We start from the raw sequence: 55285 nt of genomic DNA, 5'->3' as shown, positions 1-55285 counted from the left end.
GGCGATCGCGTCACGGAATCCAGACAGCGAATCGTCCTTCAACATCGTCCGCATCTCTTGACCGGTGAGACCGAGCTGGGCACCCCACGAGCGGAACTGGTCGATCGCCTTATCGAGCGGCATGGCTTCCAGCGCTGGCGCAAGCTTCGTCAGCCCGTCGCGCAGTCCATCAATCTGTCGCTGGGCGGCGACCACACCATCGCCGGTGGCGAGAGCGTCAAGCGCTGCCTTCACATCTTCCGCTGAGGTGATCCCTGTCCGCAGGTCGAAGAGCGATGCCACGAACGACTGATTCGTTGTTGTCGCCCTCGCGACTGCCTCGTCCGTCCCCTGAACCTTGCGGGCGTAAGCGACCGCTGCTGACGCGGCGAGTGTCAGTGCCGTGGTCAGGGCCGCGATGACACCGACGCTCTTGCCCGCCTGCCCCATCGCACCGGCAATGGATTGGATGCGAGGCGACATCTGCGAGAGGGACGCGTTGAACTGTGCGATCTTGGGGATGGCCACCAGGAATGATCCGCCCGTGGTCAGTGCCGCTGCTCCTACGGCGCCTACCCAGAAGGTGGCCTGCTTGCCGCCGTCTGGGAGGTCGTTGAATACGTCGATGACGCCGGTGATTCCCTGGACGATGGAACGGAGGGGGCCATCTGCGGCCTTCCCCATCCCGATGAGGGCGGAGTCCCATGCGCCGCCGAGCTGCTCGAGGTCGCCCTTGAGGTTGTCGAGGCGCGTGGCGGCTGTCTTGGCCGCGTAACCAGAGTCGTTGACCTTCTCGTTCCAGGCTGCGATGCCCGCAGCACCCTCCTGGTAGAGGACATTCGCGCCACGAATCGCGTCCTGCCCGAAGATCGTCGCGAGGGCGGCGTTCCGCTGCTCCTGTGTCAATCCGCTCAGCGACTTCTGCAACTGGCCTGCGAGCGCTTCCATGCCGACGAATTGGCCCTGCGCGTTGTACGCCTCAATGCCAAGCGACTTCATTGTGTCCGCGGCCTCGCCGGTCGGGTTCGCGAGCCGCAGCAGCATCGTGCGGAACGATGTACCCGCGTCCGATCCCAGCATCCCGGCGTTCGCGAACGCCGCCAGCGTCCCCACCGTCTGATCCACCGAGATCCCGAACTGGTTCGCCACCGTGCCGGACTGGGACAACGCCTGCGACAGGTCCGAGACATCACCCATCGCCTTGCCGGAACCCGCCGCGAGAAGGTCAGCAATGTGGGCGGCGTCCTTCCCCTTGAGTTGGAACTGACCGAGTGTGGTTGCGGCGACACCTGCAGCGTCCGCAACAGCCATGCCGCCCGCGGCGGCGAGGTTTAGTGCGCCGTTCAGGCCACCGTTGAGGATGTCAGCCGACGACATGCCCGCCTTCGCCAGTTCTTCGATGGCGTTCGCGGATTCTCTCGCGGAGAACACGGTCTTCGCCCCAGCATCGACCGCTGCGGCAGTGAGGGCATCGATGTTCTTCCGCGCGTCCTCGCCTGTCGCGGCGACGCCCGACATTGCCTGGTCAAACTCGGCATACTTCGCGATCGCCGTTCCGAGGCCGACCGTTATCAGCCCACCAGCCGCAATAGCGGACTTGCCGAGAAGGCTGAAAGCCTGCTTCTGAATGTCGAGCTTCTTCTTCGCCTCGTCCGCAGCCGTGCCCGGCTTCAGAGTGGCCTTCGCGGCCTGCTCCATACCGGCGATGTAACTGTTGACTTGCGCAATCAATGAGACCCTAACGACACGGTCCATTTGCTCAGTCCTCCGACCCGGTGAGCCGCATGGAAAAGCCGTCGAAGGTCGGCTTGAACGCCGTGTGGAGAATCCCGTACGTGGCAGCGCGGTTGAAGTTGGGTTTGAGGGCGTTGCGGGCCTTCTCCACGTCCTGTGCGACCTCGGCAAGGTCAGGATTCTCGGCGGCGAACTGCTTCGCCACCGAAGTCCAACCCTGATCGAGTGCCCGCTGGAACAGCGCCACAGCGAGTGTCGTGTCGTTGCTGCGAAGCGCTCGGCCGAGCATCCGGCCGGCGGCTTCCGGGTCGGTCAGCGACTCCGCACGGTCGTGAGCATCACGGAACGCGATCAGGTCTGCCGACCCATACCCGACATAGCCGTCGAGACGACGTTCCATCGACTTGAGCGCATCGCTCAGGGCCGTCATCTCCTGCTCCTTGAGACCCTCGAGCTGGGCCTTCGCAGACCGGTAGTTCTCTTCACCTTCGCGGCGCTTGCCCTCGTCAGACAGCAGCTCGTCGCCGGTGATCTCCTTCTCACGGGCCTCGAATTCCTTCTGCGCCTGCGCGGCACGCTTCCGAAGGTCGAACACCTTCTGTGCTGCATCGTCGAACGTTGCATTCATGATGTGGACCTCCGTGAGTTGATGTATGTCTGTGCGTGGTCGGCTCGGATGAGCCACCGGTTACCGGTCTTCTGGGCGGGCAGGATCTCGCGTTCAATATCGAGGCGGACCGTCCGTCCCGCCCTGCGTGCCGCTCTCGCGACCTGCGCCGTTGTCCACCACTCACGTTCCTCTGATGCCGCCTCTTGCCGCGGTTCGTTGCCGACACCGGCATCCGAGGTGAAGGCGCACACCGTGATAGCCGTCAGAAGCGCATAGGCGACCGTGTCACCGCCGCGGAACCGGCTGCGCACCGCCTTCAAATTCGCGACTTGATACAGGACTTGGGCGTCATCGGGGGTTAGCAGGATCGAACCAGCCGGGATGTCTGGCATCCGCCAACTCATCGCGCACACACCCCTACGCTGAGCTTCGTGAATGTCTCGCTCACGATTGCCTTCGCCGCCCTCGTCGTCTCCTTGGTCGCTGCCGGCTTGACGGGATGGCAGGTGGTTCGGGGCGAGGCACAGCTCGCTCGACGCGCGTGGGCGCTCACGCATCTCGACCACGGAGAAGTCCTTCCCGGCAGGCAAGGCCTAGAGATCGAGCTATCCGTCCACGGGCCAGTTGTGTTGTACGAGGTACACCCATTCGCTCTCGGAGGCATGCGCATGCACGAGATGAGCAGCCCCATCAGTCGGTTGGACTGCTTGAGCACTCCCATACGATTCGTCGTTGACGTCTCAATGGGAGACGACGGCGACTCGGACGCGTGCGTCGGGGTCACATGGCTCACCTCCCGCCGCCTCGGTCGGATTCACGTGGAGCAAGCACTCCGCGTAAATCTGCGAACGGCTCGCGTTGAGCACTGGCTATGGCGGGAGTGGCCCATTCCACTGACTTGGCAACGCAAGAATCGGGGTCGCTGGGGAGTTCGAAGCGTCCGAGTTGGGCGCGCCCGATACGAGATCCATGACCTTGATCCATCGCTGAAGCGCGAGCGGGATCGGCTCGAAGATCAACGGAGGGTCCAATCATGGCCGCCCGCTCCAACCACAGAAGCGACGTGATGCCCGCAGCGACGATCGCAAGCACAACAATCGCTACCGACTGAGCGAGCTCCGGCGCCTCAACCCGCATTAGTCGTCCTCCCGCTGCTGGAAGTAGTCGTGGTGAGGGAGGCGGTGGCCCGACGCTTCGAGCTGGACATAGTACTTATGCAGCTCGCGGGCGAACGCCACCGGGTCATCCCAGGCATCCGCCAACGCCCGGAAGTTCAGGGGCCGCGGTGCGCTACCCATTCGTACCTCCCTGCTCCCGCGTTGCGCCCTCCTCGACCCACACGCCCGGCTCAGGCTGATACCAGTTACCGGCGTCCGGAATCTTCGCCACAGGCCACGTCGTGGTCACCTGCATGTCCTCGCCTGCCTGTCCTGTCCTGTCCTGTGCAGTCCCCGGGGACTGTCCCGGGGACATGATGTCGGGGTGGAGAGCCTTACTCGCCCGCTGTCGCGCCTTCTTCTCGCGCTCACGGCGGCGGTTGTTCTCGAGGGTCTCGAACTCCGAGCGGGACGTCTGTGTGGCCAGGTAGTCGGTCATGACGTATTCGCCTCCGTCCTCGGTCCAGACGCCTGCCGCGACGAGCCGGGGTGCTGACGCGGAATGGAAGCGGGGAATGAAGTCGAAGTCGTCCACCGTCAAGCGGCCATCGGTGCGGTTTTCCACCATGTAGACCCCAGCGGTGACGAACGCCTTGAAGTCGTCACCGCTGAGGCCCATGACACGACGGTCGTTGAGCCAACGGCCGGGGAAGCGGAAGTCGCTCACGACTTGGGCTGACCCTTGTCGAGCGCGACACGGAGGTCCTCGATGCCGATCAGCCAGCCCATCGCCGTCAGGACGGTGCCCTGATGGACAACGTCGTTGGTGGGTGCGACGAGGGCGACATCCAAGTCCCGGACGCGGACCTTCATACCTTCACGCGCGGCGCGTGCCCGCAAGCGGCGCAGCGACATGAGCCGTGCTTCCTCGTCACCGGCTCCACGCTCCCGGGTCAAGATGACGGTGCTGCCCTGAACGATGGCGGCCGTGAAGGTTCCCCGGTCGACGGTGAGGTGGTCGGGGAGAGCGAGAGGACCGGCGCAGCCGCGCTGGAACCGGATCCCAGTCGGCGGGTCGATCCGAGTCTGCGCCGTGCCGCCGTAGCCCTGCACGACCCGCTTTGCTCCTCCCACGGCGGTGGTCATGATCGTCTCGACAACGCAGACGAGCGACCCCTCCGTGATGCTGTGCTTCCAGTCGTAACGGATCGTCACGACTTCCATCTCGGACCCGAGGTCCGCGGCGGCATGGATCAACACCTGCTCGCGCTGCTGGGCGAGCGCTTCCATCTGCTCGGCGATCTCATCGAGCATCGCGACGGCGTTCACAGTTCAGCCCCCGCGAGGAGGTGGGCGTACTTCGCCCAGAGAGCGGACGGGGTGGTGCCGAGCTCGACGGCTTCGGTCCTGAGATCCCGCATGGTGGTGCCCTCGGCGACCGCATCTGCGATGTCGTGGACGAGCGCACGAACTTCGGCCATTGGTACCTTGACGACGCCCTCCCCGCCGTCGATGACGACGAGGGGCCCGCTCTGCTCGGCGAGTACGCCTTCGGTCTCGAGGTGAACGCGCGTCCATCGCCGCCGGGTGTCGGCGGTCTGGGATACGCTGGTAGCGTCGTTCATGATCGTGTTCCTTTCCTAGGGGAGTCGGTCGCCGTCCTCAGTCGCCGAGTTGCCGCTCAGACTGAGGACGTTTCTTCTTGGTTGGGTGGATTCGGTCTTCCCGCTTGAAGACGACGGAATTGGTCTTCCGCTCCTGCGTGCCCGGGTTGCGCCCATGCAGAACAGGCAGCAGAAGCAGCCGGGGAGGAGGATGAGCACCACGGCCCCGATAATGAAGCCGGTCATGATGCACCGCTGGCTGCTGCGTCCAGCCAGGCCGCGACGTCGTCGCGTCGATACCTAACCGCCCCACCGAGCTTCACGAACTTTGGCCCCTTACCCTCTCCTGCCCATCGGGCGAGAGTAGGGATGCTCGTTTGCGTGTACTCAGCCACTTGGCGTCTCGTGAGGAGGTCGGGCAGTTCTGCGGCGTGTTGGCCGACGGTGAGTCGCGTGTCGCGCGCGGGGATCTGCGTCATGGTCATCGGTGGTCCTTTCGTGATCAGTCCCTGGTCGGTAATGGTCACGGAATGACCATCTAGAGCCCAGCATGCACCCACCCCCAGAACTTGTCAAGTTGTGCTGAATCTACTCATTCGATACGATCAGGCTGTGATCAATCCCAACGACCGTGCACCATCGTGGGTGTACCGCACTCCTCCTTGGCAGGAGCGAAGCACCCCAGATCGTTGGGGAGAGGCCGAGCACACACGGCTAACCCACTGGAGGTTCTGGGAGAAGCGCTTCGCCCATCAGGTGCTCTCGGTTGCCAGGGACTTCCGTAAGGAGAAGCGGCTGACGGCGAAGCAGCTATCGGACCGGCTGACCGCCGCTGGCTGGCCCGTCAGCGTCAACTCCGTGAACGGCATCTTCGGCAAGAAGGGCCGGGAGTCGATCTCCGTCACGCAGGTGATTGCGCTCGCAGAGGCGCTGGGCGTGTCGCCGATCGAACTTCTGATCGGCCCGGATCGCGAGACTGTAGAGATTCGGCCGGGGGTGGTAATGCCTCCGGCGGAGGCCGCGCTGTGGTTCATGCGGGGTCTGCCGGCAGCGCCAATTTCTGACGACCATGATGAGCTGAAGCCGCTACTTAAGAAAATCGTCGCCATAGCCGTTCGCGAGCATGGTCTGAGCGACGCCGTCGACTATCTCGAAGGAGCTGCGGCGGGAATTCGTAACGTCGGGGCCCAACTGGGCCTTCCTGGTGCGACTGACGACGGAGGGATCGGGCAAGAGATTCGGCGTGTCACGCTTGAGCCGCTGGACCTCACTCCCGCTCCACCGGACATTGTCGACAGGCTTCACAATTCGGAGAGAGATGCCACGGCCACGTACGCCGCTGAGCAGCTACGGCACGATCCGAACAGTTGAGACGGAGCCGGGAAAGTGGCGCGCCCGCACCCGGTACCGCTTCGACGACGGACGGCTGCGTCAGGTGGAGCGGTTCGCCCCGTCGAAGGCGAAGGCCGAAATGGCGCTAAAGCAAGCGCTCACCAGCATCCAGCTATCCACCGCGGTTGAGGTCAAGCGGGAGACGCGCATCCGGGACCTGGGCGAGCGGTTCCTGATCTCGAAGAAGGACCGGGCACCGCGGACGGTGGAGACGTACGAACGGTCCGTGCGGAAGGTCATCGTTCCGAAAATCGGTGACCTCGCCGTGTCCGAAGCAACGCCCGAGCGGCTACAGCGGACGCTCGACCAGATCGCCGCCGCGCACGGTCCCGGCGAGGCCAAGAAGGCACGAGCGGTGCTGTCCGGCATGATGGGCCTCGCGGCCCGCTCAGATGCCCTCAGGACGAATCCCGTGCGTGAGCTCGCACCGATCGAGGCGAAGGCGGTGGGCGCCGTCCCTGTGCCCCTGCGCGAGCTTCCACAGCTGCTCGAGACGGTGCGCGCCGACGATCGGCTGCGGCAGATGGACATGGTCGACCTGGTCGAGTTCATCGCCGGCACCGGGGTGCGGATCAGTGAGGCGATCGCGCTCGACGGGCAGGACGTGACCATCACCGGGCAGGTGCCGGTCATCGGCGCTGTGGTGACGGTGCGGAAGTCGAAGACGATGGCGGGGGAGCGGTGCATCACTGTGCCGGCGAGCGTGGCACGGATGCTCGCCGGCCGAACACATCAGGGCCCGCTGTTCCCGACCCCGTTCGGCAAGCGCCGCGACCGGCGGAATACGGCCGCAGAGTGGCAGGCGGCTCGGGATCGGCTGCAGCTCGGACCGTACACGTTCCACAGCTTCCGCAAGTCCGTCGCCACGGCGCTGGATCAGGCCGGCCTCTCGGCACGCGACATCGCGGAGTACCTGGGCCACACTAACCCGTCATTGACGATGAACACCTACATGTCGAAGACGGTGGGCGGGAGCCGCGCGGCGGACGCCCTAGACTCGTTCATGCGCGTTCGAGAGAATTGAATGTGCGGGGTTTGTGCGGGGTCGGCCACCACCGAACTTCACACAACATCCCGAGAGCCACGGAATTCCGGGGCTAGCCGGCTTGGCGCAATTGGTAGCGCACCGTACTTGTAATACGGGGGTTGCAGGTTCGAGTCCTGTAGCCGGCACCGTCCTTCGCCTCCGCCGGGCTCAGCGAGCCGCGTCCGCCTGCGTGACCACGAACCGCGTCAGGGTGTCGAGGTATCCGGGCACGAACTCGTCGTCGTGCTGGAGGCGGTGGTCGCCACCGGGCAGAATCCGCACATCGAGCAGGTCGGGCCGGACGATGGCGCGGAAGACCTCGGCGCTGCGATCGAAGGGCACGACATCGTCGTCCTCGCCGAGCAGCGCGAGCAGTGGGACCGTCAGCGTGCGCAGGGCGCCCGCCGGGTCGTGCGGCATCAGCCGCGCGGCGAACGACCACAGCTCTGGGTCGCCCGGGATGAACACGCCGGCCTCGGCAAGCTCGCCGATCAGCGGAAGCGCCTGCGCGCGCGGCCACCCGTCCTCGAACGGCAGCGCGAGCAGATCCAGCACCCGTGAGAACGTGTCGACCCCGGCACGCATCCGGTCGTCGTCCCATCCGCGCCGGCGCAGCGTCTGGCCCGTCGAGTACGCCTCCTGCTCGCGCGGCGTCACCGCGGGCCCGGAGTTCGTGATCACGAAGTCCGCCGCGGTCGGCGACGCGGCTTCGAGCACGACCCAGCCGCCCTGACTGTGGCCGAACACGCCGGTCGGGAGGTCCCCGAGGACGTCTCGGGCGACCGCGAGTCCCGCCGCCAGATCGCCCGCCTGTGCCGTGATGTCGGCGTCCAGCCAGCTGCCGGTCGATTCGCCGACTCCCCGCTTGTCGAACGAGCACACTGCCACGCCCGCGCCGAGCAGCGCCGCACGGATCGGCGGGAACAGCACGTCGTTGTCGCGATCGCTCGGTCCGGAGCCCGGGTGCATGAGGACGAGGGCACGGGTCTCACCGTCGGGATGCCAGAGACTGCCGGCAAGATGCACGCCGTCGTTGCGGGCGACAAGGGGTTGTACGCTCACGTCCGTCATGGCTGCGGCTCTCCGTCCTCGATGACCGGTTCTCGCCTGCCGACGCTGCGGCACCGGAGGCCCAACAGGGTAGCTCTTCCCCGCCGCCGGGAACAGGGTCCTCCGCCGTCGGGACGAAAGCGATGAGGTGGAGGGTATGGGATCGCTTCCGCTGTGGCTGCTCGTCGTCATCTTCGTTGTTGCCGCTGCCGTCGTCTGGGTCGCCGGCATCCACCTCTCCAAGACCACCGATGTGCTCGACTCCCGCCTGCATCTCGGCAGCGCGTTCGGCGGCCTGATCATCCTCGCGATCGTCACGAACCTCCCCGAGACGGCGATCACGGTGAGCGCCGCCGTGAGGGGGAACCTCGATCTCGCCGTGGGCAACATCCTCGGCGGAATCGCCCTGCAGACCGTGGTGCTGGTCATCCTCGATGTCTTCGGCAAACGGGGCCGGAACGCCAAGCCCCTCACCTACCGGGCCGCGTCGCTCGTGCTGGTCCTGGAAGCCGTCGTGGTCGCGGGCGTTCTCGCGGTCGTCGCCGCGGGGAGCCAACTTCCCGCCCATCTCACGTTCGCCCGGCTCACTCCGGATGTCGTGCTGATCGCCGCGTTGTGGATCGTGGGGCTCCTGCTGGTGCGACGGGCGCGTCAGCACCTGCCGTGGCATGAAGACGGTGCGGCTCCCGGGGCCTCCTCTCACGCGCCGGGCCACCGCAGGAACGCCGCGCAGCATCCGCACAAGACGAGGCCGTCATGGAAGGTGGCATTGATCTTCGCCGCCTCCGCCCTCGCAACGCTGATCGCGGGCGTCGTGCTCGAACTCGCAGGAGACGCGGCGGCGAAGCAGGTCGGGCTCTCCGGAGTGCTGTTCGGCGCCACCGTCCTCGCGCTGGCCACCGCTCTGCCCGAGATCTCCACCGGGCTGCAGGCGGTCAAGCAGGGCGATGACAACCTCGCCATGAGCGACATCTTCGGGGGGAACGCGTTCCTGCCGGTCCTGTTCCTCGTCGCGACCGTCATCTCCGGGAAGGCGGTTCTCCCGGAAGCGAATTCGGCCGACATCTACCTCACCGCGCTCGCGATCCTGCTCACCCTGATATACATCGTGGGACTCCTCTTCCGGCCGCAGAAGCGGATCGCCGGTATGGGCGTCGACTCCTTGACGGTGCTCATCCTGTACCTGGTCGGCATGGGCGGGCTCTTCGCAGTCGCCGGCGGATGACGGCGGCGCGACCGCCGGCACGAGGACGAAAGGACTCATGATGGACGACCCCTCCGGGCGGAACGCGGACGCGGGGGCCGCCGGTGAACTCCGGCGCGACCGCTTCGTCGGCGGCCACGACCTCACCCGGTGGCACTCCCGACTCGGTCGCGCGCTCGTCACCGCGGTGCAGCGCGTCGCACGGTGGTTGGGGCCGCATGCTGCGCTGGTGCTCACCCTCCTGGTCGGCATGGCACTGGTCGTCGGACTCTCGGCCGCGGCGGCGGGCGTCTACGATGCCGTGACGGAAGCGGATGGCGTCGCCGGATTGGACGAGCCGATCCTGGCCGCCGTGATGAGGATCCGCGTCCCGTGGCTCAACACGGCCGTGACCGCGTACACCGACATCGCCGGCGTCGTGGTGATGCCGGTGATCGCGATCGGGGTCATGCTGCTGTTGGCGATCGGCCGGCGCGCGTGGACCCCGGTCATCCTCATCGTGGCCGCCGGAGCCGGTTCCTTGCTCATGACGATCGCCGGGAAGAACATCGTCGGGCGGGTCCGCCCCGATCTCGCCGACGCCGTGCCGCCCTACGAGCACTCCCCGTCGTTCCCGAGCGGGCACACCCTGAACGCGGTGGTGATCGCGGGGATCATCGCCTACCTGCTCGTCCTGCGTCAGCGTCGCCTGGGCGCGCGCATCCTCACGATCACCCTCGCGACGCTGTTCGCCGTGACCGTGGCGGCGAGCCGGGTGTACCTCGGCCATCACTGGTTCACCGACGTGCTGGCGGCGTTCTTCCTGGGCCTTGCCTGGCTCGCCCTCGTGATCACGGCCCACCGGCTCTATCTCACCGTGTGGCGTCGCACCCCACCGCAGGGGAGTCACGTGCAGGCTCCCAGCCCTGTGAAGGGCTCCGGCCGGTAGCCGCACCACCGCAGGGCATCGGAGCGCAGGAGAGCGTTTCCGTGTCAACCCCCGGCATCGATCGGCGGCCACCGCCTAGGGTGATCGTGGCTGATGGCTCCGCCGCGGCCGCGAGAGGAGCTCATCATGTCACCGACGAGCGATCCGTTCTCGTGACCGCGCTGATCCGCTCCATCGGCACGGCCGTGCCGAGCACCCGCCTCGCCCAGGCCACGATCCGCGACCTCTTCGCGGCGCAGGACGGAACCGATCGCCTCACCGGCCGGCTCATCCGCGCGGCATTCGACGCCGCGGCGATCGATGGCCGGCACACCGTCCTGCGCGAGCTTGAAGCACCCGGGGGAGCGGAAGACACGTTCCTAGCCGCCGACGGGCGCCTCCTCGCTCCGACCACCGGCGTCCGCAACGCGATCTACCGCCGAGAGGCGCCGGCACTGTTCGCCGCCGCGGCCCGCGACGCCCTCGACCGGGCCGAGGTGCCCCCATCGTCCGTCACCCACGTCATCACCGTGTCGTGCACCGGATTCTTCGCGCCCGGGCCCGACTACCGCCTCGTCCGCGACCTCGGCCTCCCGGCCGGCACCGAGCGCTACCATCTCGGCTTCATGGGATGCGCTGCGGCGATCCCCGCCCTGCGCGCGGCGGCCCGCATCTGCGACGGACAGCCCGGATCGGTGGTGCTCGTCGTGTGCGCCGAACTGTGCTCCCTCCACCTGCGCGTCTCGCGCGAACCCGACCAGATCGTGTCGTCAGCCGTCTTCGCCGACGGCGCGGCGGCAGCGGTCGTGACGGCTGATCCGCCGACCGTCGGCACTCGACCGGTGCTCGAGATCGAGAACTTCACCACCGCTCTCACCGACGACGGCGAGAAGGACATGGACTGGACGATCGGCGACGAGGGGTTCGAGATGGTGCTCACCGCCGAGGTTCCGCGGATCGTCGGGAGGGAGATCCGCGCCGCCGTCGAGAACATCGCCGGCGAAGGCGGGGCCGAGGCGGTCGACGCCTGGGCGATCCACCCCGGCGGCCGCAGCATCCTGGACCGCGTCCAGACCGGGCTCGGGCTGTCGGATGACGCGATGGCGGCGTCTCGGGACGTGCTGCGGCGCTACGGGAACATGTCGAGCGCGACGGTACTGTTCATCCTGCAGCGGATCCTCGCCGACACCGCGCTCGCGGACGGCGGGCGCGTCGTCGGCATCGGGTTCGGGCCCGGCCTCACGGTCGAGAGCGTGCGCTGCGTGCGGCGGACTGCGCCATGACGAGCCTCGCGACACGCGACGAGCACCTGGCCGAGCTCATGGACGACCCGGCGTGCGACCCCGTGCTGCTGCGCCGCACGCTCGAGCGCTTCCGCCTCGTCAACCGCCTGGTCTCTGGGTGGGACGGGCTCTACCGCAGCCACATCCGCCCCGCCCTCGCACAAGCGGGCGGGTCCGGTCGCATCCTCGACATCGGGTGCGGCGGCGGCGATGTGCTGCGGCGCCTCGTCGCCCTGGCGCGACGCGACGGCTTCGCGGTCGAAGGCCTGGGGATCGACCCCGACGCCCAGGCGATCGGCGTCGCCGAGGCGGCCCCGCGCGTTCCGGGAGTCGCATACCGCCCCACCGACAGCACGCGCCTCGCGGACGAGGGCGAGCTGGCCGACATCGTGATCTCCAATCACCTCCTCCACCACCTCGCCGTCACAGACCGATCCACCGTCCTGGCGGACAGTGAGCGGATGGCTCGTCGCCTCGCCCTCCACGCCGACATCGCACGCAGCCGAACGGCCTACGGCGCGTATGCGGTGGCGATCACGCCGCTGGCGCCCGGGTCCTTCCTGCGCACGGACGGACTGCGCAGCATCCGCCGCTCCTACACGCCGGCCGAACTGCGTGCCGTGCTCCCGCCGGCTTGGACGGTCGAGCACGCACGGCCGTTCCGGCTCCTCGCGGTGCTGCGGAAGCAGTAGCAGGATGTCGACGTGAACGCGCCGGAGCACGACGTCATCGTCATCGGCGCCGGACCCACCGGCCTGTTCCTCGCCGCGGAACTGCATCGCCGCGGAGTCGACGCCGTCGTGCTGGACGCCCGCTCCGATGCGACGCCGGGCACGCGCGCCATCGGCATCCACCCGCCCACGCTCGCTGCACTCGAGGCATCGGGCGCGACCGATCGGCTGCTGTCCTGTGCCGTGCGCATCCCGCGCGGCGAGGCACGCACCGCCGACCGGCGGCTCGGCGAGGTGCGCTTCGACCTGCTCCCGCTGCGCTTTCCGTTCGTCGCTGCGGCCCCCCAGGCGGTCACGGAGGCGGCGGTCGCGCACGGCGGTCGGCCGGTTCGACGCGGGGTGCGCGTGGTGGAGGTCGACGACCGCGGCGACCACGTCGAGGTCGTCACCGACGCAGGCGGCCTCCTCACCGGGGGCATCGCGGTGGTGGCTGCGGGGCGTGCCGGCCGGCCGCTCGTGCCGGGCGCGGCCGTCGCCGAACGCGACTACGCCGACCGCTACCTGATGGCCGACGTCGCCGGACTCACCGGCGAACCGGAAGCGGTGGCGACGGTCACGCTGGATGCGTCGGGCGTGTTCGAGTCGTTCCCGCTGCCGGACGGCGGACGCCGGCTCGTCGCGTGGGTGCGGCCGAGCGGGGAGACCCACCTCTCCGACTCCGACACACGGACGGAGCGGCTGCGGCACGCGGTCCGCGCCCGCGGCGCATCGCCGGTGCTCGCCGATGCGATCGAGACGGCATCGGCGTTCGGCATCCGTCGGGCAGTCGCCCGGCGGTTGCGGGTGGGACGCATCCTCCTCATCGGCGACACCGCCCATGAAGTCAGCCCCATCGGCGGGCAGGGCATGAACCTCGGGCTTCTCGATGCGGCCGGCCTCGCCCCGCCGCTCGCGGAATGGGCGCACGGCCGGCCGGACGACACGGCGCTCGCCCGCTGGGAACGCGACCGGCTGGCCTCGGCGCACACGGCGGCACGCATCGCCGGGGTGAACACGGCGTTCGGTCGCGCGCGGGCGCCTGTCGCGCACGCGGTCATCACCGGGATGCTGCGGCTCGCGCTCGCCGGACCCTCGGCGGCGGTGCTCGCCCGCGCCTACGCGATGGGCTTCGATCGGGATGCGGGGATCAGCCCGTCCCGCTCCCGATCACGAGCCCGGCTGCCAGCAGCAGCGCGCCGATCATGACGATGCGGAACGAGAGCCGCGCGGGGGGACGCGTCACCGCCGTGACGAGCCCCACGATCGCGAGCGCGAGCACGGCACCGGCGACCGTCCAGGTCGCCCATCCCACCCTGCCGTTCTGAAGGCCGCCGCCGATCAGGGCCGCCGCGGCGCCGGCGGCCAGAGCGCCGAACGCGATGAACGTCGATGCACGACGGCCGAGCCGATGCGGCAGTCCCCGCACGCCGGTGCGCTCGTCGTCCTCGAGATCGGGGAGGACGTTGGAGAAGTGTACCGCGACGCCGAGCGCGGCTCCGGCGAGCCACTCCCATGCCGGTGCGACGTGCGGCTCGACGAGGGCGAGGGGAGCGAGCGACGGAAAGACGGCGAACCCCACGGCGAAGCACGCCGCCGACCAGGGCGTGGACTTGAGCGTCGTGTTGTACGCCCAGCCGCAGCCGAGGAACACGGCGTGTGCGAGCACGAGCTGCCATCCCAGCGCTGCCGAGGACACCAGCGCGGCCGCCGCCGTTGCGAACGCCGCCGTCCACGCGAGCCGCACCGGAGCCCCGGGTCGTGCGAGCGGTTTGTCGGTCCGTTCCGTCGCACGATCGCGGGGGGCGTCGATCGCATCGTTCGACAGCCCGATGGAGAGCTGTCCGCAGAGCACCGAGACCGTCAGCACCGCGATGCGTCCGGCATCCGCTCCCGCCGCGATCCCGAGTGCGAGCGCGATCGCGGTGACCACGACCGTCGGCCCGGGATGCGCCGAGCGCCACAGGACCGCCGCGATTCGCATGGGGCGATGTTAACGGGGCGGGGGAGCGCAGCGCCCACCCCGCCCCGTCGGTTCGGCTTCCGGCTCAGCTCTCGGCGATGTTCTGCCGTGCCTCCTGCGTGCGGTCCTTCACGTCGCCGGCGGCATCCGTCGCCTCGTCCTTGACGTTCTCGACGGCATCCGTCGCCCGATCCTTCACGGCGGCCGCCGCATCCTGGGCCGGCTCCTTCAGGTCGGACGCGACATCCTTGGCCACGCTGCTCACCTCGTCCATGAGGGGCTGCGCCTGCTCCTTCGCCGACTGCGCGAGCTCCTTCTCCTTGTCGGACGACGGGATGAGCGAGGCCGCCAGCAGCCCCACCCCGAATGCGATCAGCCCCACAGCCATGGGGTTGCCCTCCGCCTTGCGGACCAGATGGCGGCCTTCACCGGCGACGTCGGAGGCCATCGAGGAGGCCGAGTCCCCGGCGTCGTGCGCGACGCCCATGACGCGCTCCCGCGCCGACGTGAACGCGTGGCGGACCTTGTTCGTCTGGCGATGCATGATCTTCGACGGGCTGACCTTGTCGGCGAGCGCGTCGACATCGCGGCCGAGTTCGAGCCGCGTGCGCTCGGCGTCCGCCCGGATGGCATCTGGTGAATCGGTCATCGGTTCTCCTCATTCCTCTTGAACGTCTGGGGGATCTCCTGCAGCGTCTCGGCCGTCTGGGGCGCCCCCTTCACCTTCTTCAGCTGTGCGCGGCCGACCGGGTAGAGGATCGCCGCGATGATCGCCCAGATGACGGCCACGACCAGGCCCGACCATCCCCAGCCGATCAGGTACGCGAGTGCTGCCCACAGCGCCAGCGACAGGAACAGCACGGTCATCGACGCCGCGTAGCCGGCGCCGCCGAGCATCCCTCCGCCCTTGATGGTGCTGACGGCCGACTCCTTGAGCTCGGCCTTCGCCAGCGCCACCTCCTGACGCATGAGCGTGGACATGTCGCGGGTGACCTCGCCGATCAGTTCGCCCAGCGAGGCGTTCTCGGCGTGCCGCTCAGAGGGCGTCTGGTCGCTCATCCGTGCCCTCCCGTCGCTCCTGCGCGAACCGGCTCGCCGACTCCGAATACAGTGGAGCATCCTCGCTCGCGGCGGTGGACGGCAGGTCGGTCTCCGTGTCGACGAAGCCGGCCAGTCCGCTCTCCACGCTCGCGCCGCCGGCTGTCACTCCCGGGCCCGTACCCGGGGCCCTGCCGGCACCGGTGAGGTTCTGGCCGGTTCGAATGCCACTCGACGACTGCCGAGCCTGCCCCGTTCCTGCGCCCCTCGACGTGGAGCCCTGCGACGACTCGGCGGCACCCTGCGCGAGCGCGCGGGTGAGCCGTCCGACGAGGACGCCGGCGATGGCGGCTCCCGCGATGAACATCCCCGGACGCCGCCGTGCGAAGCTCTTCACCTCCTCGAGGAGCCCGGCAGGATCCCGATCGCCCAGCCATGTGGCAGCCTGACCTGCCCGCTCGGATGCACGATGAACGAGGCTGCTGGCCATGCCGTCGTTGTCGGAATTGCGCGCCATCGATCCGAGCTCGTCGCTGAACGAACGCAGACCCTGCGCGATGCGGTCCTGCTGCGTCGCGGCCTGCTGGCTCAGCTCGTCACGCGCCTGCGCGTACAGGTCGCCGACCTGGTGCTTCGCCTCCCGGACGACGGATGCGCCCTCCTCCTTCGCGACGTGGGCGACATCCTTCGCCGCGTCGCCGGCCGTGTCGGCGACCTCCCCGGCCTCCTGCTTGGCTGCTTCCGGCTTGCCGGGGTCGGCATTCATGGGAGCAGTCGTCCCGCCGGATTCCCCGGATGCGTAAACGTCTGACATCGTCTCTCCTCTCGTTCACCGGCCTCACGGACCAGTTGGCGCTCCGTTCTAGCGGGGACCCGGAGAGGAAAAGTGGGGGTTGCGATGCGCGCGGGAATGTGCACGCGGCCGTCGCGACGCACGGCGGCGCTTCGCGAGTGACCCGGCGGGTCAGCGTGCTTCGGGCAGCCGGGTGAGGTAGCGCTCGGCGTCGAGCTCCTTGCGCTTGCCCCCGTCCTTGCCCTCGGGCTTCCCACCCACGTACAGCCAGCCGAGCAGACGCTCGTTCTCGCGCAGGCCGTGCAGCTTCGCGACCTTCGCGGTCCGCGTCCAGTGCCCGGTCCGCCAGATGACGCCCCACCCCGCCTCGTCGAGCAGCAGGCTCAGGGTATGGGCGACGCCGGCGGCCGCGGCCACCTGCTCCCAGCGCGGGACCTTGTCGCTCGGCCGGTAGCTCACCACGATCGCGATCAGCAGCGGCGCGCGCAGCGGCTTCGTCGACGGGTCCTTCTCGCCCGCGGCCTTGCTGATCGCACGGCCGAGGCGTTGCCGGTCATCGCCGCGCAGCTCGATGAGCCGCCACGGCCGCAGCGCCGAGTGGTCGGCGACGCGTCCGGCCGCCGCGACGAGCGGCAGCAGCTGCTCATGCGTGGGCGCTTCGTCGGTGACCTTCGACCACGACCGACGCGCACGCACCGCGTCGAACGCGCTCACGCCTCGTCTTCAGGAGTGAACGACAGCGAGATCGAGTTCATGCAGTAGCGGTCACCGGTCGGCGTGCCGAAGCCGTCGGGGAACACGTGCCCCAGATGCGAGCCGCACGCCGCGCACCGCACCTCCGTGCGCTGCATGCCGAGCGAGTCGTCCTCCAGCAGCTCCACCGCCTCCGGGCGCACCGACTCGTAGAAGCTCGGCCATCCGCAGTGCGAGTCGAACTTCGTTCCGCTGCGGAACAGCTCCGCGCCGCATGCGGCACAGGTGTACAGTCCCGCACGATGCTCGTCGAGGAGCTCGCCGGTCCACGGACGCTCGGTCGCGGCTTCGCGCAGCACCGCGTACTGCTGGTCGTTCAGCTCTTCGCGCCACTGCTCGTCGGTCTTCTTCACGGTGTAGGTCATGATGTCCTCCACACCCATTCAACCCGACTTCGAGCCCCGGTGTTCCGCCTCGTGCACTGCGCGAGAATGGGCGGATGCGTGAGATCGCCGCCGTCCAGGAGCGGTACGACCGCTTCGCCCGCGTCGAGGCGCCGCACCGGTCGGCGCTGTACGCCGAGTGGGCGGCGGGCGTCGCAGCCGACGACGCCATCGCGGGCGTGCTCGCCCGCATCCCACCCACCCACCGGCAGCCCCCGCTCGTGTTCGCCGTGACCCGGATGCTCGGCTGTGGGCTCGTGCCCTACCTGGAGTGGGCGGCGTGGGTGCGGGAGCACGCCGACTCCGTCGTCGCGGAGAGCGCCGCCCGCGGCGTGCAGACGAACGAGCCGCTCCGCTGCGCCGCGCTGCTGCCGGCGCTCGCCCTCATCGACGGCCCGATCGCGCTGCTCGAGGTCGGCGCGAGCGCCGGGCTCTGCCTGTACCCGGATCGCTACTCGTATCGCTACCGCACCGACGACGGCCTCGTCTGTCTCGACCCCGCAGGTGGGCCGAGCGTCGTCGTGCTCGACGCCGAGTGGCGGGGGCCCGCTCCCGTGCTGCGGCTCCCCGACGTCGTGTGGCGCGCGGGCATCGATCTGCAGCCCCGCGACGCCCGGGCGGAGTCCGACCGGGCATGGCTCGCCGGCCTCGTGTGGCCGGGAGAGCAGGGACGAAGCGCCCGTGTGAGCGCGGCGCTCGATGTCGCGGCGGCAGACCCGCCGCTCCTCGTCGCCGGGGACGCCGGCGCCGTGCTGCCACAGCTCGCGGCGCGCGCACCGCAAGAGGCGACCCTCGTCGTCACGACCCCCGGCGTGCTCGCCCACGTGCCGCGCGCCGGACGGGAGCAGATCGTCGCAACCGCCCGCGCGGCGGGCCGGTGGATCACGCTGGATGCACCGGGGCTGCACTCGGCGACGCGCGGGACGTGGCATCCGGCTCCCGACGCGGACGACTGGCCCAACGGTACCTTCGCACTCGCGCTCGACGGACAGGTCGTGGCGGCGGCCGACCCGCTCGGCGGGATCGTGGAGCCGATCGGCGCGTACCGGGAGTGGCGCACTGCGGATCGGGATGCCGCGCAGTAGCGTGACAGCGTGCCCTTGAACGATCGCGACCGCGCCATCCTCGCCTTCGAAGCCGGCTGGACCCGTCACGTGGGCGCCAAGGAAGAGGCCATCCGCGTCGAGCTCGGCCTCGCTCCGGCCCGCTACTACCAGCTGCTCGGGCGACTCATCGACACCTCCGACGCCCTCGAGCACGATCCCATGCTCGTGAAGCGCCTGCGACGCATCCGCGACGAGCGGGTGCGGACGCAGACCGCCCGGATCTCGGCCGGGTAGCATCGGGAGGTGCCTCGACCGACCTACTCGCGGGACCGCTTCGACGACCTCCCCGCGGACGCCGACCGGGTCGGCGCGCACCGCGCCGAGAACCCGCACCTGCGCGCCGGGGTCGTGATCGCATGGGCGGCGCTGGCCACCGTCGTCCTCATCGGACTCGGTGTGTTCGGCACGATGCTCGCGACCGGTCGCCTCGGCGCTGCGCCCTCGGCCGTGGCCACGACGCCGGCGCCCACCGTGACCCCCGTGATCGACACGTCGTTCAGCATCCTCATCCTGAACGCCACCGGTGAAGGCGATCAGGCAACGCTCGCCAAGGACAGGCTCGTGGAGGCGGGGTGGGCGGCCGGGGCGGTGTCGCCCGGTGAGGCCGGCTCGACGTACCCCACCACGACCGTCTACTACTCGCATGCCGCTGACCAGGCCGCGGCCGCGGGACTCGCGCAGGTGATCGGCGGCGCGCAGATCTCGCAGAGCGACGAGTACCAGAGCACGAGCGATCCGAACGGCAAGCAGCTCACTGTCGTGCTGGGCACGGATCGCGTCGCCTCGTCGTCGCCGTCGAGCACGCCGTAGCCAGCGATCCAGGCGGCTTGCACTCGATAGGGGCGAGTGCCAGAATGGGGTTAGCACTCCCGTTTGTCGAGTGCTAAAGACCGTCAGCCAACGTCCGGGAGGGACGACACACACATGGCAAAGATCATCGCTTTCGACGAGGAGGCCCGTCGCGGTCTCGAGCGCGGCCTGAACACGCTGGCCGACGCCGTCAAGGTGACCCTCGGCCCCCGCGGTCGCAACGTCGTGCTCGAGAAGAAGTGGGGCGCCCCCACGATCACGAACGACGGCGTGTCGATCGCCAAGGAGATCGAGCTCGACGACCCGTACGAGAAGATCGGCGCCGAGCTGGTCAAGGAAGTCGCCAAGAAGACCGACGACGTCGCCGGTGACGGCACCACGACCGCCACGGTTCTCGCCCAGGCACTCGTGCGCGAGGGCCTGCGCAACGTCGCGGCCGGCGCCGACCCCATCTCGCTCAAGCGCGGCATCGAGAAGGCCGTCGCGGCCGTCATCGAGCAGCTGCACGAGAGCGCCAAGGAGGTCGAGTCGAAGGAGCAGATCGCCGCGACCGCGTCGATCTCCGCCGCTGACCCGACCATCGGCGAGCTCATCGCCGAGGCCATCGACAAGGTCGGCAAGGAGGGTGTGGTCACCGTCGAGGAGTCGCAGACCTTCGGCACCGAGCTCGAGCTCACCGAGGGCATGCGCTTCGACAAGGGCTTCATCAACCCCTACTTCGTCACGGACCCCGACCGCCAGGAGGCGGTGTTCGAGGACCCGTACATCCTCATCGCGAACCAGAAGATCTCCAACATCAAGGACCTTCTGCCCGTCGTCGACAAGGTGATCCAGGACGGCAAGGAGCTCGTCATCATCGCCGAGGACGTCGAGGGTGAGGCGCTGGCGACCCTGGTGCTGAACAAGATCCGCGGCATCTTCAAGTCGGTCGCCGTGAAGGCCCCCGGCTTCGGCGACCGCCGCAAGGCCCAGCTGCAGGACATCGCGATCCTCACCGGCGGTCAGGTCATCACCGAGGAGGTCGGTCTCAAGCTCGAGAACACGACGCTCGATCTGCTCGGCCGTGCCCGCAAGGTCATCGTCACCAAGGACGAGACCACGATCGTCGAGGGCGCTGGTGACAGTGCTCAGATCGAGGGCCGCGTGACCCAGATCCGTCGCGAGATCGAGAACACCGACAGCGACTACGACCGCGAGAAGCTGCAGGAGCGCCTCGCCAAGCTCGCCGGCGGCGTCGCCGTCATCAAGGCGGGTGCGGCCACCGAGGTCGAGCTCAAGGAGCGCAAGCACCGCATCGAGGACGCCGTGCGCAACGCGAAGGCCGCCGTCGAGGAGGGTGTCGTCGCCGGTGGTGGCGTCGCGCTCATCCAGGCCGGTGCCAAGGCGTTCGAGACCCTGGGTCTCGACGGCGACGAGGCGACCGGTGCCAACATCGTCAAGGTCGCGATCGAGGCGCCGCTGAAGCAGATCGCGCAGAACGCGGGTCTCGAGCCGGGCGTCGTCGCGCACAAGGTCGCGGGCCTCGAGGCGGGCCACGGCCTGAACGCGGCCACCGGCGAGTACGGTGACCTGTTCGCGCAGGGCATCATCGACCCGACCAAGGTCACCCGCTCGGCGCTGCAGAACGCCGCGTCGATCGCCGGCCTGTTCCTCACCACGGAGGCCGTCGTCGCCGACAAGCCGGAGAAGGCTCCGGCGGCTCCGGCCGACCCGACCGGCGGCATGGACTTTTGAGTCGTCGGGGCTCAATGCCGCGCAGCGGCGTTGAGCCCCGGTCGACTCAAGGTTGAGCGAGCCCGCAGAGCGGGCGAGTCGAAACCCGACGTCACCCCCACGAACGGCTCCTCCTTCGGGAGGGGCCGTTCGTCGTCTCGGCGCTACCGGAAGAGGCCGGCGCTGAACTGCTCGGCGTCGGCGTACTGGCGGCCGGCCGACGCCAGGGCGCCGTTGATCGCGGCGAGCGTCTGCTCGACCTGCGCCTGCGTCGCCCGCCACTGGTCGACGACCGCCGCGAAGGCGTTCGAGGCGCTGCCCGTCCACGATCCCTGCAGATCCGTGAGCTGGGCGAGCATCGACTGCGTCTCGCTCTGCAGCCGGTCGATCGTGCCGCGCACCGCGGTGGTGGCGGACAGGACGGCGTCGCTGTCGACGGAGTAGACGGCCATGTGCGGCTCCCTTCTGTCGTGTGGGACCCACGCTAGGCAGCCGCCACCGCTCCTCGGTGCGGTGGCGACGGATCTGGGGATGCGCGCGCACCGCGCGCATCCGTCCGCCCGTCTGGGGAGGCGTCGGCGACGGCTACGGCGCCTCGTCGGGGCTGCGGTGCAGCGGCTGCGTGTTCACCTCGGCGGCCGATGCCGTATCGCGTCCCCGCGCGAGCGGGAACGACACCCGGAAGGTCGCGCCCCCACCGGGCGTCTCCGAGACCAGGATGCTTCCGTGCAGCAGCTCGACGATCGACGCCACGATCGACAGGCCGAGGCCCGATCCGCCCGTCTCACGGGTGCGCGAGTTGTCGGCGCGCCAGAAGCGCTGGAAGATCTGGTCGCGGATCTGCGGTGGGATGCCCTCGCCGTGGTCGGCGATCGCGATCCACCCCATGCCGGCCATCGCGTCCACCCCGACCGCCAGATCGACGGGGGAGTCGTCGGGGGTGTACCGTCGCGCGTTCGCGAGGATGTTCGCCACCACCTGACGGATGCGGTTCTCCTCGCCCAGCACGACGGGTTCGGCTGCCGGCACCAGGGGGACGGCCGCGGTGATCGGCTCGCCGGCGTGCTCGGTCGAGGACGGCTGCTGCTTCGGTCGACGGCGCAGGATGTTGCGCGGCACGCGGCCGCCCACCGCTCCCGGCCGGCGCTTTCCGGCCGTGGGCGTGGACGCGGTCGGAAGCTGCAGCGCGGGGAGCTCGTCCGCAGTCGCCGAGGTGGTCGTGTCGTTCACGGTCACCTGCCGGCGGGGCGACGCCGCCCGGAGGTCGAGTGCGGCGTCGCGGGCGATCGGGCGCAGGTCGACAGCGGTGATCGCGATCTCCTCGCGACGCTCGTCGAGACGCGTGAGGGCGAGGAGGTCCTCGACGAGGGCGCCCATCCGGATCGCCTCCTTCTCGGTGCGCTCGAATGCGAGGGCCACGTCTTCGTCGCTGCGGATCGCGCCGATGCGGTACAGCTCGGCGTAGCCGCGCACCGTCACGAGCGGCGTGCGCAGCTCGTGACTCGCGTCGCCGACGAACCGGCGCATCTGCCGCACCGCCGCGTCGCGCTGCCCCAGCGCGGCGTCGAGCCGCGCGAGCATCGCGTTGATCGCGATCTTCAGCCGCCCGACCTCCGTGTGCTCGGGCTCGATCTTCGTCATCCGCTGGCTGAAGTCGCCGGCCGCGATCGACATCGCCGTCGCCTCGACCTGGCCGAGGCTCCGGAACGCCAGCGTGACGAGACCGCGGGTGACGAAGGCGCCGATGAGCATGGTCAGGAGCGCGAGGATGCTGTAGATCCCCAGGAAGGTGCCGACGATGCGATTGACCGACGACGTCGGCAGCGCGACGAGCTGCGTGAACAGGTCGCCCCGGTTGAGTGTGAACGACGAGACGCTCGCGCGGAACGGCACACCCGTCGTGCCGTCGATGTCGAACGGCGTCGATCCCCGCGTCGTGACCTGCACGCCGGTCATCTTCTCGGGGAAGACCGGCGTGTTCTCGGTGCGCGGGCCGGTCGAGGCGAGCATCGTGCCGTCGAGCGCGTACACCGCCACGAAGTATCCGGAGTAGTCCACCGGTGCGGTGTCCTTCACCGTGAAGCTCACATCCCCGTCGGCGCCGACCTGGGCGTCGAACACGCTCGTGACGAGGTCGGCGGCGCTCAGCTGCTGGACCTGGCTGTCGAGGTTCGCGTCCAGCGCGCTGCGCAGAAAGATCATCGTCCCCATGCCGGCCGTGAACAGACCGATGGCGAGCACTGCGACGGTCACGCCGGTGACCTTCGCGCGCAGGCTTAGACTGCGCCACCACCCGGTGACGGCATCCTGCTTCTCTGTCCCCAGGGTGGGCTCCCGCGTGTGTGCCGCCTAAGCGGTCTTGCCGGCCTTCAGCATGTAGCCGAATCCGCGCTTGGTCTGGATGAGCGACTCGGAGGAGTGCGGGTCGATCTTGCGGCGCAGGTAGGAAATGTAACTCTCCACGATGCCCGCGTCGCCGTTGAAGTCGTACTCCCACACGTGGTCGAGGATCTGCGCCTTGCTCAGCACACGGTTCGGGTTCAGCATGAGGTACCGCAGCAGCTTGAACTCCGTGGGGCTCAGCTCGATCTGGGTGTCGCCGACGAACACATCATGGGTGTCCTGGTCCATCGTGAGCTCGCCGGTGCGGATGACCGACTCCTCGTCGGTCTGCATCGTGCGGCGCAGGATCGCCTGAATCCGCGCCACGATCTCATCGAGGCTGAACGGCTTCGTGACGTAGTCGTCACCGCCCGCGTTCAGGCCCTCGATCTTGTCTTCGGTCTCGTCCTTCGCGGTGAGGAAGAGGATCGGCGCGGTGTACCCGGCGCCCCGCAGGCGCTTCGTGACGCTGAAGCCGTTCATGTCCGGCAGCATCACGTCGAGGATGATGAGGTCCGGCTCCTCTTCGAGGACCGCCGAGATGGTCTGCGCGCCGTTCGACACGGCACGCACCTGGAAGCCGGCGAAGCGCAGGCTCGTGATCAGCAGATCGCGGATGTTCGGTTCGTCGTCGACGACAAGGATGCGCGGTGCGGTCATGTGCCCATTATGGTGATCTGCGCTGTGTCGGTGTGGGATGTTCGCGGCGAGCGGCATCCTCCCGCGCGCGCACCTCGACGCAGCAGTGCCCGTCGCGCGGGACGAGATGGGGGGTCCGCTCGTCGCCGGTGGCATCGATCATGCCCTGCACGAGCGCGAGGTTCGCGCCGCACACGAGCTGCGTGTGCCGGGCGGCGAGAGCGTGGAACGGGCAGTTCTCCAGCACCACGCCGCCGGCGCCGTCGGACGCCGGCCGGTAGCCGCACGCGTCGAGCGCCGCCTCGACCGAGCGGCACTCCGTGCCGATCTGCGCGCCGAGCTCCCGTGCCTGGGCGGGAACGGCGTCGCGCATGGGGATGTCGTCGCGGTCTGCGCGTTCGGCGGCGGCGGCGAGCAGCTCGCCGGCCAGCTCGTAGTGGCGTTCCGGGATGGAGCCGGTCACTTCGGCCGCCGTGGCGCGGTACAGCTTCGCCGGGCGGCCGGCGCCGGGGCCGCTGCGCCCCGACAGCCGCCGGTACTCCACCGTCAGGAGGCCCGCGTCGACGAGGCGGTCGAGGTGGAACGCGACGGTGGAGCGGGGGATGCCGGCGGCTGCCGCCGCCGCGTCGCGGCCGACGGCATCCTGCGCGTTCGCGACGATGTCGTACACGCGCCGGCGGATCGGGTCGCCGAGCTCGCCGAGGGCTGCGGCGCGGTTCTCAGAGATCACGCCCATGTCGCGAGTGTACTCTAAAAACGTACTTCTTGACAAAAGATTCTCGCGGTTCTACCGTCGGTATCGAACCCGACACCGCGCCGGGTCGAAGGGGAAGCGCATGTCGATCACGATGCCGCCGACCGCGACGGCCACCCGCCCGGCTCTGTCCCTGGCGACAGTGGAAGACCCGCCGGCGGAGGATGCGGCGCGACTGGCCGCGGTGGAGGAGGCGGGGGAGATCGTCGTCGACGTGGCCGCCGCCGAGCAGGCGGTCGCGGCCCTGCTGAGGGCACTCGGCCATGACGCGGACGCGGCGCACCTCGCCGAGACGCCGCGGCGGGTCGTCGCGGCGCTGCGCGAGATGACGGAACCCGAGCCGTTCGCGTTCACGACGTTCCCGAACGAGGGCGGGTATGACGATCTCGTGCTGGTCCGCGACATCCCGTTCACGTCGCTGTGCGCGCACCACCTGCTGCCGTTCCGCGGCACGGCGCACGTCGGCTATCTTCCGGGCGACCGGATCGTCGGCCTGTCGAAGCTCGCCCGCGTCGTCGACATGTTCGCGCGCGATCTGCAGGTGCAGGAGACGCTGACCGCCCAGATCGCCGACCACCTCGAGCGCCATCTCGCGCCGCGCGGCGTGGGCGTCGTGCTCGAGGCCGAACACCTCTGCATGGCCGTCCGCGGGGTGCGGGCATCCGGTACGACCACCGTGACGAGCGCGTTCCGCGGAGAGCTGCGCGAGCACGAGACGCTGCGCGCGCGGTTCGCGCCGTCGGCACGCTGACGAAGGACGAAAGGAGACGTCATGGCCGGGATGGTCATCATCGGAGGCGGTCTCGCCGCGGGGACGGCGGCCGAGACCCTGCGCCAGGAGGGTTACGACGGACCGATCACCGTCGTCGCGGAGGAGCCGTACACGCCGTACCAGCGCCCGCCGCTGTCGAAGGGGTACCTGAAGGGCGACGAGGGGCGGGATGCCGTCATCCTGCACCCCGACGACTGGTACCGCGAGAACCGGATCGACGTGCGCACGTCGACGGCCGCGACGGCGATCGACACCGACGCGCACACGGTCACTCTCTCGGATGGCGCGGCCGTGGAGTACGACAAGCTCCTGCTAGCAACCGGCTCGTCGCCGCGCAGGCTGCCGATCCCCGGCCACGACCTGCCCGGTGTGCATCTGCTGCGCCGGCTCGACGACTCCGATGCGCTGAAGGCCGAGCTCTCCCACGGCGGCCGGCAGCTGGTGCTCATCGGCTCGGGCTGGATCGGCATGGAGGTCGCCGCGACGGCGCGCCGGCTGGGCAACGAGGTGACGATCCTCGAGCGCGATCCGGTGCCGCTGGCGGCGGCTCTCGGCGCCGACATGGGGAACGTCTTCCGCCGGCTCCACGAGGAGAACGGCGTTCGGATCCGCACCGAGGTGAGCGTCGAGCGCATCGCCGGAACCGACCGCGCCGAGGGCGTGGTGGTCGACGGCGAGACGGTTCCCGCCGATCTCGTGCTGATCGGCGTCGGGGCCGTCCCAAACACCGCGCTCGCGGAGGAGGCAGGACTCGAGGTCGACAACGGCGTCCTCGTCGACGCATCCCTGCGCACCAGCGCGCCCGATGTGTATGCGGCGGGGGATGTCGCGAATGCGATGCACCCGGTGCTCGGCCGGCGCCTGCGCAGCGAGCACTGGGCGAACGCCCTGAACGCGGGCCCGGTCGCGGCCCGGGCGATGCTCGGGCAGGATGTCGAGCACGACATGATCCCGTACTTCTACACCGATCAGTTCGACCTCGGGATGGAGCTGTCGGGCTACCCGCCGCTCATGAAGGACGCCGAGCTCGTGATCCGCGGCGACCTCGCCGGCCGCGAGTTCGTCGTGTTCTGGACGCAGGGAGCCCGCGTCGTCGGCGGCATGAACGTGAACGTGTGGGACGTGAACGAGGCGGTGCAGCAGCTCATCCGATCGGGCGCCGGGGTCGACCCGCGGGCGCTCGCCGACCCGGAGATCCCGCTGGACAGTCTGGTCACGGCGTGATCGTCGACCCCGGACTGGTCGACCCGGTGCGGCGGATCGGGGGGCGAGAGATCGACTTCTCACGCCGCATCGCCGTGATGGCGATCGTGAACCGGACTCCGGATTCGTTCTACGACAACGGCGCGACGTATGCGCTCGATGCGGCGGTCGCGTCGGGCGCGGCGGCGTTCGCGGCGGGGGCGGACGTCGTCGACGTGGGCGGAGTGAAGTTCGCGCCCGGGCCGCCGCTGCCCGTGGAGGAGGAGATCGATCGGGTCGTCCCGGTCGTCCGGGAGCTCGCCCCGCTCGGGCCGGTGAGCGTCGACACCTTCCAGCCCGCGGTGGCGCAGGCGGCGATCGCCGCGGGGGCCGCCGTCGTCAACGACACGACCGGGCTGCACGACCCCCGGATGGCCGATGTCGTGGCCGACTCGGATGCGACGCTCGTGGTCGCGCACAGCCGGGCGGCGCCGCGCACCTCGCTGCCGCAGCCGCGCTACGACGACGTGGTCGGCGAGATCGCGGCGTTCCTCCGTGAGCGGGTGGCGCTTGCCCAGGAGCGCGGCGTGCCACGGACCCGGCTCGTCGTCGACCCCGGACACGACCTGAACAAGACGACCCGGCACTCCCTGGAGCTGTCGCGCCGGCTCGGCGAGCTGACGACGCTCGGTCTGCCGATCCTCGCGGCCCTGTCGAACAAGGACTTCGTCGGCGAGACGCTCGATCGCGGTCGCGACGAGCGACTCGCGGGATCGCTCGCGGCGGCCGTGTTCTGCGTGACCCAGGGCGCGCGGATGGTGCGTGTGCACAACGTCGCCCAGAGCGTCGACGCGATGAGGATGGTCGAGGCCATGATGGGATGGCGCGAGCCCGCCTATGAGCTGCACAACATGCGGGCGGAGGGGAACGAATGATGCCGGCGACCGGTCCCACCCGCGACGACCTGTTCGCCGCATACGCCCTCGAACACCGGGAGACGCCGCGGGTGCGCATGAACTTCGTCTCGAGCGCCGACGGCGCCGTGACGCTGGAGGGCCGCAGCGGAACGCTGGGCGGGGCGACCGATCGGGCGCTGATGCAGGTGCTGCGGGCGATGGCCGATGCGGTCCTCGTCGGGGCGGGAACCGTGCGGGTGGAGGGATACGGGGGCGTCGCCCCGGAGGATCAGGATGCCGCGTGGCGGCGCGAGCACGGCCTCGCAGCGGTTCCGCGGCTCGTCGTCGTCAGCGGCGGGCTCGACCTCGTGCCTTCCGCATCCGTGTTCGCCGAGGCATCCGTCCGCCCTGTCGTGGTGACGTGCGCGGCGGCGTCCGCCGACCGGCGTGCGGCGATCGCGGAGGTCGCCGATGTCCTCGTGTGCGGCGAGGAGGAGGTCGACCTGGGAGAGATGATCGCGCGGCTGGCCGAGCGGGAGATGCCGCAGATCCTGTGCGAGGGCGGCCCGCACCTGTTCGGCTCGCTGCTCGACGCTGGCGTCGTGGACGAGCTGTGCCTCACCCTCGCGCCGCGCGTCGTCGGCGGCGCGGCGGGACGCATCGCGCAGGGGGCCGACGAGGGCGACCGGCGATTCCGGCTGCGCACTGTGCTGCACGACGACGAGGGCTTCGTGTTCCTCCGCTACGCGCGCTGAGCGCCGCCGCGTCATCGGATCAGGCGGCGACCTGATCGGCGTCGAGGATCGTGTACGCGTATCCCTGCTCGGCGAGGAAGCGCTGACGATTCTGCGCGAAGTCCTGGTCGACGGTGTCGCGGGCGATGAGCGTGTAGAAGCTCGCCGTGTGGCCCGACTGCTTCGGCCGCAGGAGCCGTCCGAGCCGCTGCGCCTCCTCCTGCCGTGAGCCGAATGACCCCGACACCTGGATCGCGACGGACGCCTCGGGCAGGTCGATGGAGAAGTTGGCGACCTTCGAGACGACGAGCACCTGCACCTGGCCCTCCCGGAACGCCTGATACAGCTCCTCGCGCTCGTCGACGGGCGTGGCACCGGTGATCTTCGGGGCGTTCAGCGCGTCGGCGAGCACGTCGATCTGGTCGAGGTACTGGCCGATCACGAGGATCCGCTCTCCCGTGTGCTTGGCGACGAGGTCCTTCACGACGCCGATCTTCGCCGGCGCCGTCGCCGCGAGCCGGTACCGCTCGTCGTCGGCCGACGCCGCGTACTCGAGCCGGTCGTCGTCGGGGAGGTCGACGCGCACCTCGTAGCAGACGGCGGGCGAGATGAATCCCTGCGACTCGATCTCCTTCCACGGGGCGTCGAACCGCTTCGGACCGATGAGGCTGAACACGTCGCCCTCGCGGCCGTCTTCGCGCACGAGGGTGGCAGTCAGGCCGAGCCGGCGTCGAGCCTGCAGATCCGCGGTGAGCTTGAACACCGGCGCGGGGAGCAGATGCACCTCGTCGTACACGATGAGTCCCCAGTCGAGCGCGTCGAGGAGGGCGAGGTGCGCGTACTGCCCCTTCCGCTTCGCCGTGAGGATCTGGTAGGTCGCGATCGTGACCGGTTTGACCTCCTTGACCTGCCCGGAGTACTCGCCGATCTCCTCCGGGGTCAGCGAGGTGCGGCGCAGCAGCTCATCGCGCCACTGCCGCGCGCTGACGGTGTTCGTCACGAGGATGAGCGTGGTGGTCTTCGTCTCGGCCATCGCCGCCGCGCCGACGAGCGTCTTGCCCGCGCCGCAGGGCAGCACCACGACTCCGGAGCCGCCCTGCGTGAACTTCTCCACGGCGGTGTGCTGGTACGGCCGCAGGTGCCAGTCGCTCTCGTCGAGGGCGATGGGATGCGGCGTGCCCGGCGTGTAGCCGGCGACGTCCTCGGCCGGCCAGCCGATCTTCAGCAGCTCCTGCTTGATGGCGCCGCGGGCCCACGCGTCGATGAGGTAGGCATCGGGGGAGGGATGGCCGACGAGCAGCGGGCGGATGCGCTTGTTCTTCGTCACTTCCGCCAGCACCGCGGCATCCGTCGAGCGCAGCACGAGGTCGCCGTCGTCGTTGCGTTCGATCACGAGCCGGCCGTAGCGGCCGACGGTCTCGCGGATGTCGATCGACACCGACGCCGGCACCGGGAACCTCGACCAGCGATCGAGCGTCGCGAGCATGTCGTCGGCTTCGTGCCCGGCCGCACGCGCGTTCCACAGCCCCAGCCGCGTGATCCGGTACGTGTGGATGTGCTCCGGCGCCCGCTCGAGCTCGGCGAAGATCGCCAGCTCGTGACGGGCTGTCTCGGCGTCGGGATGCGCCACCTCGAGCAGCACAGTGCGATCGCTCTGGACGATGAGGGGGCCGTCGGACATAACGGACGATTCTACCCGCGGCGCCTGTACGTCAGCGCGGCTTCACGCCCACGATGCTGCTGACGGGGAGGGTCCGCTCGATGTCGGCGGACCTGTCGCGCCCGCGGAGGCGGCCGCCGGCGAACCCGGTGACCTCCATCGTGAACTCGCGCTCGGTGCCGTCGGGGAGCCGCACCGTCACCACGACCTCGCTGCGGGCGCGCACGGCCTGATCGAGCTCACGCTCGAGCCACGCCGATTCGGTGTCGCCGCCGTCGTGGGCGAGCAGCTGCGTGGCGAGCGGGAGGAGCACCTCCGCGCCGTCGGCGCGCCGCTGTGGCGCGACCGGCGGCCGGCGTCGCCGCAGCGGCTCGGGCTCGCCCGTCGGGTCGAGGGCGACGACCGGGTAGCGCGCGTCGGCGAGCGTCCAGAACACGGCGTCCCGCGAGACGCGTGACGTGAGCTCGCCGTCGCCGCGCACCAGGCCGATCGCCCGCAGCGTCTGGTCCACGGCGATCGTCTGCAGCAGCTGCGGGTCGGGGCTCGTGATCCGCGTACGGCCGGTCGCGGCATCCGTCCCCACGCGCACCAGCCCGTGGCGCGACGCGGTCTGCTCGATGAGGTAGTCGAGCGGCTGGGGGATGCCCGTCAACGACAGCTGCCCGAGGAAGGCGCGGAGGGATGCCGCGTCTTCGCCGCCCGCGACGGCGGCGGCGAGCGTCTCGGCCGTGAAGCGATAGGTCGACGCCTGCGCGCGCGACTCGCGGCGCGCCATCGTCCGCAGGCGCAGGTCGAGCACCGACCGCAAGGGGCCCGGAGCGATCGCCGTGAGGTCGGCCTGCAGGTAGATCCGGTCGATCTCCGCGGGCACGAGGGCGGCGAGCGCCCCCGCGGCGGGGTCGTCGCCGGCCCGCAGCGGCGTCGTCCACGCCGGCTCCATGCCGTTCTCGGCATACAGTCCCCACCGCACGCCGGGCCGCAGCAGTGCCCGCGCGCGCTCGGGCCAGCGCTCGTCCAGCGGGAGCACCGCATCCCAGTCGCTGGGCGCCTGGTAGCCGCCGGGCGCGGTGCGCAGAACGGCGGGAAGCGCGTCGCGCCAGGCGAGCGCCACGGTTGTCCACCGCTGCGCGCCGGGCAACGGCAGCCACGAGTCGCCGGCGTCCGTGAGGCGCCATTCCCGGTCGACGAGGGCGATGAGCCGCGCATCGTCGCCGAGCTGCACGAGGTCGTCGAGCTCATCGGCGTCGGCGACGACATGCGTGTCGATGAGCCGTCGCCGGTCAACCGCCGTGATGGCGCCCGCTCCCGTGACGGTCAGCGGCTGGTCGCCGCATGCCGCGACGACGTCGGTGAGGGCGCGCACCGCCGCGACCGCACGCTCGGCCGTCGCTGCTGCCGCGTTCTCGTCGGCGGGCGGGGGACCCTCCTCGGGCGGGACGTCGGCGACGGCGGATGGGTGGGCGGACAGCGCCAGGCGGAGCCGCTCGCCGACGACCCGGAAGGGGCGCCCATCGTCGTCCAGCAGCGCGAGCCCGTCGAGGCGATCGCGGGCCGGACCAGAGACGGGCGCGCCGGCCGACGCATCCAGCGCCCGCAGTTCGGCGCGGGGAACAAGCCGCAGCGCCTGATCGACCGACGCCGGATCGAGCAGCGCCTCCGCGGCGTCGAAGCAGTCGCGCCAGCCCACGCCGGGCGCCACGGCCCGTGCGGCGAGCAGCTGGGCGAGCCGACCAGGCTCGAGCCGCGCCAGCCGCTGCGCCAGCGCCCGCTCGTCGGAGGTCTCCGCCACTCAGCGCGCCTTGTTCGCCCGTGCCCTCCGCACGAAGCTCATGATGACGACGGCGAGGATCATCAGGAACGCGAGGATCGGCGCGATGTACACGATGATCCCGATCGTCGGCCACAGTCCCTGGTTGAACGTGGCGTGCATCGCCGTGCCGATCATGATCGAGAAGAAGCACACGACCGACAGGACCAGCAGGCCCAGGGCCACGAAGGACAGGATGCGGTCGATCCGACGGACTGGGACGTCGCCGGACGGTGTGCGCGCGCTCATCCGCTTCAGCTTACTCGCCCCGTACCGGTGCCGTAGGCTGGGAGACGGACCTTCGGTCCGCTCATCCACACACGTTCCGCGCCCGCCACCGGGCGCGCTCCGTTTCAGCGAGGTACTCATGCCCACCGGCAAGGTCAGGTTCTACGACGAGGAGAAGGGCTTCGGCTTCATCTCCTCCGACGACGGGCAGGACGTCTTCCTGCACGCCACCGCGTTGCCTGCCGGAGCGGTGGTCAAACCCGGTGCCCGGGTCGAGTTCGGCCTGGCCGACGGCCGTCGCGGTCCGCAGGCGCTGTCGGTGCGGGTGCTCGATGCCCCCGTGAGCCTCGCCAAGCGCTCGCGCAAGCCGGCGGACGACATGGCGATCATCGTTGAAGACCTCGTGAAGCTGCTCGACGGCATCGGCGGCGATCTGCGCCGCGGCCGCTACCCCTCCGGCGCGCACGCCAAGAAGGTCGCGGCGCTGCTGCGCAAGGTCGCCGATGACTTCGACGCCTGAGCCCGGCGCCGACGCCGTCGTGCCCGACGAGCGACTGCTCGCCGCGCACGACGTCGCCCTCGCGGCGCTGCACGAGATCACGCGGCCGGAGACGGTCGGCGACCCGGCCGGCTACGCCGTGGAGCCCGACGGTGTGGTGTCGCTGCGGTTCGCGAACCGCATGCCCGGGTATCCCGGCTGGTTCTGGACGGTGAGCCTGGCCGTCGTCGAGGGCGCGGAGCCGACGGTCCTGGAAGCCGAGCTGCTGCCGGGTGCGGATGCGCTGCTCGCTCCCGAATGGGTGCCCTGGGCCGTGCGCCTGGCCGAGTATCAGGCGCAGCAGCAGGCGGCCGCGGCCGCGCGTGACGACGCCGCCGACGAGGAGACCGGCGACGACGGGGCCGACTCTGAGCTCGACGAGGACGAGCTCGACGAGGACGACCTGGAGGAGGAGCTCGACGGCGAGCTCGATGACGTCGACGACCTCGATGCGGCCGATTTCGACGAGGACGCGTCGCCGATCCTGCACGCGGGCGACGTGGACGGCGTCGACATCGACGAGCTCGACGACGCCGCGGACGCCGAGGACGACTCGGACGAGGACTCGGACGACGAGGACGACTCGGACGAGGACGAGTCGGACGAGGACGACTCGGACGACGAGGACGACTCGGACGACGAGGACGACTCCGACGAGGACGAGTAGCCGCTCGCCTCCTTTCGTCGAAATCGTACGATTTCGACGAAACCACATCAATCTGCGCGCGGTTTCATGTGAGCTCGGCGATGTGATGTGCATTCGCGGTATCCGACGGGTGCGCCGAAGCCGGCATGGCAGCGCCGAGGTGACTGCCGCGAGAGGCCGGGCCAGATGCCCGCAAGCGTGACCCGGGACGGGCTACTGCGCGAGGCGCTCGACGGTGTAGTCGATGCAGCGGGTGAGCGCACGCACATCGTCGGGCTCGATCGCCACGAACGTCGCGACGCGCAGCTGGTTGCGACCGAGCTTGCGGTACGGCTCGGTGTCGACGATCCCGTTCGCGCGGAGGCTCTTGGCGACGGCCGACGCATCCACCGACTCGTCGAAGTCGATCGTGACGACCACGGGGGAGCGGTCGGCGGGGTCGGCGGCGAACGGCGTGGCGAACGAGGATGCCTCGGCCCAGTCGTACAGCAGCCCCGACGACTCGCCCGTGCGGGCGCCGGCCCAAGCGAGACCGCCGTTGCCATTGATCCAGCGCACCTGCTCATCGATCAGCAGCAGGGTCGCGAGCGCGGGGGTGTTCAGCGTCTGGTTGAGCCGGGAGTTGTCGACCGCGGTCTTCAGATCGAGGAACGCCGGAATGTAGCGGTCGGTCGCCGCGATGCGCTCGATGCGCTCGACCGCGGCCGGGGAGACCGCCGCGAACCACAGTCCGCCGTCGGAGGCGAAGTTCTTCTGCGGGGCGAAGTAGTAGACGTCGGCCTGGCTGATGTCGAGGTCGATGCCGCCGGCGGCGCTCGTGGCGTCGATGACGGTGAGCGCTCCCTCGTCGCCGTGCACACGCTCGACGGGAGCGGCGACACCGGTCGAGGTCTCGTTGTGCGGCCACGCGTACACGTCGACGCCCTCGACGGCCTCCGGCCGCGAGCGGGTGCCGGGTTCGGCCTTGCGCACATCGGGGGCCTGCAGCCACGGTGCGGCCGCCGCAGCGGCGAACTTGCCGCCGAACTCGCCGAACACGAGGTTCTGCGCCCGGTTCTCGATGAGACCGAAGGCCGCGGCATCCCAGAACGCCGTCGACCCGCCGTTCCCGAGGATGATCTCGTAGCCGTCGGGGAGCCGGAACAACTCCGCGAGCCCCTCGCGCACACTGCCGACGAGGTTCTTCACCGGTGCCTGGCGGTGCGATGTGCCGAGGATCTCGGCCCCCGGGCCGGCCAGCGCCGCCACCTGCTCCGGTCGGACCTTCGACGGTCCGCAGCCGAAGCGTCCGTCGGCGGGCAGGATCTCGGCGGGCAGCGCAACATGGCTCATGCGTCGATTCTAGAAGGGGCGGATGCGGCGCCCCGCGCCGGATGACAGCGGATGACGGCCGATAGGCTGGAGCCGACGGCGACTCGGAGAGAACAATGGCAGACCTGATCGACACCACTGAGATGTATCTGCGCACGATCCTCGAACTGGAAGAGGAGAACATCGTGCCGCTGCGCGCGCGCATCTCGGAGCGGCTCGGGCACTCCGGCCCGACGGTGTCGCAGACGATCGGCCGCATGGAGCGCGACGGTCTCGTGCTCGTCGCCGGCGACCGTCGACTCGAGCTGACCGACAAGGGCCGGCACAAGGCCGTCGACGTGATGCGCAAGCACCGGCTCGCCGAGCGTCTGCTGTCGGATGTCATCGGCCTCGACTGGGCGTACGTGCACGAGGAGGCATGTCGCTGGGAGCACGTGATGAGCGAGCAGGTCGAGCGGCGGCTCGTCGAGCTGCTGGGGCATCCCACCGAATCCCCGTACGGCAACCCCATCCCGGGCCTCGACCAGCTCGGCGGCACCGCGTCGATGCAGTTCGAGCAGGGCGTCGTCGGTCTCGTGCGCAAGCTCGACGCCGCCGGGGAGCCGATCCGCGGCACGGTGCGCCGCCTGGCCGAGCCCGCCCAGGTCGATCCGGAGCTGCTGGCGCAGCTGCGGGGGGCGGGAGTGGTTCCCGGCGCCGTCGGCGACTACCGCTACAGCGAGGGCTACGTCCTCGTGCAGATGGACGGCAGTGACGAAGGACTCGAGCTTCCCGTCGAGGTGGCCTCGCACATCTTCCTGGTCGACGCCGACTGATCGCTCTCCACAGACTGTCAGGCGTGGAGCGTGACATATTCGTTACCTTCGGGTAGCCTCGAACGGTCCACAGGCGAGAAGCCCGCCGACGGATACCGCACGGATCGCCTCACCGGCTCGTCGTTCGTGCGGGAAATGCCGCACCGCGTGTCCCGACACCGGTGCCCGTGAAGCATCCGACGAGCCCGTGCCCGGCTGTGCCGGATGCGGAGGCACGGAGGTCAGCTTGGCTGAACAGAACGACCCGACCGCCCCGGCGCAGGAGTCCCCCGCAGGTCTCCCCGCCACCCGACGCGGTCAGCGCGCCGCCGCCGCTGCCACCCACAGCCCGGCCGCCCGCACATCCCCCGTCCGTACATCGTCCGCCCGCAAGTCGCCCGTCCGCCGCGTCGCCGTCATCGGCGTGATCGCCGCGCTCGTGGGAACCGTCTCGATCCCGGCGTTCGCCGCGGCGAACTCGACGCCCGAGGCGAAGACGATCCAGCAGCTCGCCGCCGACGACGCGCAGTCGGTCGTCGTCGCCTCGGCGGCCGATGCCCGCGAGGCCGGCAACGGCGCGGCACTGAGCCGCAGCAGCTACTCGGCCACCACGTCGGACGAGATCCGGAAGAAGAAGGCCGAAGAGGCCGCGGCCGCCCGCGCCCGCGAGGCGGCGAAGGTCGCTGCGCTCAACGCCTCGTCAAACAGCTCGTCCAGCAGGTCGTACAGCAAGATCGACCTGAACATGGTCGGCCCGGGCACCGGATCGATCCGGTGGCCGCTCGCCACGATCAGCCACATCGGCGACGGATTCCACTCCCGTGGCGGCGAGCACCAGGGCGTCGACCTGCTGGCTCCCGGCGGCACTCCCATCTTCGCCGCGACCTCCGGCACCGTGAAGGTCTCGAGCGAGAGCTACTACGGGTACGGCGTCGCCATCACGATTGTGACGAACATCGGCGGGAAGTCGGTCGAGACCCTCTACGGTCACATGCGCTACGGCAGCCGTCAGGTCTCGAGCGGTCAGCATGTCGAGGTCGGCCAGGCGATCGGCCGGGTCGGCAGCACCGGCCGCTCCACGGCGAACCACCTGCACTTCGAGGTCGCGCTCGGCGGCACGAAGGTCGACCCGCTGGCCTGGCTGCGCGCGAACGCGAGCTGACGCATCCTGATCCTCGACGCGCCGCCGACCCCGTTGCGGGCCCGGCGGCGCGTCGAGGGTTTACGCTGTTCCCGGACGCTCGGATCGCAGCGGAGGGAAGCCGATGGGCAGCACACCACGCATTCGCACCATGGATGCGCTCGGCCTGCACGTCCTTCGGCATCATGAGATCGGATGCCGCACCGGGAGTGCGGCCGCCAGGCGCCGTCTGTGAGACGGCGTCTTTTTTCATACCCTTCGTGAGGTCGTCGCGCGCCGTGTCGAATGTCCGGGAAGCCGTCTCGGACCGTTCGTGAGGATGGCAGATGCGCACACTGGTGCTGAATGCAGGATATGAGCCACTCGCCGTGGTCTCGTTCCGCCGGGCCCTCGTCCTGGTGATGAATGAGAAGGCCATGATCATCGAGCGCGTCGACGACGCGCCGGTGCTCGCCGCCACCACCGCCTACGACAGACCGGCCGTGATCGTCCTGACCCGGTACGTGCGCGTCCCGAACGCGCGCAGCATTCCGGTGACCCGACGGGGCGTGCTGCGCCGCGACGCGTTCCGCTGCGCGTACTGCGGCAGCCACGCCGGCACGATCGACCACGTCATGCCCCGCTCGCGAGGCGGCAAGGACTCATGGGAGAACCTCGTCGCCTGCTGTCAGCGCTGCAACAACAGCAAGGGCGACCGCACGCCGCAGGAGATGTCGTGGGAGCTGCGATTCGTGCCGCGCCCGCCCCGCGGCGCGCACTGGACGGTGCGCGGCGTCGAGCGCGCCGATCCCCGCTGGGAGCCCTATCTCGCGCTGGCGGCCTGACCCGGGCATGGGTGGGCGGGGTGCGCCGGGGCGATCGTGGCGCGGGACGCAAGTCCCCTGCCGGACGCGGCGCGAGCGGAGTATGGTCTGGCTCGCACCCCATCGGCGGCCCGAGCGCCGGCACGGATGCCGATCGGCGGCGCACCTGGACGGGCATCGGCACGGACGAGCATCGGCACGGACAAGGGGGTCGAGATGCATCTGGCGGTGGCGGGAAGCACCGCGCGCGTGCGCGGCACGGTACAGGTCCCGAATTCCAAGTACCACGCGCATCGTGCGCTGATCCTCGCGTCCCTGGCCCCCGGCACGAGCCGCATCGCGGGCCTCAGCGACGCCCGGCACGTGCAGTACACGGTCGATCTGCTGCGTGCGCTCGGCATCCGCGTCGACGTCGACGGCGACACGTTCATCGTGCACGGCGGCCCGTATCGCCCCCGGCGCGAGCGCGTCAGCGTGGGCAGTTCGGGCACCACGCTGTACTTCATGGTGGGCCTTGCCGCGCTCGCCGACCGCGACCTCCTCGTCGCGGGACAGAAGTACTTCGATCGTCGACCCATCGGGCCGCTGCTGGAAGCGCTGCGGACGCTGGGGGTGGATGCCTCCTCCGAGACCGACTGCCCGCCCATCCGGGTCCGGCACGGCCGACCGCGGGGCGGCACCGTGCACATCGCCGGCACACTGTCGCAGTGGGTGTCGGCGCTGCTGCTCGTGGCGCCGTTCGCGCGCGAGCACACGACCGTCATCGTCGACGGGCCGTACAACGAGCGCAGCTACGTCGACCTGACGGTCCGGATGATGGCGCAGTTCGGCCTCCAGGTCGACGTGTCCGCCGACGGGCGTCGATACGACATCGCACCCGGCCAGAGCGCCCATCCCGCCGACCTCCGGCTGCCGCCCGACATCGGCTCGGCCGCGTTCGGGATCGCCGTCGCGGCGCTGCGGCCCGCCGACGTGCTGCTGACCGGCCTGCACAGCATCGACGCCGCCGATCTCGACCATCCGGAGGCCGACTTCCTCGCGATCGCACGACGCATGGGCGTGCCGATGACCGTCGATGCCGCGGCCGGCGGCGTGCGGGTGCGGCACGACGGCATCCGGCTGCGGGCGACGGATGTCGACTGCCGTGCTGTGCCCGACATGCTCCCCGTGCTGTCGGCCATGGCGGCCACCGCCGACGGCGAGAGCGTGTTCCATGACGTGCAGCATGTGCGGCTGAAGGAGTCCGACCGGGTCACCTCGATGCTGCAGCTGAACCAGATGGGCGGCGATCTCGAGGTCGACGGCGACGATCTGCGCATCCGCGGCGTCCCCCGCCTGCACGGCACGCATCTGTCGTCGTTCAACGACCACCGCGTGCTCATGTCGCTCGCGGTCGCGGCGGCGGCGGCGTCCGGCCGCTCCACGCTCACCTTCCCGAACGCGTACCGCATCTCGTATCCCCAGTTCCTCGATGCGATGGGCGAGCTGCACGTCGACATGCAGGTCGAGAAGGGGCCCGCTCGTCCCACCGCGCGACGCCTCCCTCCCGACGGCACCGTCGAGGCCGCCGCGCAGGTCACCGGCGCGGAATGGGTGCGGCGCTGGGCGAGTGAGCGTCCGCACGGGCTCGCGGTGGTGGATGCCGCAGCCGACCGCACGACCCGCCTGACGTGGGCCGAGCTCGACCGCGAGGTCGACAAGGCCGCTGCCCTGCTGCTGGAGTTCGGCGTCGGGCACGGCGACCGGGTGGCCGTGCAGCTGCCGAACTGCAGCGGGTTCGTCGTGCTCGCGGCCGCGGCTGCGCGCATCGGCGCCGTGATCTGCCCGATCATGCCGATCTTCCGGCATCGCGAAGTGGCCATCGCCCTCGCGCGGTCGAAGGCGCGCGTCCTGGTCGTCGCCGACAACTTCCGCGGCCGGCAGCACGACCGCGAGATCGCCGAGATCCTCGACGGGCCCTCGGCCGGCGACCTCGCCCTGGAGCACGTGCTCGTGCTGCACCTGACGCCCGGCGTCGCGCACATCCTGCCCTCGTGCGACAACCCCCGCGTGCGGTGGGACGCGTGGCACCGTGCATCGGCGTGGGCGCACGTCGACCGGGAGGCGATCGACGGACACGCGCCGCACCCGCAGGATGCCGCGCAGCTGCTGTTCACCTCCGGCACATCCGGCGAGCCGAAGGGCGTCATCCACCGGCACGAGTCGTTGAGCCGGGCGGCGCGCATGGAGATCGAGCAGCTGCCGCTGAATTCGACCGACGCGATCTACATCCCGTCTCCGCTCGCACACCAGACCGGGTTCCTGTATGGGATGTGGCTGGCGTGGGTGCTCGGTGTTCCGCAGATCCTGCAGCGCAACTGGAATCCGACGCACGCCCTGGAGGTGCTGAACGAGTGGGAGGGGACGTTCGTGCAGGCGGCCACGCCGTTCCTCACAGACCTCGTGCACGAGGTCGAGGCCGGGGGCCCTGCGCCCCGGGCGCTGCGGATCTTCGTCGTCACCGGCGCCGCCGTGCCGCGCGCGCTCGCCGAACGGGCCACGCGCGTGCTCGGGGCGAGCGTCTGCGGCGCGTTCGGGACCACGGAGACGGGCCTCGCCGCGCTCGGCAGCCCGGCCGATCCGCCGGCCAAGGCATGGGGCACCGACGGCCGCGCGCTGCGCGACGTGCGGCTGCGCATCGTGGACGATCGGGGACGCCCGGTCGCCGACGGCGTCGAGGGTGACTTCGAGCTCACCGGGCCGACGGTCTTCGACGGGTACCTCGACCGCCCCGACCTCACCGCCGAGGCGTTCACCGCCGACGGCTGGTACCGGACCGGAGACCTCGCGACGATCGATCAGGACGGCTATCTGCGGATCACCGGTCGCGTGCGCGATGTCATCAACCGCGGCGGCGAGAAGATCCCCGTCTCCGAGATCGAGCAGCTGCTGTACCGGCACGACGCCGTGGACGACGTCGCGATCGTCGCGATGCCCGACCAGCGTCTCGGTGAACGTGCCTGCGCGTTCGTCGTGCTCGCCCCCGGCGCGAACCTCACGTTCTCCCAGCTGCAGAGCTACCTCGACGACTGCCAGGTGTCGAAGAGCTACTGGCCCGAGCGCCTCGAGATCATCGACAGCCTGCCGCGCAACGCCGTCGGCAAGGTTCAGAAGTTCCTGCTGCGCGAGCAGGCCGCCACGCTGCGACCACAGCGATTCGCCGCCGTCGCCGATCCCCACGACAAGGAGGGCACTCTCGATGACCAGCACACCGACGACGCTCGATGGACGCGGACCTCGAATCGAGGAGCATGAGTACGACGAGCTCCTCGCCGAGGTCACCGCGTGGGTGCGCGGACCCGGAGAGGAGTGGGCCGAACGCATCGAGGAGACCGGCGCCGTGCCGCCCGAGCTGCACGCCGAGCTGAAGCAGCGCGGCTACCTCAGCATGGCGGCCCCCACCGAGCTCGGCGGCCGCGGACTGGGATTCACGCAGTGGATGGGCCTCATGGAGGTCTTCTCGCGCTCCCACGCCTCCATCCGGATGCTCGTGCACGTGCTGAACGGCACATGGCGCGCGATCAACCCGCACGCCACCGACGAGCAGCGCGAGCGGTTCGTGAAGCCCATGGTCGCCGGAGACATCCTCGTCGCCTTCACCCTCACCGAGCCCGGCAACGGCACCGGCGCCGACCTCACCTGCACCGTCCGTCGTGACGGCGATGTGTACCGGCTGAACGGGCGCAAGCACCTCATCACGTTCGGGGTGACGTGCGACTACTGGCTGCTGTTCGCGCGCATCGAGGGAAGCAGCGGCAAGGCCGGCGTCGTGGCGCTCCTCGTCGACCGCGACGCACCCGGCGTCACCGTCGAGGACACCTCGAACACGATGGGCGTGCGCGGCACCGACCACGCGACCCTGACCTTCGCCGACACCCCCGTCCCACTCGCGCAGCGGCTCGGCGCGGAAGGTGACGGACTGGCGATCGCCCTGGGCGGCTTCCTCACCCCGAGCCGCATCTCCGTCGCGATGAGCTGCGTGGGCCTCGCCGAGCGGGCTCAGGAGCTCGCCGTCGACTACGCGACCGGCCGCGTCACGTTCGGCAAGCCGATCGCCGCCCGCCAGGCGATCGCGTTCATGATCGCGGAGAACGAGGCCGACATCCAGGCGGCCAAGCAGCTCACCCTGCACGCGGCCCGGGAATGGGAGCGGGGCGCACCCGACGCATCCGCCCTCTCCTCCATGGCGAAGATGATCGCGGTCGACATGCTCACCCGGGTCACCGACAAGGCGCTGCAGATCCACGGCGGGGTCGGGTACTGGAAGACGTCGCCGATCGAGCGCGTGTACCGGGATGCGCGTGCACAGCGCTTCGAAGAGGGCACCAACGAGATCCAGAAGACGGTGGTCGCCCGCGACGTGCTGGACCGTGCCGCGGCGGGAGGCCGCGCATGACCGCGGCCGCCGAGGACCGCGCGCCCGCGGGGGAGTACGCCGGCCGGATCGCCGTGATCACCGGGGCGTCCCGCGGCATCGGCCGCACGCTCGCGCTGAGCCTCGCCGCCAAGGGCGCCACGGTGGTGGTGAACTACCGCACGAACGCCGAGCTCGCCGATGAGGTCGTGGCGCAGGCGCGTGAGGCAGGCGGCGACGGGATCGCGGTGCAGGCCGATGTGGAGAGCCCGGAAGACATCGTGCGGCTGTTCGACGCGGTGGCCGCCGAGTACGGCCGGCTCGACTTCTTCGTCAACAACGCCGCCGCGGCGGCGTTCAAGCGGGTCGTCGACCTGAAGACGCACCACCTCGACAGGTCGTACGCGATGAACCTGCGCCCGTTCGTGCTGGGCGCGCAGGAGGCGGTCAAGCTCATGGACCGGGGCGGCCGGATCGTCGCGGTGTCGAGCTACGGCAGCGTCCGCGCCTTCGCGACCTATGCCGCGCTCGGGTCGTACAAGGCCGCGGTGGAGTCGTTCATCCGGTTCATGGCCGTCGAATTCGCGGGGTACGGCATCACCGTCAACGGGGTGAACGGCGGGCTCATCGACTCCGATTCGCTCGAGTACTTCTACGGGATGCCGGGAATGGCGCCGATGCAGAAGGTCATCGACGCGATCCCCCTGGGCCGGCCGGGCACGGTGCACGATATGGCCGATGCCATCGACTTCCTGCTGTCGGAGCGGGCGGGATACATCACCGGCCACACGATCGTCGTCGACGGAGGGATGACAGTCGCCGCGCCGCCGTACTGGCACGACACGACCGACCCGCTGGGGCTGCCGCCGCGCCCGACCCGGGGGTAGCACGATGTCCGCGGCACGCTACCCGGCCGTGCAGGCGCCGGTGCGGATCGGCACGATGACGCTGCCGCACCGCATCGTGATGGGCTCGATGCACCTGAACCGGGAGACCGGCGAGCCGGCGGCGCTCGCGGCGTTCTACGCGGAGCGCGCGCGGGGCGGGGCGGCGCTCATCGTCACCGGCGGCGCCGCCGTCAGCCGGGTGGGGGCGGGGAACGCGGGGTACACGCTCATCAACGAGCCGGCGCACGCTGCGCCCTGGCGCGGCGTCGTCGAGGCCGTGCACGCCGCCGGCGGACGGATCGCGCTGCAGCTGTTCCACGCCGGCCGCTACGCGTTCCCGTCGTCGTTCGGGCTGACCCCGGTGGCGCCCTCGGCGGTGTACAGCCGCTTCTCGCGGGCCGAGCCCGTCGCCCTCGACGAGGACGGCATCGCCGCCACGATCGCGGATTTCGCCGCAGCGGCGCGGGTGGCGGTCGAGCTCGGCTTCGACGGCGTCGAGGTGATGGGGTCGGAGGGGTACCTCATCAACCAGTTCGCCTCGCCGGTGACGAACCTGCGCGACGACGCGTGGGGCGGCGATGCAGGGCGGCGCCGGGCGTTCCCCGTCGCCGTGGTCCGCGCGGTGCGCGACGCGGTCGGGCAGGCGCCGCTGCTCGTGCGCATCTCGGGCGCCGATCTCGTGCCCGACTCGTCGACCCCCGACGAGGTCGACGCCCTCGCCGTCGCGCTGGCGCAGGCGGGGGCCGACGCCGTCGACGTCGGCATCGGCTGGCACGAGTCGCGCGTGCCGACGGTCCAGTCGATGGTGCCGCACGGGGCGTTCACCGACGTCGCCGCCCGCATCCGAGGCGCACTGCACCAGGCGGGGACGCCGGTGCCGGTGGTGACGGCGAACCGCATCAACACTCTCGCCCAGGCGGAGGAGGTCCTAGCCGAGGGCCGAGCCGACCTCGTCTCGATGGCGCGGCCGTTCCTCGCCGACCCGCACATCGTGGCGATCTCGTTCGCCGGTCTCGCCGAGCGGGTGAACCTCTGCATCGGATGCGACGAGGCGTGCATCGACCGCTCGTTCGGCCTCGAGCCGGTCTCCTGCACCGTGAACCCGCGAGCCGGCCGCGAACGGGAGTTCCCGCTGCGGCCGATCACCACCCGCACGACGGCACCGCGCATCGCGGTCGTCGGAGCCGGCCCGGCGGGCATGGAGGCGGCGCGGGCGGCGGCGTTCGCCGGCGCCCGGGTGACGCTGTTCGAGGCGGCCCCCGAGATCGGCGGCCAGTTCCTGCTCGCCGGAGCGGTGCCCGGCAAGGGCGACTTCCGGGAGTCGGCGCGTTCGTTCCGGCGCATCCTCGACCGGCTCGGCGTCGACGTGCGCACCGGGGGTGCGGCCACGGTCGACGATCTCGCCGGCTTCGCGCACGTGATCGTCGCCACCGGCGTGACCCCGCGGCGGGTGGAGCTCCCGGGGATCGACGCGGCGCACGTGATCGACTACGTGCAGGCGTTCGCGCAGGTGGAACGGCTGGGGGAGCGCGTCGCGGTGATCGGGGCGGGCGGGATCGCCGTCGACCTCGCGCATCTGCTCGTCGAGGACGGTCCCGCCGGCTCCCCGCCGCGCCGACGGGTGACGATCATGCGGCGCTCGGGCGCGATCGGGGCGGGCATGGGGGTGTCGACGCGGTGGGCGGCGGTGCAGGCGATCCGTCGCCGCGGAGTGCGTACGCTCACCGACGTCGTCTACCGGAGCGTCGAACCGGGAGGGGTGCGCGTCGAGATCGACGGCGTCGCGGAGCTGATCGAGGCCGACGACATCGTCGTGGCGGCGGGGCAGACGCCGCGGAACGACCTGGCGGCGCAGCTGATGGCGCAGGGCATACCCCACACCGTCGTCGGCGGCGCGCGCGAGACGGCGGGGCTGAACGCCGTGGCGGCGTTCGAAGAGGGGCTTCGTGCCGGCGACGCCGCCGCTCGCCTTCCGTCTCGACTGTCGAACATAGCAAGCGAATAGGAACGAATTCCCTGTCGGAGGGTCGGCGTATCGTCGTGCTCAGGATTGCTGAGCTAGAACATGTGTTCTAGCATGGTGGATGTCTTGAGGGGGCGATCATGTCGGCATCGACTGCGACAGCGGAGGTCACGCGTCTGCGCGCCCGCCTCGAGCAGATGCAGGGCCGCCGGCTCGACGCTCCCGTGCTGCCGACGCTTCCCGCCCTCGGCGAACTGCTGCCCGGCGGAGGACTGCGCCCCGGTTCGGCCTACACCGTGGGGCCGTCGGCGTCGCTGCTGCTGGCGCTGCTGGCCCGGCCGTCGCGCGAGGGATCGTGGTGCGGAGTGGTGGGGATGCCCGAACTCGGCGCCGAGGCGGCCGAGCAGCTGGGCGTCGACCTGTCGCGGCTCGTGCTCATCCCCGATCCCGGGCCGCGGTGGCTCGCCGTCACGGCGACGATCGCCGACGTGCTGCCCGTGGTCGCCGTGCGCCCGGCCGGCCGCACGAGCGACGCCGAGGTCGCACGGCTGTCGGCGCGGCTGCGCGAGAAGGGCACTGTGCTGCTCGTGCAGGGCGTGTGGCCGCAGGCCGAGGCATCCCTCGCCATCGACGCACCGGAGTGGTCGGGCGTGGGCGACGGACACGGCTACCTCAGCCGGCGCGCCCTGACGGTGAGCGTCGCGAGCCGCCGGTGGGCGGTGCCGCGACGGGCGCGGATGCTGCTGCCCGACGATGCGGGGGGTCTGATGCGCGATGACCGCCCGACCGAGCTGCCGGTGCCGATGCGGGCGGTGGGCTGAGATGCCGGAGCCCGTCCGCAGCCTGGTGCTGTGGTTTCCCGACTGGCCCGTGACCGCCCTGCTGCGCGAGCGCTCGGTCGCCGCCGAGCCGGGGCCGATCGCGATCGTGCGGCAGAACGAGGTGGTGGCATGCTCGGCCGCCGCACGCGCCGACGGCGTGCGTCGCGGTCAGCGCCGGCGTGATGCGCAGGCGCGCTGCCCGCGACTGGAGATCGCGCCGGACGATCCGGCCCGCGATCAGCGCGCGTTCGCTCCGGTCGTCTCCCGCATCGAGCAGCTCGCCCCGGGCGTGCAGATCATCCGTCCGGGGCTGTGCGCGCTGCGCGCCCGGGGGCCCGCCCGCTACTACGGGGGCGAGAACGCCGCCGCCTGCGAGATCCTCGACGCGCTCGCCGAGTCCGACGGCCTGCCGGGGGTGCGCGCGGGCGTCGCCGACGGGCCGTTCACCGCGGAGCATGCCGCCCGCACCACCCGGCCCGACGATCCGGTGCGGGTGGTGCCGCCCGGGGAGGCCGCCGCGTTCCTCGCCGGCCTGCCGGTCACGACCCTGCAGGATGCGGAGCTCGCCCACCTGCTGAGCAGGCTCGGCGTGCACACGCTGGGCGCTTTCGCAGCCCTCGAGACCGCGCGGGTGCAGGAGCGCTTCGGCTCGCGTGGACTGCGTCTGCACGATCTCGCGGCGGGGGCCGATTCACGTCCGGTGCAGCCGCGCACCCCGCCGCCCGAGCTCGACCGCGAGGTCGCGTTCGAACCGCCCGTCGAGCTGGCCGAGCAGGTGGCGTTCGGGATGCGTGTGGCCGCCGACGAGTTCATCTCCGGGCTCGGGGCGGTCGACCTGGTGTGCACCGAGCTGCGCGTCGAACTCGTCGGCGACCGCGGGGAGCGCAGCGAGCGGGTCTGGCTGCACCCGGGATCGTTCGACGCCGCGGCGGTCGTCGACCGGGTGCGGTGGCAGCTGGCGGAGGACGCGCAGAACCGCGTGCTCCGCAGCGGGGTGACCCTGTGCCGCATCGCGCCCGAGGCGGTGGATGCGGCATCCGCCCACCAGCCGGCGATCTTCGGCGCCGGCGCCGACGAGAAGGTGCACCATGCGCTCTCCCGAGTGCAGGCGATGCTCGGCCATCGCGGCGTGCTCACTCCCGCGGTGGGCGGCGGCCGCTGGCTGAACGAGCGGCAGGTGCTCGTGCCGTGGGGCGATCGCACCGTGCTGAGCCGCGAGCGCGCCCGTCCGTGGCCGGGCAGCCTGCCGGCGCCGCTGCCGGCGACGGTGTTCCCCGAGCCTCCGGCGGTGGATGTCGCGTCCGCGACCGGTGTCGTCGTGGAGGTCGACGACCGTGGGGCGCTGAGCGCGCCGCCCGCCGCCTTCACCGAGGCGGGCAGGCGGCGGGCGATCGTCTCGTGGGCGGGCCCCTGGACGATCGACGAGCGCGCGTGGGATCCGGTGCGGGCGCGCCGCGCACACCGGTTCCAGGTGATCGACGCGGAGCAGGAGGCCTGGCTGCTGGTGTGCGAGGACGGCCGCTGGAGCGTGGAGGCGAAGTATGACTAGCCTCCGGGCCCTCCTGGATGCGCTCGCGGGAGCGGGCTGATGGGCTTCAACAACCCCTCCATCTCATGGTCGGAGCTCGAGCGGGTGCTGAGCGACCGGCGCCGGCCGCGGTCGGTGCCGTCGGGTGCCGACGGCGGCGACAGTCCCGCCTGGTCGCACAAGCGCGGGCCGTACGTCCCGCCGGCGATCGAGCGGCCCGTCGACGCCGTGCCGTTCGCCGAGCTGCACGCGCATTCGTCGTTCTCGTTCCTCGACGGCGCGTCGTCGCCCGAGGAGCTCGTCGAGGAGGCCGAGCGGCTCGGTCTGCACGCCCTGGCCATCACCGACCATGACGGGTTCTACGGGATCGTCCGGTTCGCCGAGGCCGCGCAGGAGCGGCAGCTGAAGACCGTGTACGGCGCGGAGCTGTCGCTCGAGCTGCCGAAGCCCCAGCGCGGCGAGGCGGATCCCGCGGGCGCGCACCTCGTGGTGCTCGCCCGCAGGCAGGAGGGGTATCACCGGCTCGCCTCGGCGCTCACCCACGCCCAGTTGAACGGAGGCGAGAAGGGGCGGCCCGTGTACGACCTCGACGCGCTCGCCGCGACCGCCGACGGGCACTGGGCGATCCTCACCGGATGCCGCAAGGGCGCCGTGCGGCGCGCGCTCGCCGACCGCGGGCTCACAGGCGGGGTCGAGGCGGCGGCGGCCGAGCTCGACCGGCTCGTCGCCGCGTTCGGCCGCGACGCGGTGAACGTGGAGCTCATCGATCACGGCGATCCGCTCGACACGGCGACGAACGACCTGCTCGCCGCGCTCGCCGCCGAGCGCGGGCTGCCCGTGGTCGCGACGAACAACGTGCACTATGCCGCGCCCGCCCGGCGCACCCTCGCCGCCGCGGTCGCCGCCGTGCGCGCGAACCGCAGCCTCGACGAGCTGGACGGATGGCTTCCCGCCCACGCCGGTGCGCATCTGCGCAGCGGCGCCGAGATGCAGCGCCGCTTCGCCCGGTATCCCGGCGCCGTCGAGCGCACGGTGGCGCTCGCCGACGAGCTGGCGTTCCCGCTGCGGTCGGCGAAGCCCGCGCTGCCGAAGCTCCCGGTGCCCGAGGGGCACACGCCGATGTCGTGGCTGCGGCACCTGGTGTGGGGCGCGGTGCCCCGGAAGTATCCCGACGCGAGCCGACAGGATCGCGAGCGCATCGCGCACGAGCTCGACGTCATCGAGCAGAAGGACTTCCCCGGCTACTTCCTCATCGTGCACGGCATCGTGCAGGAGGCGCGGCGCCGCGGCATCCTCTGCCAGGGCCGCGGCTCGGCGGCCAACAGCGCCATCTGCTATCTGCTCGACATCACGGCGGTGGACGCGATCGCCTACGATCTGCCGTTCGAGCGCTTCCTGTCGAGCCTGCGCGAGGAGGAGCCCGACATCGACGTCGACTTCGACTCCGACCGGCGCGAGGAGATCATCCAGTGGGTGTACCGGCAGTACGGTCGCGACCGTGCCGCGCAGGTCGCGAACGTCATCCAGTACCGGCCGAAGAACGCCGTCCGCGACATGGCGAAGGCGCTCGGCCACTCGCCCGGTCAGCAGGACGCGTGGTCGAAGCAGGTGGAGAGATGGGGGGCTTCTCTGTCCACCGACGGCGGTCACGACATCCCGGATCAGGTCATCGAATACGCGGGGGAGCTGCTGAAGGCGCCGCGGCACCTGGGCATCCACTCCGGCGGGATGGTGCTCACCGACCGGCCCGTCGGGGAGGTCGTGCCGATCGAGCACGCCCGTATGGAGAACCGCACCGTCATCCAGTGGGACAAGGACGACGCGGCGTGGATGGGTCTTGTGAAGTTCGACCTGCTCGGGCTCGGCATGCTCGCCGCACTGCAGTACACGTTCGATCTCGTGCGCGCGTCGACCGGGGAGGAGTGGGAGCTCGCGACGATCCCGAAGGAGGAGCAGGCCGTCTACGACATGCTGTGCCGGGCGGATTCGATCGGGGTGTTCCAGGTGGAGTCGCGCGCCCAGATGGGGCTGCTGCCGCGGCTGCAGCCGCGACGGTTCTACGACCTCGTCATCGAGATCGCGCTCATCCGGCCGGGGCCCATCCAGGGCGGTGCCGTGCACCCGTACGTGCGACGCAAGCTGGGGCGCGAGCCGGTCACCTACGCGCATCCGAAGCTCGAGCCGGTGCTCGAGCGCACCCTGGGCGTCCCGGTCTTCCAGGAGCAGCTCATGCAGATGGGCATGGCGGTCGGCGGGCTCACGGGGGAGGATGCCGACCTGCTGCGCCGGGCGATGGGGTCCAAGCGCGGGGTGGAGCGCATCGACTCGCTCAAGCAGAAGCTCTACGACGGCATGGCGGCAAACGGACTGGTGGGCGAGGAGGCGGATGCGATCTACGCGAAGATCCAGGCGTTCGCGAACTTCGGGTTCGCCGAGTCGCACTCGCTGTCGTTCGCGCTGCTCGTCTACGCCAGCTCGTGGCTGAAGCTGCACTATCCGGCAGCGTTCCTGGCCGGGCTGCTGCGCGCCCAGCCGATGGGGTTCTACTCGCCCGCGAGCCTCGTCGCCGATGCGCGGCGGCACGGCGTGACGGTGCTGCGCCCCGATCTGCACCTGTCCGGGGCCCAGCCGGTCGTCGAGCAGACCGGTTCGTCGGAAGGCGGCCCGACCGGCATGGACGCCTGCCTGGATCGCCACCAGCCGCCGGTTGGGGATTTCGACATCGATGCGCCCGACGTCTCGGCCGCTCATCGGCGCGACGGCGCGTTCGCGGTGCGTCTGGGTCTTGCCGCCGTGAAGGGCATCGGCACGGCCCTGGCCGAGCGGATCGTCGCCGAGCGGGAAGCGCACGGTCGCTACCGCGACATGCGCGACCTCGTGCGGAGGGTGGGCGTGAGCACGGCGCAGCTCGAGGCGCTCGCCACCGCCGGCGCCTTCGAGTGCCTCGGCCTCGCCCGCCGCGAGGCGATCTGGCTCGCGGGGTCGGCGGCGCAGGACCGCGCCGAGTTCCTTCCCGACTCGATGGTGTCGGTGCAGCCGCCTCTGTTCACCGATCCGAGCGGGTATGAACGCCTCGCCGCCGACCTCTGGGCCACGGGCGTCTCCACCGACGACCACCCGATGACGCACTTCCGCGCCGGGCTCGACGCCCGCGGAGTGCTCACATCGAGCGAACTGCGCCGCCACGAGGTCGGCCGTCGCGTCGAGGTGGCAGGGCTCGTCACCCATCGCCAGCGGCCGGCCACCGCATCCGGTGTCACATTCCTGAACCTCGAAGACGAGCACGGCATCGTCAACGTCGTCTGCTCGATGGGGGTGTGGAGCCGGTACCGCCGGGTGGTGCGCGACAGCCCGGCGCTGATCGTGCGCGGCATCATCGAGCGCTCGGTCGAGGGCGTCGTGAACCTCGTCGCCGACGCGTTCGACGATCTGCGGGTGGGAGTCGCCCACCGCTCGCGGGACTTCCAGTAGCACCGCAGACGACGAAGACCCCCGACCGGCGAATGAACGGTCAGGGGTCTTCGGGGGCGTCGTCAGCGCTGCATCGACAGGGCGAAATGCACGGCGCCCTCCTGGTCGACCTGCGCGTCGAGCACCTGGTCGTCGAGCGCCGCGGCAGCACCCGCGTCGAGGAACACCCGGGCACCCGCCTCGTCGACCACGGCGTCGTTCGACTCCGGGCCACCGGCGACCGACAGCGCGAAGCCGGCTGACGGGTCCTCGGCCCCGTGGATGCGCAGGCCGCCGGTGTCGGCATCGGCCCCGCGCTCGACGATCGTCTTCACCGCGGTGGCGGCGTTCTCGGTCAGCGTGAGCATGTGCTCTCCTTCCGTCAGGAACCGGCCACGATTCCGAGAATCACCGGCCGATGCAAGCGTCCGTCAGCATTCGGAGGCGATTCACACCGGCGGATAGTGCCCGGTTCGGTGCAATATGCTGCACTCATGGATGAGAACGCGCAGTCGCTCGCCCGCGTGATCGGGACACGCGTCAAGCAGGAGCGCACCCTCGCCGGCTGGACGCTCGACCGGCTCGCCGAGGCTGCCGGCGTCAGCCGCCGCATGGTCGTGAATGTGGAGCAGGGAGCGGTGAACCCGAGTGTCGGGACACTGTTGCGGATCAGCGATGCGCTCGGCATCGGTCTTCCCGCGCTGGTCGAGGGGACGCAGCCGCCAGCGGCGAAGCTCACCCGACACGGGGAGGGCGCCGTGCTCTGGACGGGCGAGGGCGGCGGCCGTGGCGTGCTCGTGGCCGGCACCCGAGCCCCGGATGTCGTCGAGCTCTGGGACTGGACGCTGGCGCCCGGCGAGCGCCACGAGAGCGAGCCGCACACCGCCGGAACGCAGGAACTGCTCCATGTGCACGACGGCGCGATCGTGGTCGAGGTGGACGACCGGACCTACGACGTGGGTCGCGGCGACGCTCTCACCTTCCACGGCGACGCAGCACACACGTACGCCAACGCCGGCTCGTCGCCGGCCCGGTTCTCCCTCGCCGTGTTCGAACCCGGGGTCGGCACGGCACGGGGGATCGGACGCCGATGACATCCCAGCTGCGCGTCCCGGCATGGTCGATGTCGGTCACGGCGATGGCCCTGATCCAGCTGGCCAACGCCCTCTCCGTCGGGGTGATCGCGCACGTCGGGCCCGCCGGCACGGCGTGGCTGCGCATGTGCTGCGGCGCCGTGTTCCTCCTCGCCGTCGTCCGTCCCTCATTCCGGTCGATCACGCGCCGGGACATCCTGCCGCTGGTCGCGCTGGGCGTGGTCACCGGCTTCATGACGACGTTCTTCCTCGCGGCCGTCGACCGCATTCCGCTCGGCACGGCGGTAGCGATCGAATTCCTCGGTCCGCTCACGGTCGCGGCGCTGACGAGCAGGCGCAGACGGATGCTGCTGTGGCCCCTGCTCGCCTTCGTCGGGGTCGTGCTCCTCACCCGCCCCTGGCAGGGCGCGATCGACATCGTCGGCGTCGGATTCGCGCTGCTCGCCGGCTTGTGCTGGGCCCTGTACAACCTGCTCACCCAGTTCGTCGGCGACCGATTCTCGGGGGTCAGCGGCCTCGCCCTCACGATCCCCGTCGCGGCCGTGGCGACAGCGCCCGTCGGACTGCCGCAGGTCCTCGCCGGCGACCTCACGTGGTGGGTGCTGCCGGCCGCCGCCGGCATCGCCCTGCTCACGCCGGTGGTCTCGTTCGCGCTGGAGATGCTCGCGCTGCGCCGCATGACGCATACCGCGTTCGGAACGCTCCTCGCTCTCGAGCCGGCGTTCGGCACCGTGATGGGCCTGCTCGTGCTGAGCCAGTCTCCCGCGGTGGTGCAGCTGATCGGCATCTGCCTCGTCGTGCTGGCGGGTGCGGCGGCGCAGCGCGGCGGCGCTCGGGACCGGGAACCCGATGCGCAGACGGGCGCGCCGGCGCCCGACGCCTGAGCGACAGCGGTGCCCCCGAGAGGAATCGAACCTCCGACGCGCGGCTTAGGAGTCCGCCGCTCTATCCACTGAGCTACGAGGGCAAGCGTCATCAAGCCTACTTGCCGCCGCGGATAGGCTTGTCTCCTCCATGGACGCATCCCACCCGCCCCGCATCGCCGCCGTCGTCCGCGCCGTCGCGGCGCACCTCGCCTCGGTGGGAGTGCCCGATCCCGAGGTCGACGCCGAGCTGCTCGTGGCGCACGTGCTCGGCACGAGCCGCGGGGGAGTGCAGGCCGCAGCCATCCGGGGCGACGCGCTCGCGCCCGACGCCGCCGAGCCTCTGCGCGCCCTCGTCGACCGGCGCGCCGCCCGCGAACCGCTTCAGCACCTGACGGGCGTGGCACCGTTCCGGCATCTCGAGCTGCGGGTCGGTCCGGGCGTCTTCGTCCCGCGTCCCGAGACCGAGGTCGTCGCACAGCTCGCGATCGACGCGCTCGCGGCCATCCCGTCGGCCCGGCCGCGGGCGATCGACCTCGGCACCGGGAGCGGCGCGATCGCGCTCGCCATGGCCACCGAGGTGCCGCACGCCGAGGTCTGGGCGATCGAACGCTCGACCGAGGCGCACGAGTGGGCGGCACGAAACGTCGACCGGTACGGCGACGGACGCGTGCACCTCCTCCTCGGCGACCTCGCGGCACCGCCCGCCGAGCTCGACGGCACGCTCGACGTCGTCGCCTCCAACCCGCCCTACGTGCCGGCCGGCGCCGTCCCGCGCGATCCGGAGGTGCGCCTGTTCGATCCCGCGTCCGCGCTGTACTCGGGTCCCGACGGTCTCGACGCCATCCGGGTGCTCAGCACCGTGGGCCTGCGGCTCGCCCGCCCCGGCGGCTCGATCGTCATCGAGCACGGCGAATGGCAGGGGGAGGACGTGCGCGGCATCCTCGCCGGGGACGGATGGCGCGGCGCCGCGACGCATCCCGATCTCACGCAGCGCGACCGCGTCACCACGGCGATCCGCCCCTGAGGCCCAGGCGGCCTCCGAGGCCGCCTCGCTACACTGGACGGGTCATGACCCCCCTCTACGACTGCGGCGATCCGGCGCAGCTGCTCACCGGTATGCGCCAGGCGCGCCAGGCGATCGGCCGCGGCGAGCTCATCGTCATGCCCACCGACACCGTCTACGGCGTGGCCGCCGACGCCTTCAGCCCCGACGCCGTCACCCGGCTCCTGGCCGCCAAGGGCCGCGGTCGCCAGTCGCCCCCACCCGTCCTCGTCGCCGGCCGCGCCATGATGCAGGCGCTCGTCTCCGAGGTGCCGGAGGCGGTGGAACGACTCGTCGAGGAGTTCTGGCCCGGCGGGCTCACGATCGTCCTTCCCGCGCAGCCGTCGCTGTCCTGGGATCTCGGAGACACGCACGGCACGGTGGCCGTCCGCATGCCCGACGAGCGCCTTGCGCTCGAGCTGCTCGAGGAGACCGGGCCCCTCGCCGTGTCCAGCGCGAACCTCACCGGCCGGCCCGCTGCGATCGAGGCGCAGGATGCCCAGGCCATGCTCGGCGACAGCGTCGCGGTGTACCTCGACGGCGGACTCAGCCGCACCGGCGTCTCATCGACGATCGTCGACGCGACGAGCCTCGTCGGCGGTGCCGAGCCGCTCGTGCGTGTGCTGCGCGAGGGGGCGATCTCGCGCGACCGGCTGCGTGCGGTGCTCGGCGACCTGCTCGAGCCCGACGCGACCGACGAGCCCGACCCGACCGACGAGCCCCACGCGAGCGGCGAGCCCGACCCGACCGGTGACGACGGGTGAAGCAGTACGTCTTCACGATTCTGTTCACCGCCACGGTGACGCTGATCTTCTCGTGGGCGGTGTGGCGGATCGGGCTGAGGTTCAAGCTGTACCCGGCGATCCGCGAGCGCGATGTGCACAAGACGCCGACCCCGCGGCTCGGCGGCGTGGCGATGTTCCTCGGCGCCGTGGCCGCGTTCGCCGTGTCGGCGTTCACCCCGTACTTCCAGATCTTCTGGGCCAATCCCCGCCAGGTGTGGGCGATCCTCGCCGCCATGGCCCTCACGGTGCTCGTCGGAGTCGCCGACGACCTGTGGGACCTCGACTGGATGATCAAGCTCGCCGCGCAGTTCCTCGCAGCCGGGATCATCGCCTGGTTCGGCCAGCTGCAGATCTACTCGCTCCCGATCGGCGGCATGACGGTGCCCTCGGCCGCCGTGAGCTTCGCGCTGACGGTCTTCGCGATCGTCATCGTCATGAACGCCGTGAACTTCATCGATGGGCTCGACGGGCTCGTCGCCGGCGTCTGCCTCATCGCGAACGTCATCTTCTTCGCATACTCGTACTTCATCGTGCGCGACTCCGGCGCATCCAGCTACTTCAATCTCGCCTCGTTCATCGCCTGCGTGCTGGTCGGCATGTGCCTGGGCTTCCTGCCGATGAACTGGAACCCCGCCAAGCTGTTCATGGGCGATTCCGGAGCGCTCGTGCTCGGCCTGCTGATGGCCACGAGCGCGATCGCGATCAGCGGCCAGTTCGATCCCGCGACGCTCGACCCCGACGAGTTCGGCCGCTCGCAGCTGCTCGGCGCGTTCATGCCGATCCTGCTGCCGGTCGCCGTGGTGATCCTCCCGCTCCTCGACTTCGGCTCCGCCGTCATCCGGCGCATGCGAGCGGGGAAGTCGCCGTTCTCGCCCGACCGCAAGCACCTCCATCACCGCATGCTCGACATGGGGCACTCCAGCCGCACCTCGGTGCTGATCTTCTACGCCTGGACGGCCATGATCGGCCTGTCGATCCTCCTCATGTACATCGCCGTGGGCCACGACTGGCGCGGC

General features: G+C 70.6%; 56 protein-coding genes and 2 tRNA genes (2 of these 58 only partly in view). 33 read left to right on the top strand and 25 right to left on the bottom strand.

Going from position 1 to position 55285, the window contains the following annotated elements; all coding sequences use genetic code 11:
• The 8 genes from AC3RX1_RS14325 to AC3RX1_RS14290 form a co-directional block, all read right to left on the bottom strand.
• Positions 1-1677, bottom strand: partial view of a phage tail tape measure protein gene (locus AC3RX1_RS14325; RefSeq protein WP_491501924.1) — the 5' portion only. The gene continues 1011 nt to the left of window position 1, outside the view; 1677 of the gene's 2688 nt are visible here — the first part of the coding sequence; its start codon is at positions 1675-1677; the stop codon falls past the left edge of the window.
• A gap of 61 nt (positions 1678-1738) precedes the next feature.
• On the bottom strand, positions 1739-2398 hold the full coding sequence (locus AC3RX1_RS14320) for a hypothetical protein (protein ID WP_491501923.1): 660 nt from the start codon (positions 2396-2398) through the stop codon (positions 1739-1741).
• Positions 2338-2889, bottom strand: coding sequence for a hypothetical protein (locus AC3RX1_RS14315; RefSeq protein ID WP_491501922.1), 552 nt, complete (start codon positions 2887-2889; stop codon positions 2338-2340). The genes AC3RX1_RS14320 and AC3RX1_RS14315 overlap by 61 nt, the downstream gene beginning before the upstream one ends.
• A 570-nt stretch (positions 2890-3459) precedes the next feature.
• On the bottom strand, positions 3460-3621 hold the full coding sequence (locus tag AC3RX1_RS14310; RefSeq protein ID WP_491501921.1) for a hypothetical protein: 162 nt from the start codon (positions 3619-3621) through the stop codon (positions 3460-3462).
• On the bottom strand, positions 3614-4147 hold the full coding sequence (locus tag AC3RX1_RS14305; RefSeq protein WP_491501920.1) for a hypothetical protein: 534 nt from the start codon (positions 4145-4147) through the stop codon (positions 3614-3616). The genes AC3RX1_RS14310 and AC3RX1_RS14305 overlap by 8 nt, the downstream gene beginning before the upstream one ends.
• A complete protein-coding gene (locus tag AC3RX1_RS14300; RefSeq protein WP_498239518.1) occupies positions 4144-4749 on the bottom strand; it encodes a hypothetical protein in 606 nt (201 codons plus the stop codon). The genes AC3RX1_RS14305 and AC3RX1_RS14300 overlap by 4 nt, the downstream gene beginning before the upstream one ends.
• Positions 4746-5045, bottom strand: a complete 300-nt coding sequence (locus tag AC3RX1_RS14295) for a hypothetical protein (RefSeq protein ID WP_491501918.1) — start codon at positions 5043-5045, stop codon at positions 4746-4748. The genes AC3RX1_RS14300 and AC3RX1_RS14295 overlap by 4 nt, the downstream gene beginning before the upstream one ends.
• A 221-nt stretch (positions 5046-5266) precedes the next feature.
• Complete coding sequence (locus tag AC3RX1_RS14290; protein ID WP_491501917.1) at positions 5267-5509, bottom strand: helix-turn-helix transcriptional regulator; 243 nt, start codon at positions 5507-5509, stop codon at positions 5267-5269.
• 127 nt (positions 5510-5636) lie between these two features.
• Between AC3RX1_RS14290 and AC3RX1_RS14285 the strand changes: the two genes are divergently transcribed.
• The 3 genes from AC3RX1_RS14285 to AC3RX1_RS14275 all read left to right on the top strand — a co-directional run bounded on the left by AC3RX1_RS14285 (position 5637) and on the right by AC3RX1_RS14275 (position 7589).
• Positions 5637-6395 (top strand): helix-turn-helix domain-containing protein, encoded by a 759-nt coding sequence (locus AC3RX1_RS14285; protein WP_491501916.1) that lies wholly within the window; start codon positions 5637-5639, stop codon positions 6393-6395.
• Complete coding sequence (locus AC3RX1_RS14280; protein WP_491501915.1) at positions 6343-7440, top strand: tyrosine-type recombinase/integrase; 1098 nt, start codon at positions 6343-6345, stop codon at positions 7438-7440. Before AC3RX1_RS14285 ends, AC3RX1_RS14280 begins: the two co-directional genes overlap by 53 nt.
• A 76-nt stretch (positions 7441-7516) precedes the next feature.
• Positions 7517-7589 (top strand) — tRNA-Thr (locus tag AC3RX1_RS14275).
• A 22-nt stretch (positions 7590-7611) separates the two neighbouring features.
• Here the strand turns inward: AC3RX1_RS14275 and AC3RX1_RS14270 are convergent.
• Complete coding sequence (locus AC3RX1_RS14270) at positions 7612-8514, bottom strand: alpha/beta hydrolase family protein (RefSeq protein WP_491501914.1); 903 nt, start codon at positions 8512-8514, stop codon at positions 7612-7614.
• 136 nt (positions 8515-8650) lie between these two features.
• On the opposite strand from AC3RX1_RS14270, the gene AC3RX1_RS14265 reads away from it, so the two are divergent.
• The 5 genes from AC3RX1_RS14265 to AC3RX1_RS14245 all read left to right on the top strand — a co-directional run bounded on the left by AC3RX1_RS14265 (position 8651) and on the right by AC3RX1_RS14245 (position 13803).
• Positions 8651-9718 (top strand): sodium:calcium antiporter, encoded by a 1068-nt coding sequence (locus AC3RX1_RS14265; RefSeq protein ID WP_491501913.1) that lies wholly within the window; start codon positions 8651-8653, stop codon positions 9716-9718.
• A 37-nt stretch (positions 9719-9755) separates the two neighbouring features.
• Entirely contained in the window at positions 9756-10625 is an 870-nt protein-coding gene (locus AC3RX1_RS14260; RefSeq protein WP_491501912.1) for a phosphatase PAP2 family protein, read from the top strand.
• 152 nt (positions 10626-10777) lie between these two features.
• Entirely contained in the window at positions 10778-11887 is a 1110-nt protein-coding gene (locus AC3RX1_RS14255; RefSeq protein ID WP_491501969.1) for a type III polyketide synthase, read from the top strand.
• Positions 11884-12579: a methyltransferase domain-containing protein gene (locus AC3RX1_RS14250; protein WP_491501911.1), complete on the top strand. Its 696-nt coding sequence runs from the start codon at positions 11884-11886 to the stop codon at positions 12577-12579. Before AC3RX1_RS14255 ends, AC3RX1_RS14250 begins: the two co-directional genes overlap by 4 nt.
• A 12-nt stretch (positions 12580-12591) precedes the next feature.
• Positions 12592-13803: an FAD-dependent oxidoreductase gene (locus AC3RX1_RS14245; protein ID WP_491501910.1), complete on the top strand. Its 1212-nt coding sequence runs from the start codon at positions 12592-12594 to the stop codon at positions 13801-13803.
• Here AC3RX1_RS14245 and AC3RX1_RS14240 read toward each other — a convergent pair.
• The 6 genes from AC3RX1_RS14240 to msrB form a co-directional block, all read right to left on the bottom strand.
• Positions 13745-14578 carry a UbiA family prenyltransferase gene (locus AC3RX1_RS14240; protein ID WP_491501909.1) on the bottom strand — a complete coding sequence of 278 codons (834 nt, stop codon included), beginning with the start codon at positions 14576-14578 and terminating at the stop codon, positions 13745-13747. The genes AC3RX1_RS14245 and AC3RX1_RS14240 overlap by 59 nt on opposite strands.
• Before the next feature lie 64 nt (positions 14579-14642).
• Positions 14643-15206, bottom strand: a complete 564-nt coding sequence (locus AC3RX1_RS14235; protein ID WP_491501908.1) for a DUF3618 domain-containing protein — start codon at positions 15204-15206, stop codon at positions 14643-14645.
• Positions 15203-15616, bottom strand: a complete 414-nt coding sequence (locus tag AC3RX1_RS14230; protein ID WP_491501907.1) for a phage holin family protein — start codon at positions 15614-15616, stop codon at positions 15203-15205. Before AC3RX1_RS14230 ends, AC3RX1_RS14235 begins: the two co-directional genes overlap by 4 nt.
• Entirely contained in the window at positions 15594-16409 is an 816-nt protein-coding gene (locus AC3RX1_RS14225; protein ID WP_491501906.1) for a hypothetical protein, read from the bottom strand. The genes AC3RX1_RS14230 and AC3RX1_RS14225 overlap by 23 nt, the downstream gene beginning before the upstream one ends.
• A gap of 150 nt (positions 16410-16559) precedes the next feature.
• Positions 16560-17102 (bottom strand): nitroreductase family protein, encoded by a 543-nt coding sequence (locus tag AC3RX1_RS14220; protein ID WP_491501905.1) that lies wholly within the window; start codon positions 17100-17102, stop codon positions 16560-16562.
• Complete coding sequence (gene msrB, locus AC3RX1_RS14215) at positions 17099-17506, bottom strand: peptide-methionine (R)-S-oxide reductase MsrB (protein ID WP_491501904.1); 408 nt, start codon at positions 17504-17506, stop codon at positions 17099-17101. The genes AC3RX1_RS14220 and msrB overlap by 4 nt, the downstream gene beginning before the upstream one ends.
• A gap of 74 nt (positions 17507-17580) precedes the next feature.
• Between msrB and AC3RX1_RS14210 the strand changes: the two genes are divergently transcribed.
• The 4 genes from AC3RX1_RS14210 to groL all read left to right on the top strand — a co-directional run bounded on the left by AC3RX1_RS14210 (position 17581) and on the right by groL (position 21174).
• On the top strand, positions 17581-18609 hold the full coding sequence (locus AC3RX1_RS14210; protein ID WP_491501903.1) for a DUF2332 family protein: 1029 nt from the start codon (positions 17581-17583) through the stop codon (positions 18607-18609).
• Positions 18610-18618: 9 nt separating this feature from the next.
• Positions 18619-18864, top strand: coding sequence for a DUF3263 domain-containing protein (locus tag AC3RX1_RS14205; RefSeq protein ID WP_491501902.1), 246 nt, complete (start codon positions 18619-18621; stop codon positions 18862-18864).
• Between the two features lie 9 nt (positions 18865-18873).
• Complete coding sequence (locus tag AC3RX1_RS14200) at positions 18874-19440, top strand: LytR C-terminal domain-containing protein (protein ID WP_491501901.1); 567 nt, start codon at positions 18874-18876, stop codon at positions 19438-19440.
• 114 nt (positions 19441-19554) lie between these two features.
• Positions 19555-21174, top strand: coding sequence for a chaperonin GroEL (gene groL, locus AC3RX1_RS14195; protein WP_491501900.1), 1620 nt, complete (start codon positions 19555-19557; stop codon positions 21172-21174).
• A gap of 143 nt (positions 21175-21317) precedes the next feature.
• Here groL and AC3RX1_RS14190 read toward each other — a convergent pair whose 3' ends face one another.
• From AC3RX1_RS14190 to AC3RX1_RS14175, 4 genes are all read right to left on the bottom strand, one after another.
• Entirely contained in the window at positions 21318-21605 is a 288-nt protein-coding gene (locus tag AC3RX1_RS14190) for a WXG100 family type VII secretion target (RefSeq protein WP_491501899.1), read from the bottom strand.
• A gap of 133 nt (positions 21606-21738) precedes the next feature.
• Entirely contained in the window at positions 21739-23406 is a 1668-nt protein-coding gene (locus AC3RX1_RS14185; RefSeq protein WP_491501898.1) for a sensor histidine kinase, read from the bottom strand.
• 96 nt (positions 23407-23502) lie between these two features.
• Positions 23503-24195 carry a response regulator transcription factor gene (locus AC3RX1_RS14180; protein WP_491501897.1) on the bottom strand — a complete coding sequence of 231 codons (693 nt, stop codon included), beginning with the start codon at positions 24193-24195 and terminating at the stop codon, positions 23503-23505.
• Positions 24196-24202: 7 nt separating this feature from the next.
• Positions 24203-24910, bottom strand: coding sequence for a helix-turn-helix transcriptional regulator (locus tag AC3RX1_RS14175; protein WP_491501896.1), 708 nt, complete (start codon positions 24908-24910; stop codon positions 24203-24205).
• A gap of 100 nt (positions 24911-25010) precedes the next feature.
• Here AC3RX1_RS14175 and folE point away from each other — a divergent pair, with 100 nt between their 5' ends.
• Genes folE through AC3RX1_RS14155 form a run of 4 tightly spaced genes read left to right on the top strand, consistent with a single transcriptional unit; the run spans position 25011 to position 28533 of the window.
• Positions 25011-25679 (top strand): GTP cyclohydrolase I, encoded by a 669-nt coding sequence (gene folE / locus AC3RX1_RS14170; RefSeq protein WP_491501895.1) that lies wholly within the window; start codon positions 25011-25013, stop codon positions 25677-25679.
• Between the two features lie 21 nt (positions 25680-25700).
• Positions 25701-26924: an NAD(P)/FAD-dependent oxidoreductase gene (locus AC3RX1_RS14165; RefSeq protein ID WP_491501894.1), complete on the top strand. Its 1224-nt coding sequence runs from the start codon at positions 25701-25703 to the stop codon at positions 26922-26924.
• Complete coding sequence (gene folP, locus AC3RX1_RS14160; protein ID WP_491501893.1) at positions 26921-27817, top strand: dihydropteroate synthase; 897 nt, start codon at positions 26921-26923, stop codon at positions 27815-27817. Before AC3RX1_RS14165 ends, folP begins: the two co-directional genes overlap by 4 nt.
• A complete protein-coding gene (locus AC3RX1_RS14155; RefSeq protein WP_491501892.1) occupies positions 27814-28533 on the top strand; it encodes a pyrimidine reductase family protein in 720 nt (239 codons plus the stop codon). Before folP ends, AC3RX1_RS14155 begins: the two co-directional genes overlap by 4 nt.
• Positions 28534-28552: 19 nt before the next feature.
• Here the strand turns inward: AC3RX1_RS14155 and AC3RX1_RS14150 are convergent, their stop codons facing one another.
• From AC3RX1_RS14150 to AC3RX1_RS14140, 3 genes are read right to left on the bottom strand one after another with little or no spacing between them, the layout of a single operon-like run.
• Complete coding sequence (locus AC3RX1_RS14150) at positions 28553-30193, bottom strand: DNA repair helicase XPB (RefSeq protein ID WP_491501891.1); 1641 nt, start codon at positions 30191-30193, stop codon at positions 28553-28555.
• Positions 30194-30224: 31 nt separating this feature from the next.
• The gene (locus AC3RX1_RS14145) at positions 30225-31961 is read right to left on the bottom strand and encodes a helicase-associated domain-containing protein (RefSeq protein ID WP_491501890.1); all 1737 of its coding nucleotides are present in this window, start codon (positions 31959-31961) and stop codon (positions 30225-30227) included.
• Entirely contained in the window at positions 31962-32228 is a 267-nt protein-coding gene (locus AC3RX1_RS14140) for a multidrug ABC transporter ATPase (RefSeq protein WP_491501889.1), read from the bottom strand.
• A gap of 118 nt (positions 32229-32346) precedes the next feature.
• Between AC3RX1_RS14140 and AC3RX1_RS14135 the strand changes: the two genes are divergently transcribed.
• Positions 32347-32727: a cold-shock protein gene (locus tag AC3RX1_RS14135; RefSeq protein ID WP_491501888.1), complete on the top strand. Its 381-nt coding sequence runs from the start codon at positions 32347-32349 to the stop codon at positions 32725-32727.
• Complete coding sequence (locus AC3RX1_RS14130; RefSeq protein ID WP_491501887.1) at positions 32711-33412, top strand: DUF3027 domain-containing protein; 702 nt, start codon at positions 32711-32713, stop codon at positions 33410-33412. Before AC3RX1_RS14135 ends, AC3RX1_RS14130 begins: the two co-directional genes overlap by 17 nt.
• A 192-nt stretch (positions 33413-33604) precedes the next feature.
• Here the strand turns inward: AC3RX1_RS14130 and serC are convergent, their stop codons facing one another.
• Positions 33605-34723 carry a phosphoserine transaminase gene (gene serC, locus AC3RX1_RS14125; protein WP_491501886.1) on the bottom strand — a complete coding sequence of 373 codons (1119 nt, stop codon included), beginning with the start codon at positions 34721-34723 and terminating at the stop codon, positions 33605-33607.
• A 95-nt stretch (positions 34724-34818) separates the two neighbouring features.
• Between serC and AC3RX1_RS14120 the strand changes: the two genes are divergently transcribed.
• The 10 genes from AC3RX1_RS14120 to AC3RX1_RS14075 all read left to right on the top strand — a co-directional run bounded on the left by AC3RX1_RS14120 (position 34819) and on the right by AC3RX1_RS14075 (position 50503).
• Positions 34819-35517 (top strand): iron-dependent transcriptional repressor DtxR, encoded by a 699-nt coding sequence (locus AC3RX1_RS14120; RefSeq protein WP_491501885.1) that lies wholly within the window; start codon positions 34819-34821, stop codon positions 35515-35517.
• Between the two features lie 226 nt (positions 35518-35743).
• A complete protein-coding gene (locus AC3RX1_RS14115) occupies positions 35744-36658 on the top strand; it encodes a M23 family metallopeptidase (RefSeq protein WP_491501884.1) in 915 nt (304 codons plus the stop codon).
• 305 nt (positions 36659-36963) lie between these two features.
• A complete protein-coding gene (locus tag AC3RX1_RS14110; protein WP_491501883.1) occupies positions 36964-37461 on the top strand; it encodes an HNH endonuclease in 498 nt (165 codons plus the stop codon).
• Between the two features lie 195 nt (positions 37462-37656).
• Positions 37657-40734: a 3-phosphoshikimate 1-carboxyvinyltransferase gene (gene aroA, locus AC3RX1_RS14105; protein WP_491501882.1), complete on the top strand. Its 3078-nt coding sequence runs from the start codon at positions 37657-37659 to the stop codon at positions 40732-40734.
• Positions 40679-41875, top strand: coding sequence for an acyl-CoA dehydrogenase family protein (locus AC3RX1_RS14100; RefSeq protein ID WP_491501881.1), 1197 nt, complete (start codon positions 40679-40681; stop codon positions 41873-41875). Before aroA ends, AC3RX1_RS14100 begins: the two co-directional genes overlap by 56 nt.
• Entirely contained in the window at positions 41872-42720 is an 849-nt protein-coding gene (locus tag AC3RX1_RS14095; protein WP_491501880.1) for an SDR family oxidoreductase, read from the top strand. The genes AC3RX1_RS14100 and AC3RX1_RS14095 overlap by 4 nt, the downstream gene beginning before the upstream one ends.
• Before the next feature lie 4 nt (positions 42721-42724).
• A complete protein-coding gene (locus tag AC3RX1_RS14090; protein ID WP_491501879.1) occupies positions 42725-44725 on the top strand; it encodes an oxidoreductase in 2001 nt (666 codons plus the stop codon).
• A 98-nt stretch (positions 44726-44823) separates the two neighbouring features.
• Positions 44824-45504 carry a DnaE2-dependent mutagenesis accessory factor ImuA' gene (imuA', locus tag AC3RX1_RS14085; RefSeq protein WP_491501878.1) on the top strand — a complete coding sequence of 227 codons (681 nt, stop codon included), beginning with the start codon at positions 44824-44826 and terminating at the stop codon, positions 45502-45504.
• Position 45505: 1 nt separating this feature from the next.
• Positions 45506-47053: a DNA polymerase Y family protein gene (locus AC3RX1_RS14080; protein ID WP_491501877.1), complete on the top strand. Its 1548-nt coding sequence runs from the start codon at positions 45506-45508 to the stop codon at positions 47051-47053.
• Positions 47054-47092: 39 nt separating this feature from the next.
• On the top strand, positions 47093-50503 hold the full coding sequence (locus tag AC3RX1_RS14075) for an error-prone DNA polymerase (RefSeq protein WP_491501876.1): 3411 nt from the start codon (positions 47093-47095) through the stop codon (positions 50501-50503).
• Positions 50504-50565: 62 nt separating this feature from the next.
• Here the strand turns inward: AC3RX1_RS14075 and AC3RX1_RS14070 are convergent, their stop codons facing one another.
• A complete protein-coding gene (locus tag AC3RX1_RS14070) occupies positions 50566-50850 on the bottom strand; it encodes a Fe-S cluster assembly protein HesB (protein ID WP_491501875.1) in 285 nt (94 codons plus the stop codon).
• A gap of 126 nt (positions 50851-50976) precedes the next feature.
• On the opposite strand from AC3RX1_RS14070, the gene AC3RX1_RS14065 reads away from it, so the two are divergent.
• Together AC3RX1_RS14065 and AC3RX1_RS14060 are read left to right on the top strand one after the other, a co-directional pair.
• On the top strand, positions 50977-51576 hold the full coding sequence (locus tag AC3RX1_RS14065) for a helix-turn-helix domain-containing protein (RefSeq protein ID WP_491501874.1): 600 nt from the start codon (positions 50977-50979) through the stop codon (positions 51574-51576).
• A complete protein-coding gene (locus AC3RX1_RS14060; RefSeq protein ID WP_491501873.1) occupies positions 51573-52460 on the top strand; it encodes an EamA family transporter in 888 nt (295 codons plus the stop codon). The genes AC3RX1_RS14065 and AC3RX1_RS14060 overlap by 4 nt, the downstream gene beginning before the upstream one ends.
• Before the next feature lie 10 nt (positions 52461-52470).
• On the opposite strand, the gene AC3RX1_RS14055 is transcribed toward AC3RX1_RS14060, so the two are convergent.
• A tRNA-Arg gene (locus tag AC3RX1_RS14055) sits at positions 52471-52543 on the bottom strand.
• 47 nt (positions 52544-52590) lie between these two features.
• On the opposite strand from AC3RX1_RS14055, the gene prmC reads away from it, so the two are divergent.
• The 3 genes in view from prmC to AC3RX1_RS14040 are tightly spaced (at most 44 nt apart) and all read left to right on the top strand, a layout consistent with a single transcriptional unit that may run on beyond the window.
• Positions 52591-53466 (top strand): peptide chain release factor N(5)-glutamine methyltransferase, encoded by an 876-nt coding sequence (gene prmC / locus AC3RX1_RS14050; RefSeq protein ID WP_491501872.1) that lies wholly within the window; start codon positions 52591-52593, stop codon positions 53464-53466.
• Between the two features lie 44 nt (positions 53467-53510).
• The gene (locus AC3RX1_RS14045; RefSeq protein ID WP_491501871.1) at positions 53511-54248 is read left to right on the top strand and encodes an L-threonylcarbamoyladenylate synthase; all 738 of its coding nucleotides are present in this window, start codon (positions 53511-53513) and stop codon (positions 54246-54248) included.
• Positions 54245-55285, top strand: partial view of an MraY family glycosyltransferase gene (locus AC3RX1_RS14040; protein ID WP_491501870.1) — the 5' portion only. 150 nt of this gene lie beyond the right edge of the window; 1041 of the gene's 1191 nt are visible here — the first part of the coding sequence; its start codon is at positions 54245-54247; its stop codon lies off the right edge, out of view. The genes AC3RX1_RS14045 and AC3RX1_RS14040 overlap by 4 nt, the downstream gene beginning before the upstream one ends.

This window comes from Microbacterium altimontanum (assembly GCF_058349865.2).
This window is presented reverse-complemented; position numbering and strand designations above follow the sequence as displayed.

What these genes read in the sequence shown, in the direction of transcription:
- serC (WP_491501886.1), bottom strand. Translation starts at nt 34,723, where the DNA reads ATGAGCCATGTTGCGCTGCCCGCCGAGATCCTGCCCGCCGACGGACGC.
- AC3RX1_RS14260 (WP_491501912.1), top strand. Translation starts at nt 9,756, where the DNA reads ATGATGGACGACCCCTCCGGGCGGAACGCGGACGCGGGGGCCGCCGGT.
- AC3RX1_RS14280 (WP_491501915.1), top strand. Translation starts at nt 6,343, where the DNA reads ATGCCACGGCCACGTACGCCGCTGAGCAGCTACGGCACGATCCGAACA.
- AC3RX1_RS14045 (WP_491501871.1), top strand. Translation starts at nt 53,511, where the DNA reads ATGACCCCCCTCTACGACTGCGGCGATCCGGCGCAGCTGCTCACCGGT.
- AC3RX1_RS14095 (WP_491501880.1), top strand. Translation starts at nt 41,872, where the DNA reads ATGACCGCGGCCGCCGAGGACCGCGCGCCCGCGGGGGAGTACGCCGGC.
- AC3RX1_RS14065 (WP_491501874.1), top strand. Translation starts at nt 50,977, where the DNA reads ATGGATGAGAACGCGCAGTCGCTCGCCCGCGTGATCGGGACACGCGTC.
- prmC (WP_491501872.1), top strand. Translation starts at nt 52,591, where the DNA reads ATGGACGCATCCCACCCGCCCCGCATCGCCGCCGTCGTCCGCGCCGTC.
- AC3RX1_RS14130 (WP_491501887.1), top strand. Translation starts at nt 32,711, where the DNA reads ATGACTTCGACGCCTGAGCCCGGCGCCGACGCCGTCGTGCCCGACGAG.
- AC3RX1_RS14165 (WP_491501894.1), top strand. Translation starts at nt 25,701, where the DNA reads ATGGCCGGGATGGTCATCATCGGAGGCGGTCTCGCCGCGGGGACGGCG.
- groL (WP_491501900.1), top strand. Translation starts at nt 19,555, where the DNA reads ATGGCAAAGATCATCGCTTTCGACGAGGAGGCCCGTCGCGGTCTCGAG.
- aroA (WP_491501882.1), top strand. Translation starts at nt 37,657, where the DNA reads ATGCATCTGGCGGTGGCGGGAAGCACCGCGCGCGTGCGCGGCACGGTA.
- AC3RX1_RS14240 (WP_491501909.1), bottom strand. Translation starts at nt 14,578, where the DNA reads ATGCGAATCGCGGCGGTCCTGTGGCGCTCGGCGCATCCCGGGCCGACG.
- AC3RX1_RS14100 (WP_491501881.1), top strand. Translation starts at nt 40,679, where the DNA reads ATGACCAGCACACCGACGACGCTCGATGGACGCGGACCTCGAATCGAG.
- AC3RX1_RS14135 (WP_491501888.1), top strand. Translation starts at nt 32,347, where the DNA reads ATGCCCACCGGCAAGGTCAGGTTCTACGACGAGGAGAAGGGCTTCGGC.
- AC3RX1_RS14265 (WP_491501913.1), top strand. Translation starts at nt 8,651, where the DNA reads ATGGGATCGCTTCCGCTGTGGCTGCTCGTCGTCATCTTCGTTGTTGCC.
- AC3RX1_RS14140 (WP_491501889.1), bottom strand. Translation starts at nt 32,228, where the DNA reads ATGAGCGCGCGCACACCGTCCGGCGACGTCCCAGTCCGTCGGATCGAC.
- AC3RX1_RS14080 (WP_491501877.1), top strand. Translation starts at nt 45,506, where the DNA reads ATGCCGGAGCCCGTCCGCAGCCTGGTGCTGTGGTTTCCCGACTGGCCC.
- AC3RX1_RS14110 (WP_491501883.1), top strand. Translation starts at nt 36,964, where the DNA reads ATGCGCACACTGGTGCTGAATGCAGGATATGAGCCACTCGCCGTGGTC.
- AC3RX1_RS14180 (WP_491501897.1), bottom strand. Translation starts at nt 24,195, where the DNA reads ATGACCGCACCGCGCATCCTTGTCGTCGACGACGAACCGAACATCCGC.
- AC3RX1_RS14210 (WP_491501903.1), top strand. Translation starts at nt 17,581, where the DNA reads ATGCGTGAGATCGCCGCCGTCCAGGAGCGGTACGACCGCTTCGCCCGC.
- AC3RX1_RS14225 (WP_491501906.1), bottom strand. Translation starts at nt 16,409, where the DNA reads ATGTCAGACGTTTACGCATCCGGGGAATCCGGCGGGACGACTGCTCCC.
- AC3RX1_RS14070 (WP_491501875.1), bottom strand. Translation starts at nt 50,850, where the DNA reads ATGCTCACGCTGACCGAGAACGCCGCCACCGCGGTGAAGACGATCGTC.
- msrB (WP_491501904.1), bottom strand. Translation starts at nt 17,506, where the DNA reads ATGACCTACACCGTGAAGAAGACCGACGAGCAGTGGCGCGAAGAGCTG.
- AC3RX1_RS14120 (WP_491501885.1), top strand. Translation starts at nt 34,819, where the DNA reads ATGGCAGACCTGATCGACACCACTGAGATGTATCTGCGCACGATCCTC.
- AC3RX1_RS14270 (WP_491501914.1), bottom strand. Translation starts at nt 8,514, where the DNA reads ATGACGGACGTGAGCGTACAACCCCTTGTCGCCCGCAACGACGGCGTG.
- AC3RX1_RS14150 (WP_491501891.1), bottom strand. Translation starts at nt 30,193, where the DNA reads ATGTCCGACGGCCCCCTCATCGTCCAGAGCGATCGCACTGTGCTGCTC.
- AC3RX1_RS14230 (WP_491501907.1), bottom strand. Translation starts at nt 15,616, where the DNA reads ATGAGCGACCAGACGCCCTCTGAGCGGCACGCCGAGAACGCCTCGCTG.
- AC3RX1_RS14060 (WP_491501873.1), top strand. Translation starts at nt 51,573, where the DNA reads ATGACATCCCAGCTGCGCGTCCCGGCATGGTCGATGTCGGTCACGGCG.
- AC3RX1_RS14090 (WP_491501879.1), top strand. Translation starts at nt 42,725, where the DNA reads ATGTCCGCGGCACGCTACCCGGCCGTGCAGGCGCCGGTGCGGATCGGC.
- folE (WP_491501895.1), top strand. Translation starts at nt 25,011, where the DNA reads ATGTCGATCACGATGCCGCCGACCGCGACGGCCACCCGCCCGGCTCTG.
- AC3RX1_RS14310 (WP_491501921.1), bottom strand. Translation starts at nt 3,621, where the DNA reads ATGGGTAGCGCACCGCGGCCCCTGAACTTCCGGGCGTTGGCGGATGCC.
- AC3RX1_RS14295 (WP_491501918.1), bottom strand. Translation starts at nt 5,045, where the DNA reads ATGAACGACGCTACCAGCGTATCCCAGACCGCCGACACCCGGCGGCGA.
- AC3RX1_RS14175 (WP_491501896.1), bottom strand. Translation starts at nt 24,910, where the DNA reads ATGGGCGTGATCTCTGAGAACCGCGCCGCAGCCCTCGGCGAGCTCGGC.
- AC3RX1_RS14250 (WP_491501911.1), top strand. Translation starts at nt 11,884, where the DNA reads ATGACGAGCCTCGCGACACGCGACGAGCACCTGGCCGAGCTCATGGAC.
- AC3RX1_RS14235 (WP_491501908.1), bottom strand. Translation starts at nt 15,206, where the DNA reads ATGACCGATTCACCAGATGCCATCCGGGCGGACGCCGAGCGCACGCGG.
- AC3RX1_RS14190 (WP_491501899.1), bottom strand. Translation starts at nt 21,605, where the DNA reads ATGGCCGTCTACTCCGTCGACAGCGACGCCGTCCTGTCCGCCACCACC.
- AC3RX1_RS14290 (WP_491501917.1), bottom strand. Translation starts at nt 5,509, where the DNA reads ATGACCATGACGCAGATCCCCGCGCGCGACACGCGACTCACCGTCGGC.
- AC3RX1_RS14155 (WP_491501892.1), top strand. Translation starts at nt 27,814, where the DNA reads ATGATGCCGGCGACCGGTCCCACCCGCGACGACCTGTTCGCCGCATAC.
- imuA' (WP_491501878.1), top strand. Translation starts at nt 44,824, where the DNA reads ATGTCGGCATCGACTGCGACAGCGGAGGTCACGCGTCTGCGCGCCCGC.
- AC3RX1_RS14075 (WP_491501876.1), top strand. Translation starts at nt 47,093, where the DNA reads ATGGGCTTCAACAACCCCTCCATCTCATGGTCGGAGCTCGAGCGGGTG.